We start from the raw sequence: 57,671 nt of genomic DNA, 5'->3' as shown, positions 1-57,671 counted from the left end.
GCCTCTATGGGACTTAAAAGTATTCGACATCATGCTGGCAAACTGCCTTCGATCCGGGTCTATCTGGTGTCGATGAATCTGGCATTGCTGCTGCTTTTTATGGCGATCAGTCTGCTCTTCTGGCAGCAGATTAACAACTTCTACCAAACTGAACAGGCAGAGGATATCGCCTCGATTCATGATGCCATGCAGGCCCGTAGCGCTTCACTGGTCCGCAGTATGGCCCTCAGCGCCAACCAGGCCATCACCGGCTACGATTTCAGCTTCCTGATCAGCCTGATGCAACAGGTCACAGAGGGTGATCAGGATATTCAGTACTGCAAGGTACTCAGCAATCTGGGACAAGTGGTCGCTCACAATCGGGTGGATCAGGTCGGCAGCCTGCCGGACACCCCAGTCGACAAGCAGGCATTGGCCTTGTTGGAAGAGGAGTTCATCGGCGATCAGGTAACGGATTTTTCGATTCAGATCATCGACACGCCGAGCGCTGTGGCGACTCAGAGCCAGATGATGCAGGTCGTGACGCCGGTATTCAATGGTCAGGAGTTATGGGGCATTCTGTATTGCGGTATCTCATTGGCGGCTATGCAGGAGAGCATCAATGAGCGGACCGCCGAATGGGATGAGGAGATCACCCGGATCTGGGTTTTCTACATCAGTGTTGCGGCCATCTTCATCCTGTTCGGTTTTATGATTTCACTGTTTATCACAAGGCGTCTGCTGAAGGCGGTCGACCAGCTCGACGCCGGTGTCAAGGAGGTCTCTGCCGGTGATCTCAACTATCGCCTGAGTATGCAGGGGCTGATGTGTGCAGAGTTTGGGACCTTTGCCACCTCCTTCAACCGCATGGCCAGCAATCTTGAAAGCTCACATCGGGCGCTGGATGACTACAACCGTTCACTGGAGTACAAGGTTGAGGAGAGGACCATCGAACTGGCTCGAAGCAACAAAGAGCTTGAAGCGTTCAACTACTCGGTATCCCACGATCTGCGTGCCCCATTGCGCAGTATTGAAGGATTCAGCCAGGTGCTTACTGAAGAGTACCAGCAGAGCCTCGATGAGACCGGACTCGATTACCTGCATCGGGTCAGAGCCGCAGCATCCCGTATGGGGGTGTTGATCGACGATATGCTGAGGCTCTCAAGACTCGGGCGACAGGAGATGCGGGTCGGTGAGGTCGATTTGAGTGAACTGGCCAATGCCACCCTCAGCAAGCTGGTAGAGAGTGAGCCAGAGCGTCAGGTGAGTTTTCAGGTTGAGCCCGGCCTGATGGTCCAGGGTGACCGCCAATTGCTGGCTATCGCTCTGGATAATCTGATCGGTAATGCCTGGAAGTACACCAGTCGTTGTGAAAAAGCTGAAATTGTTTTCGGTAAAGCTGTAAAGGAGGGCAAATCCTGCTACTTTGTACAGGATAATGGCGCCGGATTCGATATGCGTTACGCCGATAAACTGTTCGGTGCCTTTCAGCGGTTACATAAAAGCAGTGACTTTGAAGGTACCGGTATCGGTCTGGCGACTGTGGCCAGAATCATACATCGGCATGGTGGTACCGTGTGGGCTGAATCCGAGGTGGATTGTGGCGCAACTTTTTACTTCCAACTGCCTTAGGGTTGATTACGGCTCTCAGGGAGCAGACTGATTGCATAACCTGAAACGATTAAACCTGGGATTCTGGCTGTTATGGCTATACCTGCTGATCGTGCCTGGCCAAGCGGCCGGGGATGATGGGTTACGTTTCTATTATTTCAATCCCGACTCGCCACAAAACAATCTTGGCCGTCTGAAGAGCGATATGGAGTCGCTGCTGGCAGGCTTTGATCTGGCCGTCGAGTTCCAGCCGTTTGCGCACTTGACCGATTTTGACGCCCGTGTACGGAGCGATCGACCGGCGTTTGTGTTTGCGCCTTACTGGTATCTGAAACGCAATGCGGATGAGATTCGCTTTATCCCCCTGTTGCAATCTGTTCACCAGCAGCAAAACAGCTATCGAAAACTGTTGGTTGCCAGACTTGGCAAGGATGAGAGTATCAACAGGCCCGAGCGTCCGACCCTGGCGATGACCAGTCTTGGTCCGGGTTCTAAGCAGTTACTGGCAAGCATGCTGAACTCCGGCAGCTTTGTGGCGTTCGAGAAGCTGAGTATTGTTGAAGTGCCTAAAGACGCCGATGCGATTTTTGCGGCGGCATTGGGACAGGTTGATGTCGCCCTGGTATCTCAGGCCAATATGAAGCTGTTTCGAAAAATTAATCCCAGACTGATCGATTCTCTAGAAGTCATCAGTGAATCGACTCCGATTGATATGCCTGTATTGGGTTACATAGAGGGTGTCATCACAAAGGAACAGGCAGCCAAACTCAAAGAATTCATGTTTTCCTCTCAAAACAGTACTGTCATGCGAACACTTCAGATTGAAGGGTGGAGCAGTCATGAAAGATAGATATCTACTGATTTTTATCTTGTTGCTGTTCACCCAGCCAGCCTGGTCTACCCAACAGACGATTGCCGTGCTGCTCTCGGATTCGGAGGCTGTCTACCAGCAACCTCTGGGTGAGTTCAGGGCAAAAGTGAAACAACCGATCGAGGTCTTCAATCTCCAGGGTGATATCCAGCAGGCACCACAAGTGTTGGGCCGTGTGATGTCGTCAAAACCTTCACTGATCGTGGCGTTTGGCGCCAAGGCGGCCTACTTTGCCAAAGCCGCAACCCAGAACAGCCAACAAGTGCCGGTAATCTTTGCCATGGTCTTGAACTGGCAGCGCTATCGCCTGCTGGAGGGACAGGAGAATCTGGCCGGCATAAACGCTGAGGTTTCACCGGGTACCCAGTTACTCTCCATGAATCTGCTGTTCCCGGATATCGGACGGTTAGGGGTGATCTACAGCAAGTCTCACAGTGCGATGAGTGTCCGGGAGGCGAAGAGTGCGGCAGAACTGGTCGGTATCGAGATCAGTGCCAGGCCGATTGAACGGGCGAAAGAGCTGAAGCAGGCCTATCGCAGGCTGGCCGGTGAGGTCGATGCAATCTGGTTGCCGACAGATCCGGTGCTCTATACCCTGGAGAACATCCACTGGCTGAAGCGGCAGTGTGTCAAGGACCGACTGATCTGCATCGGTCAGTCGGACAACGTGGTCAAGCTTGGACTGCTGTTGGCCGTCAATCCCGACATCCCGAGTATTGGCGGACAGGCGGCTGCCCTGGCGACACAGATACTCTCTCTGGGAGTCAAGCCAACACAGATCGGTGTGCAGGATCCTTTGGGCACCCGTTTGACCCTGAATGCCAAAACAGCCAGTAAGATCGGCGTCAAACTGGCGGAAGATGTCCTGATTCTGGCCGACGAAGTGATTGAGTGATCCTTCTCTTGCTAACCAGGCATCCTCAGACTCCGGGTGGATAGCAGCAGATCAGCGGCGAAAGTCGGAGACTGGATGGACACTGACTTCACCATCCTGCTCCAGAGTACCGATCTGGTCACCTGTTGGATTGGTCACCACAATGGTGATCTCCTGAAACAGGGGGCGACGGATGAATTTTACGGACCAGCCAAAACTCTCGATTTTCTGCAGCGTGTTCTGTTGCCACTGATTGAGCAGTTCCGCGAAGTTGTCTGGAACCGATGGTATGCCTGTACGTTTTTCCCTGGCCATGCGATCTATTCCCTCAGTCTGTGATATTTCAAACTTCCTATTGACACTCCAATATCAATGGGTGGATTTTAATTATTTTGGATTTGATGTACAAAACTAATGGGCATCCCGGTTGACAGGGAGCTGACTCTGGGGGCAGTCTTGGGCCCTGAACGCTTTACAGAGCGTCAGGATCACAATCGATAAATCAAAACTAAGATATTGACAGATATGCCAAAATTCAGTGCACTTACATGGCTGGTTATCATCGTTGCGCAGATCACCTATGGCCTGATGGTCTACGCAATCACCCGCAGCTACTATGAACAGAGACCGGTGGTTGCTGCGACACCCGCACCTTCCACTCCGGTTGCTCCCCATCCGTTACCCAATCCCAGCCCGACAGGGTTGACCCCTGGAATGGGCTATACCCCGACGATCGAGGATCTCAAAGAGGAGGATCCAGAGCTGATCGCGAGGTTGGCGGATAGCTATTTTGCGCAGAAAAACTACCCTCAGGCGATCGAGCTCTACGAACGCGCATTGACCATCGATCCCAAGGATGTTGAATCCTATAACGATCTTGGCCTGGCGCTCTTTTATACCGGCCAGAACGAACAGGCGGTCGATATCCTGTTGGCAGGGATTCAGCAGGATGGAGAGTTTCAACGCATCCGCCTCTCGTTGGGTTTCATCCTGGCCCAGATCGGTGATAAAGCGGGAGCCGCAGCCGCCTTCAACAAAGCGATCGAACTGGGTGCTGACAACAGTGTCGGTATCGAGGCGAAACGCATGCTGGGTGAGCTTTAGGTTTTTCCTCGATCTACAGCGCTGGGATCGGTATCAAAGGAAATATCATAAAACTGGACAGATAACGGATCCTGGAGGTGGCTATGGCGCAGCAGATCGACTTCTCCGGACAGTCGGTATTGGTGGTTGGCGGAACCAGTGGTATCAATCTGGGCATCGCTGAAGCATTCGCTGAGAACGGGGCGAGGGTTGCGGTTGTCGGCCGTTCCAGGGAGCGGTTGGAGAGTGCCCTGTCACGCCTTTCAGCAGCTGGTGGGGAGGCCATTGGCCGCTGTGCCGATGTACGGGATCTGTCGGCTGTGGAGCAGACCGTCGGTGGAATCAGCGATCACTTCGGCGGTATCGATGTGCTGGTCTCCGGAGCAGCCGGTAACTTTCCAGCCAGTGCGTTGGATATGTCCCCGGCAGGCTTCTCCGCTGTGGTCGATATCGATCTGTTGGGCACCTATCATGTTCTGCGCACGGCCTATGCCTACCTGACAAAACCCGGTGCTTCGGTGATCAATATTTCAGCCCCTCAGGCCTACATACCCATGCCGTTGCAGCTGCACGTCTGCGCCGCCAAGGCGGGGGTGGATATGGTGACCCGGGTGCTGGCCATGGAGTGGGGTGAGTCCGGGGTGAGAGTCAATTCGATCGTGCCCGGTCCGATTGCCGAAACCGAAGGGATGAAACGCCTGGCCCCCACCACGGAAGCCAGACAGATGATCACCGACTCCGTGCCTCTGAAGCGGCTGGGCAGAGCCGGGGATGTGGCCAATCTGGCACTGTTTCTCGCCTCACCGATGGCCAGCTATATCACCGGTGCGGTAATGCCGGTGGATGGGGGCTGGTCGCTGGGTGGTCTGAGCGCCATGGCGGCGGAGATGCAGCGGCACTTCAAACCAGGCCGTCGGGACTGAAAGTCGCATTGAAATCGGTGATAATGGCGCAGCAGACTGTCAGGGTCCGAACCCTTATCGGCTAAAAATGGGAGCGGCTGCCTTAGCGGCAATGGTGTTGAAGTAGAGGAAACAAAACGAGATGTTCAATTGGCTTGACCGCATTCCCATGCATATGATCGTACTGCCTGCGCTACTGCTCGGGCTGGCGCCGTTCGTACCTGAGCCCCATTTGTGGGAGAAGCTGAAGATGCTGATGGCCGGTACGCTGCATCGTCCGATCGATATCTTCGACCTGCTGCTGCATGGTATTCCGGTGATTCTATTGATCATCAAGGTGATACGAGGGGAGCGAGAGCCTGAATAGGATCTCGAGGGGGCTGTCGCTCGGCGAGTCAGGCGCGTTTTTTGCCCAACCGGTCGAGTCGTAGACGCTCCCGGTCATCGAACAGCCGCTTGGCGCCGATCCATACTGCTGCGGTGGCACCGAATCCGGTACCCGCGGCGATCAACAGCATGATCAGTATCTGGTACTTTGAAGCTTCCATCGGCGGTGTGCCGGCGAGTATCTGGCCGGTCATCATCCCGGGCAGACTGACGATGCCGGCCGCAGCCATCGCATTGATGATTGGAATCAGACCGCTGCGCAGGGCATTGCGGCGAATCTCCCGGATGGCTTGATCCCAGGAGTGCCCGAGGATCAGGCGGGCCTCGATCTCCTGGCGTCTCTGCCAGGCGTTCTGGGTCAGGTTGTCCAGAGCGATGGCAATCCCCGACATGGTGTTGCCCAGCATCATGCCGAGCAACGGAATCAGATACTGCACCGAATACCAGGGCTCTGCCTGGATAATCACAGTCAAGGCGAGGATGGTGACACTGAAGGATGAGATGAACATCGAGAGGGTGCCCACGCCAAATCCCCAGATGCCGCTGAAACGGCGCTGCTGCCTCGCCATCACCTCATAACCGGCAACGAACAGCATGAACATCGCCAAGGCGCTGATCAACAGCGGGTGGGATTGAACAAACAGAAACTTCAATACCAGACCGAGCAGGCTGAGCTGGATGACGGTACGTAGGGCGGCAATCAGCAGCTTGCCCTCGATTCCCAGGGAGAGCCGTAGGGAAATCAGTGCCAGTGCAACCACCAGGGTTGCGGCGATGGCAAGATCGAGGGGGGTCAGCAGGATCAGGTTCAAGGGGCCTTCCTCAGTCGCCCCGACTCGATCAACCAGCTGTGGTCACTGACCCGTTTTCGCTGTTGCGGGTCATGGGTGACCCAGAGAACGGCTACCTGGTGCTGATTTCGCCAGTCGGCGATCAGTCTCTCCACTTTGGCGGTGTTGGCCTGGTCCAGATTGGCGGTGGCTTCATCCAGCAGCAGAACCTGGGGTTGGTTGCACAGCAGTCGGATCAGCGAGAGTCGCTGGCGCTCACCGCTGGAGAGGCGGCTGACCTCCCAGTTGATCGCTTCACTGGGTAGTTCCAGGCGCTCGAACAGTTCCGCCTGTGGCTGTTTGAAATGGTCGCCGACCCGCTCCAGCCACCAGCCGCTCTCAGCCAGCAGCAGACCCACTTTGCTGCGCCACTGTGGGGCGCTGAAGGTCGATCTCTCCTGATTGTTGAGAGAGACTTCTCCCTGGGACGGATCAAGGTCGGCCAGTGCCCGTAACAGACGGGTTTTACCCGATCCTGAAGGACCGCTGAGGGTCTGGCATTCACCCGCCTGCAGATGCAGGTCGATCGGTTCCAGCAACGGCGCGCGGAACTGTTTCAGGGTCAGGCTGCCCATTACGCGAGCCGCTCGAACAGCAGATCCCAGACCCCATGGCCAAGGCGCTCGCCACGCTGTTCGAATTTGGTCAGTGGCCGGGTTTCCGGGCGGGGAGAGAAATTTCCCTTACCGGCCTGGTTGTCAAATCCCTGATGGGCTGACAATACGCTCATCATCTGCAAGGCATAGTCTTCCCAGTCGGTCGCCATATGCAGAATGCCGCCGGGGATCAGTGCCCGGTGGACCAGTTCGGCGAACTCATCCTGCACAATGCGCCGTTTGTTGTGTTTACGTTTATGCCAGGGGTCAGGGAAGTAGAGCAGCACCCGCTGCAGGGAGCCGGGCTGCAGGTGATGGCGCAGCAGCTCCATGGCGTCGTGCTTGAGGATGCGGACGTTGCTGAGTTGATGCTGATCCAACTGAATCATCAGATGACCAACGCCCGGGCCATGCACCTCAACCCCGAGAAAGTTATGCTCTGGTTGTTTCTGTGCCAGTTGGCGCAGACTCTCACCGTTACCAAAACCGATCTCCAGGGTGACCGGTTGTGTCTGCTCGAATCGTTCGGAGAGATCGAGTTGGCCATCCGCGAGTTCCACGCCGTAGCGGGGCCAGAGGGCCTCATAAGCCCTCTGCTGGCCTTCGGTCATGCGACCCTGGCGTAGCACATAGCTGCGTATCGGACGCGACTTTTGGTCAGATTGGGGCATAAGGGGGGCTGGCCGCTATTCTGCAGGCGATCGGGTGCGACTGTGCCACACCTGAGTTCGCCGGTTTTTGATGAGGCAGCATATCCGTCAGAAAAACAGTCCGTCCGTTGGTGATGAGGCCGAGGCAAAACGCTTTGCCGGCATGCGACCGGCGAGATAGGCCTCCCGACCCGCCTGGATACCCTTCTTCATCGCCGAGGCCATCAACACCGGGTCCTGGGCTGCGGCAATGGCGGTGTTCATCAACACCCCGTCACAACCCAGCTCCATGGCAACAGCCGCATCGGATGCGGTACCCACCCCGGCATCGACCAGAATCGGCACTTTGGCATTTTCAACGATGGTGCGGATGTTGAGGCGATTGCGTACGCCAAGGCCGGAACCGATCGGTGCCGCAAGGGGCATCACGGCGGCACAACCCAGCTCTTCGAGCCGCTTGGCCATGATCGGGTCGTCGTTGGTGTAGACCATCACATCAAAACCCTCTTTGATCAGCACCTCAGCCGCTTCCAGGGTCTGCACCACGTCGGGAAACAGGGTCTGCTCATCGCCCAGTACTTCAAGTTTGACCAGATTGTGGCCATCCAGCAGTTCCCGGGCGAGACGGCAGGTGCGAATGGCTGTCTTCGCATCGTAGCAACCGGCGGTGTTGGGCAGATAGGTATATTCGCTCGGTGGCAGGGTCTCGAGGATATTCGGTTCATCCTGGTTCTGGCCGATATTGGTGCGCCGCACCGCGATGGTGACGATCTCCGCGCCACTGGCGTCGATTGCCGCGCGGGTCTCTGCCATATCCTTGTATTTGCCGGTTCCCACCAAGAGTCGGGATGTAAATGTGCGTCCGGCGACGCTAAAGCTGTCTGTCTGGTTATCGTTTGACATCGGATTCTATCTGTAGAAGTTGAACTAAAAATTCTGCCGGCAACTCAACCGCCGCCAACCGCATGGATGATCTCAATGCGGTCCTGGTCGTTGAGGAGATGGCCACTGAAAGTCGTGCGTGGGACCAACTCCTCATTGACCTCGACGGCAATGCGCTGGTCGGTCAATTCGAGTATTTCAATCAGTCCGGCCATATCCAGTGAATCAGGAATTTGCTTTTCCAAGCCGTTTAAGTAAATCTGCATCTCATATGATCTCTGTCAGGAGTAGAGTCAGGTTCCGTTTTTGGATTCTACCTCAACTCAAGGAGACAACCTACGCAAAGGACAAAATGATAACAGCCCCCAAGCTGACAGAGCCAAGAAAGGGGTGGATGCAGGAGAGAAAAGTGGATTGGAGTGAAGACCTCATACCCTTGGATCAGGCGGGAACCCTGGATGGGCTCTTTTTCCAGCGGGTGCGCCGCACACCGGATGCGGTGGCCTACCGCAACTATGATCGTACCAAAAAACAGTGGTATGAGTTGAGCTGGGATGACATGGCCCGTCATGTGGCCCGCTGGCGTCAGGCGTTGAGTGGCGAGGATCTGGAGCCGGGTGACCGGGTGGCGGTACTGCTGCGCAACAGTCCCGAGTGGGTGATGTTCGATCAGGCCGCCCTCTCGCTGGGATTGGTGGTGGTGCCCCTGTATACCGATGATCGTGCGGATGCGATCGCCTACATCCTCAAGGATGCGGCCGTAAAACTGCTGTTGGTGCAGGATACCGGGCGCTGGAACCGGATGGCGGATGTGGTGGAGGAGCTACCCGATCTGCAACGGGTGGTGGTACTCGAGACTGCCAAGCAGCCGGATCCGGGGGAGGATGATCTGGTGCGGGAAGCCGGCAACTGGTTACCGCCCCGTGGCGAAGCGCTGCAAAAGCGCAAGGCGGATCCCAACACACTGGCATCGATTGTCTATACGTCCGGCACCACCGGAAGACCCAAAGGGGTGATGTTGAGTCATTACAATATGCTCTCCATTGCTCACGCCTCGGTGACGGTGGTGGATTGCTATCAGCAGGACAGCTTCCTCTCGTTTCTGCCACTCTCCCATACTCTGGAGCGGACCGGAGGATACTATCTGCCGATGATGGCGGGTGCTTCGGTCTCATTCGCCCGCTCCATTCCACAGCTGGCGGAAGATCTGCAAACCATCCAGCCCACTGCGATTATTGCTGTACCGAGGATTTTCGAGCGGGTCTATGCCCGGGTTCAGGACCAGCTGAAACATAAACCGGCTTTTGCCCGGATGATGTTCCAGATGGCGCAGTCGGTCGGTTTCAAAGAGTTCGAATATCGCATGGGACGCCAGCGCTGGTTTCCGGGCCTGTTGGTCTATCCGCTTCTGCGACATCTGGTGTCGGCAAAGATTCTCGACAAGCTGGGCGGCCGGTTACGGGTCGCTGTGAGTGGCGGAGCCGCCATCTCACCGGAGATCGCAAGAGTGTTCCTTGGCCTGGGATTACCAATGCTGCAGGGTTACGGCCTGACAGAAACCAGTCCGGTGATCAGCGTCAACCCGATGGATAACATCAAGCCGGAGAGTGTCGGTGTACCGCTGCGCGGGGTAACCACCAAGATCGGCGAAGATGACGAGTTGCTGGTAAAAACCCCGGGCATGATGCTCGGCTACTGGAACAACCATGCGGCCACCGCCGCGATGATCGATCCACAGGGCTGGTTGCATACCGGTGACCAGGCGCGTATCGATGAAGATGGTCATATCCATATTACCGGCCGGATCAAGGATATTCTGGTGCTCTCCAACGGGGAGAAGATTCCACCATCGGACATGGAGATGGCCATTGCGCTGGATCCACTGGTGGAGCAGGCGATGGTGGTGGGTGAGGGCAAGCCCTATCTGGGTGCGCTGGTGGTGCTCAATCCGGATCTGTGGGGTGGTCTGGCTGAAGAGTTTGACCTGGATTCCTCGAATCAGGAGAGTCTGAATGATGAAAAGATTCAGGGTGTTTTTCTGAAGCGCATACGGGGCGCACTGAAGGATTTTCCAGGCTACGCCAAGATCAGGCGGGTCGCCGTGCTACTGGAGCCCTGGAGTATTGAGAACGGTCTGATGACGCCGACCATGAAGATCAAACGGCAGAAAGTCACCGAGCATCATCGGGATCTCATCGAAACACTCTATAAGGGTGGGCCGGTGTGACGAGTGGCTGGCAATTTGAGTCTGGGCTATTGTAGGATTCCCAGACGGCTCTACGCAGCGGGTGTAGTTCAATGGTAGAACTGTAGCTTCCCAAGCTACTAACGTGGGTTCGATTCCCATCACCCGCTCCATTTATCCCTCTCCGGCAGGTCAATCCGTTATTCAAGGAGCGGGTTATTCCAAACAGGCCTTTTTGTGTCTCTCAATCGCCGCATGGCGACGCTGGGGTTTGCCTTTCAACGCTTCGATCTGCTGCAGCAATTGCTCACATTTCTCAGACTCGCTCTGCTGTTGTGGCGGCGGCTCGGTAAAGGGGTGTGCTTTGGGTTCGAACATCACTGACTCACCCCGTTCGGCGAGGGCGCTGGAGAGCGGTAGCGCGAACAGTGTCAGTAGCAGGATCAATCGAGTTGGATGGTATCTCATATTCTCTCTGTTGCACCGTTAAATCGTATTCAGATCGGATTGGCGGAAGCAGGAAAGTGCCGTGGTAGAGCAGTGATGATCTCATCTGTTCTATCCTGGTCCAGCTACAGGGTCCATACACATGGAACCAATGTATCACTAAATTTACATAATGTTACACAGTCAAAGTGGGGATATTCTTTTGTATGCCTTGATAGGATGTATGATTTAAGCTATTCAGCAAAGCTGGACGATAACCAAGTTGACTACCGTTCACTCAGAAGCCGGCTGTCAGCCGATTCATATTCAGGCACCGCTTGGCCCCGTTGGGTGAGTGATGAATGGGCCTGAGACGAAGTGGAACCGCAGGGGGTGCTCGTGAATACAATCAAAAACCTGGTCGCCGTCATCACCTTGATGGCGCTGACTGCATCGGCTTCGGCACTGGGGCTTCGATTGGAGGAGTCCACTCCAATCAAATATTTTACCAAAGAGGATTGGAGTCAGGCCAAACAGGTGGCGAAAACGGCCCTTGAGCAGGGTAAACCGGATGAAACCTTTGACTGGCATAATGAGTCTACCGGTCATAGTGGCTCCTACACGGTATTGCGCCAAGTGGAGATCGATGGGCGGAGCTGCCGGGACCTGCTGATAAAACATCAGGCTGGACCGGCCAATGCCCGTGGTGATTACCGCTTTTGCCAGATGCAGAGCGGCGAGTGGAAGACCATGGGCAGAGCCCCCTCCAACTGACATTTCGGGTGGCCGGTACAATATACTTAATACTATGTTTTTAAATAAAAATATGCCTTTTTCATGGGGGTTTTCCAGGTCTGAATTCATACCGTTTGAATTGATGGTATGCAGCAAAGATGATTGAGCTGTTTCAGGCGCAGGACCGGATTGAGGCGCAGATGCTGAAGGATTACCTGCAGGATCGGGGAATCGAATCAGTGATACTCAATGATCACCTCAGTGGCGCACTGGGTGAACTACCGGCTAATATATTCCCAACGCTTTGGTTATTGGAAGACCAGGACCTGAGCAAGGCCAGGCAGCTGAAAGAGCAGTTTTTAAATCTGCATGCCTCGAAGGTCGCCGCATGGCGCTGCCCGGCCTGCGGCGAGCAGATCGATGGTGGGTATGAGATTTGCTGGAATTGTTCCACCCCTGGCCCAAAAGATAACAATAAGGAGTAGAGGATGGGTAAAATCCTGAAAGTGTTAGGCTGGTTGGTCGGAATGGTTGTGATACTGGTTATCGCAGCAATCATCCTGATCCCGATGTTTGTCGATCCCAATGACCACAAAGATCGTATTGTTGCCGAAGTGAAACGGGCCACGGGCAGGGATCTGACCATCAGTGGCGATATCGGCCTGTCTGTATTTCCCCGTTTGGCTCTGGAGCTGAACGGCCTGACCCTGAGCAATGCACCTGGCTTCAACGGTTCCGAGTTCGCTTCGGTCAAGCACGCCTCGGTAAGAGTCAATCTACTGCCTCTGTTGTTCAAACAGCTGCTTGAGGTGGATACGGTGCAGGTGGATGGGGCCAGGCTGAATCTGGCGAAAAGCAAAAACGGCATCACCAACTGGGAGGATATGGCCGGTGGCAAGGCGACAGGGAAGAAGCCGGGTTCCGCTCCTGAGGCTGGTAAGTCCGGAGACATGAATCTACTCGCTTTCACCATTGGTGGTCTGAATATCAATCAGGCGAGTGTTGCCTGGGACGATCAGTCCACCGGTGAACGTTACTACGTGGACAACATCCAGTTGGAGACAGGCGAGGTGGCGCCTGGTGAACCGGTGGATCTGAAGTTCAGCCTCTCGGCCGGCAGTCAAAAGCCGGCGATGGACGGTAAACTCTCGATGACCACCCAGCTGGTGGTAAATCCGGACAGCCAGTCGGTCGGTATGGATGATCTGGATCTTGATGTTGAGGTGAAGGGTGAGGGTTTACCCGAAAAGGGGGTGGCTGTTTCACTGCAATCGGATCTGTCGCTCAACATGAGCAGTGGCACTCTGGATATCCAGGACCTCAGCCTGGAATCGGGAAACCTCAAACTGACCGGCCGTCTGGAAGGTCTGGATATCCAGAACAATCCCAGTATGAAGGGAGAGCTTCGTCTGGCTGAATTCAACCTGAGGGAGTGGATGGAGCAGTTCGGTATGCCTGCACCGGATACTGCCGATGAGACCGTGCTTGAGAAACTTCAGTTCTCCACCAGCTTCGTCGCCAATCCCGAACAGTTGCAACTGAACGACCTGGTGGCGACCCTGGATCAGACCAACTTAAGGGGCAAATTTGAGATTGTCGATTTTGCCGATCCCACCTATCTGTTCAATCTGGATGTAAACAGCATCAATCTGGATCGCTATCTTCCCCCATCCAGTGAACAGGCATCTCCACCCGCCGGACGTCCGGGTAAACAGAAAGGGGGCGAAGAGCAGCCTCTGTTTCCGACCGAGATGTTAAGAAAATTGAAGCTCAACGGCACCATCCGGATCGACAATCTGACAGTCAACAATCTCCACTCCGAGGCGATTCTGGTGAAGCTCAGAAGCCGGGACGGCAAGCTCAGCGTGGATCATGAGATCGGCCGGTTTTACGATGGCCTGCTGAAGGGTGATATGGAGCTGGATGTAAAAGGCGCCAAGCCCCGTTTGAAGCTGAATCAGTCGATATCGAGAATATTGTCCGGTCCGCTGCTGAAAGACCTGACCGGGGAGGATACCCTGCTGGGCAGTGGTGATCTGGAGATGGCCCTGACCAGCCAGGGAGAGACCATCAGTCAGCTCAAGAGAGGTTTGAATGGGGATGTTTCATTCGACTTTCGCGATGGGGCTGTGAAGGGTTTCAATCTGGCGAAAATGATCCGTGATACCAAAGCCCGCCTGAGCGGTGAGCCGATCCCGGTTCTGAATGAGCCGGAGCAGACCGATTTTTCCGAGCTGACCGGCGTGGCCAAGATCGTCAACGGAGTGGTCAACAATCAGCGTCTACACGCCAAGTCACCCTATATCCGGCTGGAAGGTAGCGGCAAAGCCTATCTGCTTGAAGAGCGGCTCAAATATACAATCCGACCGGTCATCGTGAATACCTCAACCGGCCAGGGAGGCAAGACGCTGGAGGATTTGAAAGGTATTCCAATTCCGGTGAAGATCAAAGGCAACTGGAATGATCCCGAGTTCTCGGTTCAGCTCTCCAAGATTCTGGAAGAGCAGCAGAAGGCCAAGCTGAAAAAGAAATTTGATGACAAGATCGACGAGAAGGTCAGCGAAGAGCTGGAAGAGAAGCTGCCCGAAGAGCTGCAGGATCAGTTGAAGGACAAGCTGAAAAACCTGCTTTGAGCAACACGCCTGCAGCGGCTCTTCCCGACAGCGCAGAGAGCTGCAGATTCGCCAAGCAGGTTCTCGGCTGGTTTGCCCAACATGGCCGTACGCACCTCCCCTGGCAGAATCCCCGGAACCCCTATCGGGTATGGGTCTCCGAGATCATGCTGCAGCAGACCCAGGTCACTACGGTGATCGACTACTTCAATCGTTTCATGGAGAGCTTTCCCGAGCTGAAATCTCTGGCCGAGGCGGATTCAGATCTGGTCATGCACCACTGGTCCGGATTGGGTTACTACGCCCGGGCGCGCAACCTGCACCGCTGTGCTCAACTGGTGATGGCCGGACACCAGGGTAAGCTGCCGAAGGATCTTGAAAGCCTGCAATCCCTGCCCGGTATCGGACGCTCCACCGCCGGGGCAATCCGCTCGCTGGCGTTCGGGCACTATGCGCCGATTCTGGACGGCAATGTGAAACGGGTACTGGCCCGCCACTATGCCGTCGAAGGCTGGCCAGGGGAGGCGGCGGTATTGAAACGGTTGTGGCAGCTGAGCGAACATCTTACACCTCAGTATCAGTGCGCCGATTACAACCAGGCTATGATGGATCTAGGTGCACTGGTCTGTGTTCGTACGAAACCCCTCTGCGGTGCCTGCCCACTGGCGCAGAGCTGTGTGGCCAGAGCGCGGGGAGAGATCGATCGATATCCCGGTAAAAAGGCCAAATCGAGTAAGCCGGTACGCTCAGCTCAACTGCTGGTGGTGCTGGATGATACTGACAATGTCCTACTGCAGAAACGGCCGCCCAGCGGCATCTGGGGTGGTTTGTGGAGTCTGCCCGAGTGCCCGACTGAGCAGCTTGGAGAGCCCTGGTGCCAGGCCAATCTGGGGTTGCAGGTGAAGCAGCTCTGCCAATTGAGCTCCCGTCGCCACACGTTCAGCCACTTTCACCTGGATATCACCCCGGTTGTGTTGAGATTGGAAAAAACACTCAAAGCGGTCATGGATGAGAGTTCCCTGGTTTGGTATAACCTGTCGCTACCTGAGGATCTCGGTCTGGCGGCGCCGGTGTCGACGATCCTGCAACAGATCGATCCAAAGATCCCGATCGTCGTAAACAATGAAGGAGAGGCCAGATGAGCCGTACTGTAGAATGTGTCAGATTGAAACGAGAGGCCGAAGGGCTGGATCGCCTGCCCTATCCAGGTGAGCTGGGGCAGCGGATTTTCGATAGTGTCTCCAAAGAGGCCTGGCAGGAGTGGTTGCGGCATCAGACCATGCTGATCAATGAAAACCGCCTTAGCCCGATGGACCCAAAGGCAAGAAAATTTCTCGAAGAGCAGATGGAGCAGTTCTTTTTCGGTGAAGGTTCGGAGCTGCCAGCGGATTACAAACCCCAGGCCTGAACAAGCCTCTTAAGCCAAATCGGGGCACGAGAATGGCAATCCAACTTGACTCGGCCCTGTAACCTCGGTTTAATACGGCCCTCTCACCGAGGCCAGGTAGCTCAGTCGGTAGAGCAGGGGACTGAAAATCCCCGTGTCGGCAGTTCGATTCTGTCCCTGGCCACCATATTAAACAATGGCTTATCCGTCTCCATATCCCTGTCTATCGAGTAGTTGTGTGATTTTAGTATGAGATCAGCAATTGCTTGGTCCATGCAAAATTACCAGTTCAAGCTTTCCATCTTCACAGTCACAGATTATTTTTGTCACATCATGCGGCCGGGACAGCTCAGCTGCTGATTGGTTGGTTATGATCTGTTTCCTGCAGCTCTCCTGGTGATCTTTAAAACTCACTCAGGAAGTATGCAGGTCGTTTCCTCATGAGCCGATGCTCTCTAGCAATTTCCGCTTGTTCATAGAACCTATGTGCTCAGGCGTACAGTCCTGTGCCCCAGAGCGGACAGTGGCATTGTATAGAGCTTGAGGCAACTGTGGAGCCGAAGATCTATTGCGTGAGGATTTACCTCGACAGGTCGATGTTTTCGCCTGCAGCCAACAGTTCCTCGGTGCGGCGCGCCGAGTAGGTTGGGTAGTCTTCTTTCTTGTAGCTGCCACTGCTGATCCAGCGAAAGCCTTCCTTGAAATGGTGACGGAACAGCAAGCTGTCGTAGCGACGTAGCAGTTTGCCGTCGGCGAATAGTGCCACCCCGGGGCGATAAGTCATCTGCAATTGGCTCGCCCATTCTGCTGGAGTCGTGGTATTGCCATCAACGTCGACCAGTGGTGCTTTGGATGAAGCATCCAAGCGTAAAATGGTGAACTTTTTTAGTTCTTTGATCACGGCCTCATCGGCCAGGGTGTGCTGGTGGAATTCGACGCAATCATGACACTGACTGTCTTCGAAGATCACAGCCAATGGCCCACTTACGCTGGATAAGTCGGTCAACTCACTAAACAGTTCGTTGGGGCGCAGGCTGTAGACACTCGTTTTTAGCTCCTGCTGCAGATAGGTGGCTAGTTTTTGTTGTTTATAAATCTTATCGGCCACGTAGTGTAGAATGTGTTTGAAACGATCCGGTGACCGGTAGCCATCGACACGCACCACCGGTTTGTTGTTTGTGTCAAGGAAGATGATGCCTGGTGTTGCCCACACGTTGAGTTGTTCTGATAGCTTCTTTTCTGTAGTTGAAAGTTCTTCGTTGAAGGCGATCTCACGGTCACCGCGAACGTTGATGGTAATGACATCGAAATGTTCCTGGATGTAACTCATCAGCGGGTCGGCCTCAAATATCTCACTGAGCATGCGATCACAATAGGGACAACCATTGAGCTGGAAAAACAGCAGTACATGTTTGCCTGAATCGTTGGCTTCGTCCACATCGTCTGCAATTTCCAGGAAGCTCTCTTTGAACCAGTCCGGCGCTGAGTGCGCGACACCTCCTGTTATCTCCCCGCGCTTAGTGGTATCGGCATTGGCAAGGCCATGCCCTAGGGTGAGAAAAAGAGTGAGCATTATAGACAACTGAAACTGGTGCATGATGTTCTCTCGCGTTATTTGAAGTCCATCGGCTAAATCAATCAGGCAGTATAGCAAATGACTTGATGTTGTTATCGGTTGGCTCTATTTCACAAGCCGAGTTGTAACAGTGGTAAGTTTAACAACATAGCGTATCTATTTGCGTTAACTTTGCGTGAATGAGTATTGTATGATCATGTTGCGCTATGTGAAAGTGATGACAATACTTGTAAGTTTTTGAAAAATATAATATGGATTTGAGTTGCTATTTAAAAGCCACGGAGTAGATAGTTCGGTTCATTTCCATATCTTTTGTAACAGTGCTATGTGAGTTGCTTTCTGAAAAAGAGCCTATGAAATAGACACAATACCCCCCCCCTGGATTAGTGTTAACAGGCCCTAGGGAGGGGGCTTCAAAGTGAAGTGGGCTAACCCATATAGGAGAAATTGGATCAACTATCGGATCTCTGTATGGTTGGTATACGTTGTTATACGTGTATAAACAAGTGATTAAGGGTGTCGTATGATAAATATCTCAGTGAGTATTGATGTCTCAAATCTGAAACAGGCCGAGGACTTTTATATTAATGCATTGGGTTGCAAGAAACTCAGGGATCAGGGTCCAGATATGTCGGTCATTTCAGCGGGAAATTGTGATCTATATCTTCAGCAAAAGGAACCTGGTTCAAATCCACTTCTGTCAGGTGAGATTGTTCGTGATTATGAGCGCCATTGGACGCCGGTTCATTTAGACTTTCTTGCGCAAGATGTTGATGGGCTGGTAAAGCAAATAGTTCAATATGGTGGTTATCATGAAGGTGGAGATAGTGGGGTATGGGGGACTATTGCCTATTGTGCTGATCCATTCGGAAACGGTTTCTGTGTTATTAATGAGTGAGATCATCGTGCTGTCAATGGGGCGATAGTAGTTTTACATCATGCGCTTTGCTGATTCGATTTGGCGCTAGTCAGGTGAAGTGACTTTTTTATCGGTAAAGGGGTGTAATAAGCAGTTGTCTTTTCTCCTGTGTAGACCAGTAGAAGAGATGGTTGTTATTGGTTTTGGAAAGGATTTAATCCGTTTACTTATCCGGTTGTATCAGTATTGGTTGAGTAACAACTGCATATATGAGGACGTATGAATCGGCAAATGGCTTTGGCTCACTATTGTGAAGATAATATTCTTGTAATACCTAATGATCTGTTTGGTTTGAGGGATATCAAACCGGTTCTCTTTAATGTTGAATCCTCTATCTTTTACAAAGACCTAGAGTCGGATCTTGTTAACATTGAATTTCATACACGAGTGCCCTGTATTCTCTACCTCCAAGCTGGGCGCGAAGTTATTACAACCTCAGAAAATCAATCGATCGAAATTGGTCCAGGCGAGGTTTTATATCTACCAAAGGGTCTCAATCTACATTCAGACTACTTTCATGCTGGGAAAGGACTGAATGCGTTTCTTTTGTTCATTGGCTCAGATGTGTTGGCTAAATTTCTCTCTGTCGGCGAGGTGCCTTCAGCTAAGAAGCTAAATGAAGATGCAATCGTCAAACTGAAAGCCAGCCGTGCAGTGCAGAGATATTTTACTGCTTTTGAGACTATATATAACAGTTTGGATAACCCATCGCATCTTCTCGAGATAAAACTGTTGGAAATACTCCATTTGCTTGATATCAAAGACGGCGGTCAGCTGCGGGCCAGTTTGTTAGCTGTTCAAAAAGGTGGTTTAAAAAGAAATATTAAACGTATGATGGATCAATACGCGATCTCCAATTTGAGTGCAAAGCAACTCGCTGTATTGTCTGGCCGCAGTCTGTCGACCTTTAACAGGGAGTTCAAAGCGCTCTATGGAACCACCCCAAAACAGTGGTTGATCGATCGGCGTATTGAACATGCCCATGAGTTGCTATCCACGGAACAGTGGTCAGTGACAGATACTGCTATCAAAGTGGGTTACAGTAACGTTTCTCACTTTATCGCTGCGTTCAAGAAGAAATACGCTAAAACCCCTTATGAAATAAAACAACAAACGTGACCAGAAAACCGTATTTTTGATGATTTATAGGTAGTTTGAGTTTTAATGGGGTTCTAATCTATCTCCTCAATACATTGACTGGAGGGGGAAATGAGAAAAAAAGTGATCATAAAATCTAGGGTTAAAGAGGGTGTTTTAGATAGGTTTCTTCCATTTTTGGAGAAGAACCTGCCCAATGTCAGAGGTTTCTCGGGTTGTCTGAAGGTGGCTGTGCTGTTTGATAGCGACTCCAGAAACTTGATCTTTGATGAGGCTTGGTTGTCAATAAAGCGGCATCGTAACTATTTGGATAGCATTGAAAATAACGGTGTTATGGATGAGTTGGTTTCTTATTTAGAGTCTCCTCCGAAAGTTGAATATTACGATCATTTGGAACTGTGACCACTATCATGCTCCTGTTCATATGGCAGATTACCGCTACCGCAAAGCGGTGGCGGCTGAATAACCATTGCCACACTGATACTGCTAACGTTACTGCGCAGTCCTGAAAACGTTGAGTGTTACTCATCTTATATTTACTCAGAAAAATCCCTTCGGATTGTGTGTTCAATGATGGTTGAAAAGTGACTTTCAGTCATCATTTTCCTTAGATATATCTGCTCCGGGAACCCTATTGCTACTGTCTGGTTATAGCTCGGAAATTTCGAGCTTAATGCATAAAGGAATCGAATTTTAATCTGATGTTGTTGCCTATACCATCTAATACAAGGTCAATATTGAATTAGAGGCGGTATTTCATGTCCACAAAGAGAGTACCAACAATTTCGCCGTCAGATCTGTTTGGCAAGCAGGATCAGGGTATGAAGATAGAGCTTATTGATCTACGAACGGCTGCTGAGTACAGAGGTAGTCATATACCTGGATCAAGATTGTTGAGTCTTGATGAAATCAGTGATGAATCCCTTGCTCAACAGCTTGGTCAACCAAAAGAAAGGGGCCAGGCCTCAATCTATCTTACCTGTAAAAGTGGTTTCCGTGCAGAACAGGCAGCAGATAAGTTGCTTGGCTCCGGCTATCAGAATCTTGTGCTTGTGGAAGGTGGTACAGATGGCTGGGAAAAGTCAGGTCTGCCAATAAAGCGATGTACAGGAGTCATCTCATTGGAGCGGCAGGTACAGATTGTTATAGGCAGCATACTTCTTACGAAAGTAGTATTTGGATTTGCGCTGCATGAGTTGTTCTTCCTGGCTGGGGCATTGATTGGTGCAGGCTTGATCATGGCCGGGATTACTCGCTGGTGTGGAATGGCCAAATTGGTAGCAATGTTACCTTGGAACAGAAATGCCAATTGCAGTGAAAAGGCGTTGGTTTGATATGAATTAGAACGTAGGAGTTATGCAGATGATTTTCCGTCAGCTTTTCGACCATGAGTCTTCCACTTATACCTATTTGCTTGCACAGCGCATAGGAGGTGAAGCGTTACTGATCGACCCGGTAAAATCCAACGTGGACCAGTACATACAATTAGTGCGAGAAATGGATTTGAAGTTGGTGTTTGCGGTTGATACGCATATCCATGCAGATCATGTGACCGGTATTGGTGAACTGAGGCAGAGTACTGGATGTACCAGTGCAATGGGTGAGATGTCCAATACTGATTGTGTATCGCTCCATTTCAATGAGGGTGACAAACTCAAGGTGGATAATCTATATCTGGATATACTCTATACGCCAGGGCATACAGATGACTCCTACAGCTTTGTCATGGCGGACCGGGTGTTTACCGGCGATACATTATTGATTCGTGGCACCGGACGTACTGATTTTCAAAATGGCGATCCGGCTGATCAATATGACAGTCTGTTTGAAAAGTTGCTGAAGCTTCCTGAGCAGACACTTGTCTATCCGGCACATGACTATAACGGCATGACAGTGAGTACCATTCATGAAGAGAGGCTGTTTAATCCAAGACTGCAGATCGCGGATAAACAGTCCTATGTGGAAATCATGAACAATCTGCAGCTGGATAATCCACGTCTGATGGATGTGGCTGTTCCGGCGAATCGTAAATGTGGCCTGAAGTCTGCTGCCTAGGCAACGGACTCTTTGAGATTCTCATCCTGGCGCCTGCGAATGATAACTGTTCCTCGCTTGTAAAGGACCTGGCCTCATCCCTGGCGCGCTGGGAATCGACTCAGCTTAGTGTGGTGCATGCCTGAAAAATAAAAGGTGAATCGATATTGCGTGCTGGTCGCTTCCGTCTCTCGCAGAGTGAATTCAATCTATTGATCAATATGACTGAAATGAGTCACAAGAGAAAACTTCAGGCTACTACTCAAAAGCTATGGTATGACATCGGATGATGCGGTAATAGAGCTGGTACATGGCGATGCCTCAAAAGTGATTCATGAGCTGTCAGATAGTCTCAATGCAGACCTGATCGTTATGGGTACTGTGGGAAGAACTGGTGTGCCGGGGCTGTTAGCGGTAATACGGCAGAGGATGTATTACGGAATAGCAAAGCATCGATGCTCGCGGTCAAATCGCAAAATTTTGTGTTACCGGTAAAATGAATTGCGTTAATCAACAAGGTCGATTTAACTCAAGGTTCATTCATGGTGACCCAAGTCGTTGGCTGATTGCTGCAACTGTTGGCCTGTGTGGTTTGTCTGTCTGACCTGGAGGATATATGCAGAATCTCAAACTGAATCTTAAACATCTGCGCTGTCGCCAGTCACGGTACGATTGTACAGGCAGCGGAGGCACTCTTTATTACGCCTCAGACGATCAGTGGCCAGTTGAGAGAGTTGGAGTCACAGGTTGGCAGTGAACTGTTTCGTAAAGAGGGGAGGCGTTTGGTGTTGACTGAAACCGGACGGCTGGTCTTCTCCTACGCGGATGAGATGTTTCGTCTTGGTATCGAACTGAGGATATGCTCTCCGGCCGTACTCAGGGAACGGCCATAACACTCAAAGTGGGTGTTGCCATGGTCGTCCCCAAGCTGCTTGCCTATCGTGTGCTCGAACCGTGTTGAAGATGCAGGATCCAGTAAAACTGATCTGTCATGAAGCGCCACTGGTGGACTTGCTGGCCGATCTCTCGGTACATAAACTCGATATGGTGTTGGCCGACAGTCCGATCAATCCCACGCTGAATATACGTGCCTATAATCAAGCCTTGGTTGAAAGTGGCATTACATTTTTTGCCGCCCCTGATGATGCCCGACGATTACGCAGCGAATACCCTGTCAGTCTGCATGGGCAGAACATATTAATGCCAAGCAGTGGCAGTAGCCTGAGACGCAATCTGGAAATCTGGTTCCAGCGCCAGCAGATCGAACCGATGGTGGTCGCGGAATTTGAGGATTGGGCGTTAATGAAGACCTTTGGTGAACGCGGCACAGGGGTGTTTACCTCTCCAACCGTTGTGGAGCAGGATGTGATAGACAAGTATCGAGTGCAGGTTGTGGGGCGTTCCGATGAAATAACCGAGAGCTTCTTTGTGACATCCCCTGAACGGCACATCAAACACCCGGCAATCAATACCATTACTCAGACGGCAAAAAATGATCTATTCAAGTCGTGTTGTTGGTAACAGCTTGACGATAGCGAATGATAACGCCGCTGGGTGAAAACAGTCCCAGACCTTCAGGCACAGCAGTGCCTACTAAATGAGTGTTAACAGACCCTAGAATCGTCTTGAAGGTGCCGATGGAGCTTACGCTGATCTAGTGGCAGAAATGTGACAGATTATTTTAATACCTGATAATAATAACTTCATCAAAGATCATTAAAATAGCATGCTTCAAAGAGAGATGAAGAGTGCAAATCAGTGATATACCCAAGCAACAAAGTCAAGATTATTGGCACCATCGGTCCGGCTTCCGATTCTGAAGAGGTCATGCAGCGGCTGTTGCTGGCAGGTATGAATGTCGCCCGTTTGAATTTTTCCCATGGGGATTTTTCCACACATCAGGAGAATATTCTTAAACTACGCCGAGCGGCAGAGAAAACGGGAAAACGGCTTGCGATCATGGCTGATCTTCCAGGGCCGAAAATGCGCATCGGAGAGATACCAGGAGGAGCGGTGGAGCTACATATCGGTGATAAGTTGACTCTTACCACGGATGAAATAGCGGGTGATAATCGACGTGTCTCGGTTAGCCTTAAGCAACTACCGAAAATTGTTACGGTGGATGACAAGCTGTTTTTGAATGATGGCCTGATATCACTCAAGGTGGAAGCTGTCGAGGGTACCGAGGTTCATTGTGAAGTGCGTGCTGGAGGGGAGCTATCATCAAGAAAGGGCTTGAATCTGCCTGGTATTGATCTGGGATTCGGGGCCTTTACCGAACATGATCGCGAATGTCTGCAGTTTGCCTTGCAAGCGGGTGTGGATGCGGTGAGTCAATCCTTTGTCTCTGATGGTGGCGATATTGAGAATCTGCTGGCCGCTGCGGATGAAATTGGCCATAGACCTTTCGTTATTGCAAAGATCGAAAGATTGGAGGCTTTGGAGAATCTGGAGTCGATTCTGGAAATCTCTGACGGGATCATGGTGGCGCGTGGGGATCTTGGTGTCGAGATACCGATTTCGCGCATGGCAGTGATACAGAAAGATTTGATGGAGCGAGCCAATCACATGGGGAAACCGGTGATCACCGCCACCCAGATGCTCGAATCGATGACGGCACATCGAAGGCCGACGCGAGCGGAGGCTACAGATGTGGCGAATGCCATTCTGGATGGTACGGATGCAGTGATGCTGTCTGCTGAATCTGCAATGGGGCGTTATCCGGTGGAAGCGGTAGAAATGCTTGCCAGGATTGCTGCAGATACAGAGCCGAGTCGGAATATGCTTGTGCGTGAAGAGCGGATGCCACGTAATCACGGCTTTCTACCTACAGATCTGATTGCCCATTGTGTGCAGCAGGCAGTGATCAAACTCGACCCTACAGCTGTAATTGTACCTACACGCTCTGGGGCTACAGCACGGAGTATTACCCGTTATCGTCTGCCGGTCTGGATAAATGCATTCAGTACGGAAGAGGCGGTCTGTCAGGCATTGCAATTTTCCTATGGCGTCTTTCCGCTTAAAGTGGAGAAAGATCTACAGGACTGGGGGGCTTTTACCTGTCGCTGGCTGCATGAAAAAGGCCTAAAAAGTGGTCTTGCCATTCTTACCCAGGGTCCATCGCCGGAGAACCCTGGCGCCAGTTACAATCTGCAGATTGCAGATCTGTCATCCTGCCGTATCGAGTAGCGATTATCGGATTAATCCGGCGAAAAGCGACATTGTTGTGATGTTATCCGGATAGTAGTGATCCGATAGTTGGTCATTTCTCCTGACTAATCATGGATTCATTTGAGCTGTTGCATCATATGTTGTGCCACAGGACTGGCATTGTGTAAAAAATACATAAGTTGTGTGACCAAGTCATGTCGCTTTTGCTAGTTGAGATATCTCTTCAGTAACCACTATGTCACCTTGAAAAAGTACTATTCAGTGGAGATTAACCGATTATAGTCATTCAAGGTTTAAGGAGAGATCTGTGAACGAAGCAGTGGCACAAACTTCTGTCTCGGCGGGGACTTCAAATTGGAAACAATGGTTCACTATAGCCTTCTTGGTTTATCTGCTTTTGGTTGCCGTGGGGATGATCGGAAGTGGATTCAAACTGGCTGCGGGACCTCAAGCCAAAGAGCTATTTGAATTTGCCAGTAATCCGATAACAGCACTGGTGATTGGTGTTTTGGCCACTGCCCTTATTCAGTCATCAAGTACCGTTACATCGATAATTGTTGGCTTGGTGGCAGGAGGGATGCCGGTTGAAATTGCGATCCCAATGGTAATGGGTGCAAACATTGGTACGACAGTGACTAATACCATTGTGTCTTTGGGAATGGTGAAACAGGGCGATGATTTCAGGCGTGCGTTTGCTGCGGCAACCATTCACGATTTCTTTAATGTTCTTAGTGTTGTGATATTTCTTCCATTGGAAGTAATGTTCGGTTTGTTGGAGAGAGTGGGGGCTTACTTGGCCCAGTTAATGGTGGGCGGCGAGTCTATGTCGGTTAAAGGGTTTAATTTTATCAAGCCTATAGTTAAGCCACCGTTAAACCTATTAAAAGAATCACTTGGAACTATCGGCTTCTCAGATCTGATCGTTGGTATTGTCTTAATCGTTTTGGGCATTACATTTATCTTTTTTGTCATAACGGCGATTGGCAAGATTCTGAAAGTTATCATGGTCGGTAAAGCTAAAGATATACTGCACAATGCTGTAGGTCGAGGGCCTGTTCTAGGTATATCGTCAGGAACACTTATCACAGTGTTGGTTCAATCATCGTCAACAACCACCAGTTTGATCGTTCCTCTGGCAGGTAGCGGGGTTTTCTCCCTGCGTCAGGTCTACCCATTCACGTTGGGCGCCAATATCGGTACCACCATTACGGCGCTCCTGGCTGCGACAGCAGTAACTGGTGTCAATGCAATTTTTGCTTTACAGATTGCTCTAATACACCTTCTCTACAATCTGATCGGCGTAATCGTGATATATGGTGTTCCCCTGTTGCGTGACATTCCGGTTAAAGCTGCAGAAACCCTTTCGGTATTAGCCCAGAAAAACAAACTGTATGTGGCAGGATATATGTTGCTCGTATTTGTCATTATTCCGCTACTTCTGATCGGTACAAGTGAATATTTGTTCTAAGTCTCAAAGGAGTTGTTGAAATGTCTGATATTCAAACGCATAAGCAGGCCTTGGAAGAGAAAATCGCTGAACTGGAATCTAAACTTGCAGGTCTGAAGGGGGAACTGCAAAAAGAGGTTGAGTTTGAACAACATAAAGCCGTTGATCAACTGGATTTTCACTACGCGGATCTGGATACGACCTTTAACTCTCTTAAGGAGTTCTTGAATATGCTTCGTGATGACTTCAAGAAAACATTCGGTTAAGGAGTTCAAAATGAAATTGCTTATCATTGCTAGTGTTGTATTGATGGTTGGTCTTAATCCGGCTTTTGCTGGCACAGAAAAGAAGATTGCCCTATCTGAAGTTCCGCAAACTGTGATGAAGGTGTTGAATCAGCGTTTTGAAAAAGCTACTTTATTGACGGCCAATATAGAAACGGAAGAAGATGGGTCTGTCGTTTATGAAATTCAGGGGAAATTATCGGATGGTCATTTAGCAGAATTTGATGTTTTTCCCGATGGAAAAATTGAAGAAGTTGAAATTATATTTCCGATTGAAATGGTACCAGGCGCAATTCTTAAGGCGCTCGACAAAAAGATGCATGGTTTTGTTCCTAGCAAGATAGAAGCCACTCACTCTGCGAGTATGAAGGTGGTTGGATATGAATTTGAAGGTACTCTTAATGGTCAGAAGCTGGATCTCGAAGTGTCAGCAGACGGGCGTACGATTACCATCGCTGACCAGTAGTGATACTTGGTGTCGGTAAATATTGGGTACTGATTATTAGTATAGGGTGAAGTGGTTTAAATGATTCATGACAAATCGGTTTACTGATCAGGCTATCTCCATATGAGTAACTGATCGATTAAATTTTCGTTGTATGCAAGGAGTTTATTGTCGACTGTCAGGGAGATTGATTGAAATTACATTGTTGGGTATATCGGAATCATCTGATTTGGTGTTAAAAACGTCCTGATAGGAGCGTCTGTCGATAAACAGTGAATTGCCTTTGGTTTTCTTTGCTTGCTTTTTAACTTCACTGGAGATCGAGGCTACTTCTTTATGTGAGGTGAAAAATTTGTGGTTGACTTGGATCACTCCTATCGAAATAGAGATGATATCGTAAAATTGTTGATTGCCCGATCTGTCGATGGCCGGAATGCCACCGCACTCTTTATGTTTTTCATCGTAGAATCGTAGTGCATGATTTTGGAAATGATCGAGTATTTTCCGACAACGCGCTTCCCAGTCAATACTGCGAAATATCACAATGAAATCATCTCCCCCGATATGACCAACGAAATCCAGCTCGAATTGAGAGTGTCTGGACAGTAGTTGGCCGATCTCGCGGATCACGTCATCACCACGGGCATAGCCATATGTATCATTGAATGGCTTGAAGTTATCTACATCACAATAGGCTAATACGAACGAACTGTTTGCTGAAAGCAGTGTATCTATCTGTTGGTTTATTCGCAGGTTACCAGGCAACATGGTGAGTGGGTTAGCATGTCTTGCAGCCGTTATCCTGTAGTCTGTAACGGCTCGTAGAAGATCAATAAGTGAGCCTACACCTGTATATTTTTTGTTTTTATCAACAATCACAAAATATTCGTCAGGCAGGGTTTCGTTGTTGTCTGTGATCTGATTGCTAAGGCGTTCAATTTCAGTCTCTTCGGTAACCGTTATGGGCTCATCATTCATGATCAGTACGACTGGCTTTCGCCCATACAGATCACGTCCATAATGACTGGAAAAAAGTTGTTGCAGGCTGTTTCTGGTAATGATGCCTAGAGGCTTGCTTTTCTCAATAACGACTGCAACATGGAGAGATTTATCCTGATAAAATTTATCAGCCAGTGATCTAACGGAGAGTCGTGGTGAAATTGTCAATGTGGGTTTGCATAGTGCGCGAACCTGAAGGTCATTGCTCAGAAACGTTGTGCCATCATTCAACTGCCTGAGACGGGCTGGAGTATGTTTGATCGGCGTACGTTGAGGTCTGGCAATCAGGTAACCTTGTAGATAGTCAACCTCCAGAGATTGAATGGTCTCCAGTTCCTCTTCGGTTTCTATACCCTCAGCTATAATGGAACAGCCGATGTCATTGGCGATTTCACAGAACGAGCGAACAAACTGACGTTTTACAGAGTCTTCATGGATGTTCTGAATGAAGTGACCATCAATTTTCACATAATCCGGTCGTATTTCTGACCATTGGCGAAGACTCGAATAACCCGCGCCGAGATCATCAATGGCAATTCTTAGTCCGTGTGCCCGCATCTCTTCCAGGATTGAGATCATTGGGATGACGTCTACAACGGGGTGCCTCTCAGTGATCTCAATGACCACTTGATCGGGGCATATACCTGCTTTCTTCAAGCGGTTGGTGAATTCTGTAATGATGAAGTCACCACTCGATATGCAGAAAGAGGAGAGGTTTAAAAACAGCATGCCCTGCAAGCCAAGTTTCTTACGCCGCTTGAGGTGTGTATTGATGCTGTGAATTTCTATCCTGTTGCCGATACCGTATTGCTCAGCCAGGGAAAAAAGCATCTGTGGGGAGTGCCATGCTTTATCAGATGGTCCTCTGATGAGTGCTTCGTAACCGATAATCTCAAGCGTGTTGGCTGTAACGATAGGCTGGAATAAACTGATGAGTTTATTGTCTTTGATTGCCTTGAGAATGGCTTTTTCAGAGTCGACTGTCATTGTGGCTCGACGTGCTGGGCAAAGTTTGTCATGTCAAATATAAAGAATGAGTATGACGTTTGTGTGAAAACATTCAGTTGTGGGAATGGAATTACTGAAAGCTCAACAATCTGCACTAAAACCGATAAAAATGTGCGGTTAAGTTTATGTCTATAATCAATGATGCTTCAAACAGATTCTCCGTATTCCATGAATAATCGATTAATTCTCCTGGACTGGACCTGGTGTCTACCGCAAACCTTAGTGGGGCTCGGTTGGTATTTTCTGATTACCCGGCTGCTGGATAGAAGGGCGCAAAAGGTTAACCAGTTGGGTGCTCTGCGTGTCATCCGCTATCAGCGGTTGACCGGAGGTGTCAGTTTGGGACCTTTTCTGTTCTATCAGCACTCCTCCTGTGGATATGAGATGCTCTATCACGAATATGGTCATTACCGACAATCAATGCTGCTGGGGCCCCTCTATCTGCCTTTGATCGGTCTGCCATCAATCGGTTGGGCAGTAGTCAAAAAAGCAGGATTCTTTCAACAGACTCCCTACACTGCCTTCCCCACAGAGCGTTGGGCTGACCAATTGGCTGAAAACTGTGTCAGGTTGGAGAATTGAAAATTCCTGCTAGGGTTATTGGATTAGTGTTAACAGGTCCTAATACAAAAAAATAGAGAAAGACAGATTCAATTCGAGGTCGATGATGAAAAAGTTTCGCCAACTACTCCTGATGCTATTTATTGCCCTTACTTTGGTCGCTTGTCCGGGTGACAACGATGATGATGACGATAATGGCACCGATACCACAACCGATAGTGATGACACTGGTGACGACACGGGGGGGGATACGGGTGATGATACCGGGGGAGACACAGGAGGTGATACAGGAGGTGATACAGGAGGAGACACTGGAGGTGACACAATTTCGGGTAACCTGGTACTGCAGACCGCTGACAATCCTAATGTAGCGCCTTGTCCAATGCAGGATATTCTGACCGACAGTACGTCAATCGCCGCACTGCGTACGGCATTGTCTTCGGGCACATTGCTCTACCTCGACGTTCCGTTCAATGGTAGTGACAGCGATATCTACCGAAAGAAATGCGGTCTGGAAGGCTTCTGGAATCCGACTGACAATAGCGCAGAGATAAGTCTCTCATCGATCGGACTTGATCCTGCCACTGCACCGAACATTACCGATCTGGTGTTGTTCGGTAATGCGGGAATCTGTGCTGATGGATTCAATAACAGCAGTTTCGGGGTTGGTGAAGGCTTTCCTGTTGCGGGTATCTATCGCAAGGAGATCAAAGCGTCGCATCAGGGTACCACCTATCATCTGCGATTCAGGGCTGTTGTGAGTGGTACCTCGGCGGGCAATACTTTCAGCTCCGAGGGTATTACCCCATCCACCGGGCTCAGTGCATTGGTATACCATGTCAATGGTGTGCAGACCGATCATGATGGAGTGTTTGCCGCGTTGGTGAACGCCATGAGTGCCAGTAGCAGCTCAGCGCCAGGGGCCACCGTTGAGGTTAGAAAGAGTGCCGGCGGAGCGGTGATCTTTACTGCAATTGTTGAGGTGATTTGCGTCTCATCAAGCTGACCAGAGCCGGCAGCAGGGTCAGATCCAGTAGCAGGGCAAGTGCCATACCGACTGAAAGCAGTATGGCAATGTGTTGGTTGGCTTGCAGTGAGGAGAGACCCAGTGTGGCAACACACAGGCATAGCATCAGGGTTGTCGAGGTCAGCGCCGTACCGCTTTTAATGGCGTTGTAACGAAGCAGGCGGCGAAGCGATCCGGTTCGCTTGCGATGCCATAGCAGGTGTATGGTGTCATCAGCTGCCAGACCAAACAGCATCGCGGGAACTCCAAGCAGGGCCAGTGACCAGTTGATACCGACTGTTCCCATGATGCCGACGACCAACCAAAGCGGTAACAGGGTTACCAGCAGTGCGGCAAGCACCAAACCGGGCTGACGAAATACCACGATCAGCAGCAAGATAATACCGCTCAATGAGATCAGCAGACCATTAACCGCGCCTGACAGTCCCAGTGACTCCACTTCGGGGTAGAGATATCCCGGACCGCCAAAGACTAACCGGTGATGGCTGAGCATGGTTTGATCGAAATGCTTCAGCCAGCCGATGATCTGCTGTTGCCGCTGCCGTTCCAGCGGTGAAAAGAAGACATCCAACCTGAACACGCCTGAGTTATCCGGATATCCCATCAGTTGAGAAGAGGCTGATCCCATTTTGCCGCACTCATCATCGCACAGGGTATGGATTATCGCTGTAGGAAGTAGCAAGCGGGTCTCAGGTAATTTGCTGAGATAATCTGCTGTGGCACTGACCGCATGGAGTAGCTGGTTGTTCGCACTCCCCGTGTTTTTCGTTGCAGTCAGATAGAGGGTTAGAGGGCGTAAATCACTGGTGAAACGCTGTTGAAGTAACTCGGTTTGACCACTCATCGGGTGATCACTGGCAAAGATATTCGGAAACGGGATCTCTGTTGTAACCTTTTGCGCAAACGGCACCATTGATAGGGTGAATACCAACCAGGTGATGAGAACTGGTAGCGGATAGCTGTCTGTTGTCCTGACCAGGGAGTGACTCAGTGTGGCAAACCAATTGACTCGAGACTGCTGCCGGGTTGTGCGATGCTTTGGTTCCAGCAGTAGCCAACCGAGCAGAAAGGTGTTGATCAGTGCAAGTCCAGTACCAGCTGCTGCAGTTAATCCGAAACTTTGCAGTAATGGCGAACTATTCTGCAGCGCCAGGGCGCCAAAACCGATAAAGGTGGTGGCTGTGGTGACGGAGCAGGGTCCTATCAACTCCCGAAATGCGTGGCGGAATGGCTGGGGAGTGCCACGTCTATGGAGGCTCTCCAGTCGGTCCACCAAATGTGCCGCATCCATCGATGAGACTGCCCAGATTAATGGTATGACGGCGAGTAACAGGGCGTTGAAACCTCCTTCCAGACTGAAATTGAAGATCAGCAGGGTAAGGGTGGTTGTGCTACTGGCCGTTAAAAAAATGAAGGCCGGAGCCGGCAGGGATCTGAAGGCAAGCAGGGGGATCAGCAGGATGATCAATCCTAGCAGGGGAGCGATGCGGGCCAGGTCGTCGTTGGCAGCCTGCCATGATTGAGTACGGATCGACTCTGGAGAGTAGAGCGCGATCTGTTTCATTTCGGATGGTTTCAGCAGATGGCCGAGCTTTGCTTCAATCGCCTGGTGGAGTGAGCTATGGGTTTGTTTGGATTCTCGATTGCTATGGCGCCAAAAAAGAACTGATCCGGAATCGCTCTGCTCAGCGTATTTGCATTCACTGAGTTTGAGTTGGGCTTGTGGTGCAGGGGAGTTGGTTACCGGTGCTGATACGCAGAGCAGCTTTGTGCCATCCGTTGAGTCCTGTAACTGTTCCAACAACTTCTGAATTCTCTCCATGGGCAGGGTGTCGGAAAAGTCGAGCAGCACGAAATGGGTGGTGCTTTCTAAAGAGTCATGTATCTGTTTTGCATCAGCGACGATCTCTGAAGGGAGCAGCTGCTCGACAGTTGGCGTTGAGGATGGTCTGAACCAGCCTGATATGGCAGCCCAGATTGATAACATCAGCAGGGAGGCAAACAGAAGGCGTGGGTTCAGCGGCATATGGGTTTGGGCCATGCGGAATTTGAATCAGATGCAGATCATCCCTGGGCGAAGTGAATTTGTCTTTTAGAGTCAGTATAAGACACTGTTTTTATTGTGGTCGAAGTTCACCGGAAAACAACCTGTGTTCTCAGGTTGACTCTTATTACCGGGATTGCTAATCGGCTCAGGTGCTGTTCTCGATGATTTTATAGTGTTCGATGTTCAGGCTGGTGATGTCCTTGTATTTGAAAAACCAGGCGGTCGCCGCATATCTCATAGAAACGAAGTGCTTCACCGGGCTGCTCGGCTTGCTCCTCATCAATCGATGTCTCATCTGCAATCAGTTGGCGTCTGACCACGGAGGATAAAATGATACGGTCGAGATTTCCTGAGTCTGTGAGGTAGAAATCCTCAGGATTCCGTAGTAGAGGTAGGTTGCTTCTACCTATTTTACAGTGACCGCAAGCTTCACAAAATCCGCCTCATCCCCTTCATCGTTGAAGCCTTTCAGGAGATAGAACCAGGGAGTATCGAAGCGAAAGAAATCGCTCAGCAGAGGGTGTCGGTCGAGTTTGAGTTTGATTACCAGTTTTTGTGCGATCAGGCCAAGCAGATAGGAGCAGATATAGATTGACATCAGATAGGTGATGAAGCCGGGCATGTGTCCGGCGGAGCGGGTGATGGCCATCTCCAGTCCGTTTCCGCCCGTCTACCGGTTGTGTGAAGCTTCGAGGCGGAAAAAAGGGTGTCAATACCGCTACCAGCTGATCGTCTGGAATGCCTGGACCGTTGTCGTCAATATGGATGGTGACCCGGTCCGGCCTGGTGGTGAGACTGGCGACCACGGTCTCACCATATTTCAAAGCGTTATCAATCAGGTTATTGAGTGCCCTTCGCAATGAAACTGGTCGGCAGATGAAGTTAAACCGTTCCGGTCCCTCATGGATAGCATCGCCGCCCAGGGTCTTCTCCCACGTCTCCTGATCCTCGAGTTATTCAGCCCTGAGCCGCAGGGTGGTGGTAGGGGTTCTCTGGTCATGGGATACCGCAGCGAGGCATCGATACACTCCAATACTCATTTTTTTCTTAGTTGACTATCACTAAATTGTTAATCATGAGTACCACCAAAGTAATACAAAATGAGACACTCTGTTGTGAATATGCAACATCGTGACTATTTTGAATAAAGAAATTTTAGTAGGCAGTGCTTTTTAAGGAAAATTATTACCATAAAAACAATAAGATAAAAAATATATTGACAATAACAATACTGAATATTTAAAAATGTTGCGTTTTTGTTTCAGCATGTCTCATAATGTATTTGCGCAACAGGATGTTGCATTTTTACAATAAAATTCTTGTATAGCGGAGGAGTGAAATCCATGAAGAAATTCATACTTGCTACATCAGTTGCAGCTGTCTGTGCTTTACCCATGGCGGCGACAGCAGGAAACACCGTATATGGAACGTTGAGTTATTCGGTTAACAGCGTCGATCAAGATACGGCTGGGGGGCAGGATGGCCTGAGTGGAGAAGATAACGTCTCATTGCTTGGGGTCAAAGGTTCGTTCGGCGATTCAATCAAGGCCTTCTATCACTTGCAGACCGGTGCACCATCTGATGCAGACGGATCCGGGCGGGCATTCAGGCAGCGTTTCTATTTCGGCGGACTGAGCGGTAGTTTCGGTAAGGTCGCCTATGGACGAATGACAAATGCCTACAAATTCCCCGGCTTTGCCATGGACCCTTTTTATAATCTCTCACATGTCAATGCTGGCGGCAGTGTGGCATTTGGTGGTGCTACCTACGGTCTGTCACCCGCGACTAACGGTTTTACCGATAATGCCCTGCAGTACACTAGTCCGGCGCTGGGTGGTAGTTTCACAGTGAATGCAGGCGTCTATATCGACGATAGCAACGAAGATGAACATGGATATAATTTTGGCGGTCAATGGAAGGCGGACAACTTCAACGTTGGGGTGCAGTTCGCATCAAACGGCGATGTCGGTACCGTTCCGAATGTGGTTGCTGATGGAGATGCCGTGCGCCTGTATGGTGGATACAAGGGCGATAACTGGAGTGTGGGTCTATCCTATGAATCAGTTGACCTCAGTGCATCAGTTGAGGATGTTGGTTATCTCTACCTCGTTGGCCGATACAAGGTAACTGCCACAACTGAGGTTATTGGCTCCATTGGCTCAGTTGATGACGGTCCTGCAGAAGGTACAGGCTTTATGGGCGGTGTATTCCATACCATCACAGACAATACTCAGATCTATGTAACTTATAGTGCAGCAAGCATTGAGCCTTCCGGCGGAACGGACAAAGATCCTTCCGTGTTTGCTATCGGTGCGAAGCATAAGTTTAAGTTTGGTGGTAGTTAAATCTGAAATAGTTTAATCTCCGGGGTAGATCAAGGCTTTCGGGTTCATCCCGTCAGCCTTTTTTTTTGTACTCAGTTCGACAGCTCCCTTAACACTTTTTCGACACGTTCTAGTGAGATGTCATCTCTTATTGGAATGGCGGTCTGATCGCCCTTTTCCATTTTCGCAAGTATCAATTTGCGGTCACGAGGTTTTCTGTCTTTAAGCTGACCGATAATCTCCCGATGGATCGAGCCTTTCACGATTGCGACGCCATCTCCGTACAGGATATATTTCTTGCCCGTTTTTAGTACTTCAAGGCCTTTTCGCCCAATTGCAAACTTAACATCCTGGCATGCTATTGGTGCGAAACCGTATAGATCCTCTTCACCAATCTGAACGCATTCTTCTCTTGTGTAGTTCAGTGAATCCTGGGTCAGCTGGATATCACGTCCTTTAATTGCGATTCTAAGGAACTGTTCGATATCTTGAGCGCTACTACTTTCCATAGATCGGATTTGCCTTGGTTGCTGTGCATCCTCGCCAGCTTTTTTCTCTGTAGGTGTTGCCATATCGGTCTTATCGCCTGGTGTCTCGTTGCTGCCAGTAGGTGCTATTGAAGTGCAGATTTTTGTAATTTGATCAGTTGAGAAACCTTTACCCAAATAGTATTCCACATCACTGCGAGTGCAGGCTGCATAGGATTGATTAATACTGACGATTAAAGCCAGAATGAAAAGAAAGAATTTTGTAACAACCCGGAACTGTGTATTCATCTCAACCTCTTGGCACCCTGTTTATTGTTAGCATCTTCGAAGTTTACACAAACCGTGTAAATGTGCCCACTTCATGCGCGTGAATTGACAATTTCTGTCTTATTGAAAATTATGATGGTATTGCACAAGGTTTTATTCACTGGTGTATGTGTATTCTGTACAATGATTTGAGCCAATGCGATGAAGAGTTTCAGTATCACAAGTCTGTTAGAATCGTGTCGCTTCAGGCTACCTATCTTTGCAATGAATAACTTCCCTGCGTGACATCATAGGGTGGCTTGTCGTGCCGCTTGTCCAGGTAAAAATGAAGGCCAAAGCCAAAGCCAAAGCCAAAGCCAAAGCCAAAGCCAAAGCCAAAGCCAGCAATGAACCATTCGGATTCAAAGGGGCCTGTTAGCTGTAAAAACTAGCAGATTCCGTATCCGCATGCAGCCAATCAGCCACAAAGTTGCTGAATTCCTGAAATGCGATAAGTAAAAAAACAGCGGCCGCACCTGAGGGGAGAAGAAGGTTCGCTGCAACATATAGTGGGCTACTCGGTCAGCTGCCGCATTGCCATCGGGCCATAGCGAGGGTGTAAGGTGTTTATACTGCTGACATTTCCGAACTGGTGAAGTTGCCACGGAAGATGAAGCCAGGAAGGATCAGCAGAAACGTGAGTAGTGCGGGTAAAGCAACGTTCACAGTATCGAACTGCGAATCAGCTTATCGGCTCTTTTTGTTGTTTCGCACGGGTACGATGCGCAGCTTGATGCCGCCTTTTTTGACGGTATCGGATTTATCCGCAATCCACTCCTGAAAGGCATCCGGATTGGTTTTTTTCAGCTTAAGGTAGTTGTCTGATTGCAATGCTTTCATAAAACGGCTTTCCTGATTTTAGCCAGAGGTCATCCTGTGGCTAGTATAGCGTTTAATCCTGGTGAACAGTAGCTCGGGCTTGGGCCGCTGCATGATGAATGGTGACAGATTGAACATATCCAACCATTGCATGGTTTTGGGTAAGCTGAGCCGATGTTATATAACAATCAGAAAAATATAATATTATCTATCATGTTGTTTTTCTGACTGATTCAGCACCAGGGTTACCCGCAATCCCCCTTCCGGGCGGTTTTCCAGTGACAGTTCGCCACCATGAGCGAGTATGATGCTGTTGGCTACGGCCAGCCCAAGTCCAGTTCCGCCGGTCTCCCGGTTGCGTGAAGCTTCGAGGCGGAAAAAAGGTGTCAATACCGCTTCCAGCTGATCGTCCGGAATACCCGGCCCGCTGTCATCAATATGGATTGTGACCTGGTCCGGTCTGGTGGAGAGACTCGCCACCACGCTCTCACCATATTTCAAAGCGTTATCAATCAGGTTATTGAGTGCCCGTCGCAACGAAACCGGGCGGCAGATGAAATTGAACCGCTCCGGTCCCTGATATTCGGCATTGCCGCCCAGGTCGGCATGGTCGTCGATCAGGCTCTGCAGCAGAGCCGCGAGATCGGTGGAACGTGCCTGTTCATCCGCTGCTTCGTCACGGGCGAAACTCAGGGTATCGGAGAGAATCGCTTCCATCTCGGCGAGGGTGGTCAGGGTCTTCTCCCGCATCTCCTGGTCCTCGATATACTCCGCCCTGAGTCGCAGCGTGGTGATCGGGGTTCTCAGGTCATGGGATACCGCGGCAAGCATTCGTGAACGATCACAGATCTGTTTCTGTAAGCGCTGCTGCATCAGGTTGAAGGCGTGGATGGTTTGGCGAACCTCCCGGGGCCCCTCTTCAGGAATGGGGGATTGTGGCTGACCGAGGCCGAAGCGCTCGGCGGCATCGGCCAGCTGAGCCATGGGGCGAGCCATGCGTCGGGCAATCAACAGGCCGATGACAATAAGCAGGGCCAGCAGTATCAATAAACCCTGAAGGGTAGCGCTGGCCCAGGGTGGTGCATCCTTGAAATGATGGGTTTGGAAGTTGAGCCATAGATCATCCCAAAGGAGTATCGATATACTGATGGTTTTGATTCCCTTGTCAGCCCGGAACCGGAAATGATCCTCGCCCCGGTGGGATTTGCCACGACCATCGAGTTCAATCATGACACGGATAGCCGAGTGGTCGCGGATGCCGGTTGAACGACTTATGTGGCGGGCAATCTTCTTTTCCATGGGGTGTCTTGGGTGGGAGTCTACCCAGGGAGTTTCGTCCAGGCTGATCTTTTCGCCCTCTTCGGTGACCCGTTTGATGATGCGGCTGCGCTCCTGGTCGGTGGCGTCACTGAGCAGGCGGGTGAGGGTGGCCACCCGCTGTAGATAACGGTAGAGATTATGCTCATCGAAACGGGCTTTGCGTTCGTCCTGTAACAGGATTGCACTGCTGATCATCATCAGCAGTGTTGCACCTACCAGTAGCGCCAGGGTTCGCCCTGCGAGTGTATCAGGCCAGAGACGCATTGTTGTTCTCTACCTTGGCGGCAAAAAGATATCCGCCGCCACGCACGGTTTTAATAATCTGCGGGTTGCGGGGTTGATCACGTAATTTGCGCCGCAGTCGGCTGACCAGCGTGTCGATCGCCCGGTCAAAAGCACGCGCTTCACGTCCACGTGCCAGATCGAGCAACTGGTCCCGTGAGAGTACCCGGCCCGGGCGGGTGACAAAGGCCATCAACAGGGTGAATTCGGCGGTGCTCAATGGGACCAGGGTCTGTTGCGGATCGGTCAGTTCACGGGATGCCGGTCGCAGTGTCCAGCCTAGGAAATTCAGTTGCTGCGACAGCTCCTCACGGCTGACTTCAGGCATTGTACCCATGCGCCGCATCACAGCTTTGATACGTGCAAGTAACTCTCTGGGGTTGAATGGTTTTGCCAGATAGTCGTCAGCTCCCATCTCCAGGCCGATGATCCGGTCGGTCTCTTCACCCATGGCGGTCAGCATGATGACAGGGATATTCGACTCGGCGCGAAGGTTGCGGCACAGGGTCAGGCCATCTTCACCGGGCATCATCAGATCGAGCACGATCAGATCAATCGCTGCATCCTGCAGGCGCTTCTTCATCTCGACGCCATTCGATGCGGTGGTGATGCGATATCCATGATCCGTGAGAAAACGTTGCAACAGGGTGCGAATCTCCTGGTGATCATCAACAACGAGAATGTGGGGTTGGCTATCCATGTGCTCAGTTTAAGGCAAGCGTTGACAGGCGGAAAGGAAGTTTGTGACAGATTGTGTCAAATCCAGGGATTGTCATGGGCTGTTACAAATCTGTCGTTGGTTGGCACGGGGGCGACACATGCAGGGTCTTAAATGGTAGTCGTCAGTAAGACAAAGCAACCAATCAATAGAGGAAAGTGATATGAATAAAGCTTTAAAGGTTAGCATCGTTTCTGCAGTCATTGCGACATCAGGACTGTTTGTTCTTGCTTCCAGTGCCGATGCAGGCTGGGGGGGTAAAAGAGGTTACTGCGATCGTGGCGATATGATGGGTGCTCCTGGCATGATGCAAGGTAAAGGCAAGTTCGGGCCGGCGATGGCGCGGGAGTTGGATCTGACCGCTGAAGAGGCGAAAACTCTGGTATCAGCGCGTCTGATCATGCGCGGTAATGATCGCTTGAAAGTGGGGCAGGTGACAGAAAAGGATGGGGATACCTATCTGGTGGATATCATCACCGTTGATAATTCACTGGTGCGCCAAGTTGAAGTGGATCGTGACAATGGTCTGCCTCGAGGTGGCTTCAAGCGTTAACCGATCGTTAGCAGTACGGGGTGGCATTGCACCACCCCGCTAACTTTTACGGTTTCATGCTTAAGGGATATCCAAGGGATCTCTGATTGGTGCTCTGTTCGTCGTTCTGGTGACTACCAAGGTCCGGGAAAAACCGGTGCCTGGATGATGGCTGAGTCAGAGGTCTTCTGTTGAAAATCATGATCTAATGCCCGTCGTGGCGGGACGCAGGATAGAGAGTCTATTAACAATGAATAATCTGAATACCCGTAAATGGTCGACGCCACTGATCATTGGAAGCGGTCTGGTTGTGGTGATTTCCGGTGTGCTGATGTTTTTTGGTGTACATAATCCGATACAGCTGGCACATGAGTGGGTCGGTATGGTGTTTGCCATCGCCATTGGTTTGCATGTGCTCAATCATTGGGGGGGGATTAAGAAGTACTTTGCTCAACCCATGGCTTTGAGTCTGGTCGGATCTGTGGCTCTCGTCAGCAGTGCCTTTATATTTTTATCCCTTACGGATGCCGGCGCCAGCCCGATGATGAACATCGTGATGAGTATAGAGTCTTCACCGGTGGATGAGGTGGCGCCACTGCTCAATGAGACACCCCAGAGTGTGGTGACTCGCATGCAGGCGGCCGGGCTCAAAGTGGAGGACAGCGCAGATACGATTGTCGAAATCGCCAATGCAAACGATCGCGAACCACGTGCATTGATGAAGCTGTTGTTCAGTCAGAAGAGTTCTTGATTTATCAAACTCTGTGCCGGGGTAATGGAATGCCACCTGGATGCGAACGCTTTGGCCATTGGTTACATCTGGTCGCTGAGCAGTTGATGAATCGCTTTCAGGTGGTCACTCTTGTCTTTAATAATTTTGCCCTGCCAGTCATCCGGCAAGAGCATGGAGAGCAGGGTATTTCCATGACGGTTCTGGTGGAGGTGGTAGATCTGTCCTGGTTTCTTCTGGAAGTTGCACTGAGCCCGGTGAATCTGTTGATCACGGGTCGTTTGTTGAAGTAACGATTTTACCATCGCTTCGAGGTAGGTCTGATAGGGGGTGTCTCTCAAACGGGCTGGATCGACACTGAGGCCCTTGGCAAAAAAACGCACGGCTATTTTATCGTATTCTCTGTGTGAACTCGCTGCAGGATTGAGCAAATGGGTGTGGATATCTAGAGTTTTCATTGGGTTAGGGTCTGTTTGGTCTGATTAACCATATCCTGAAATCCTATGTGCCTGTTGTCATCCAAAGCGTCAACCAGCCTCACCGGTACCCCCCGATCCATTGTCTTGGGCGTCAGTAACAATCGCTGGCTAAGTCTTTGTGGTTAAAGGGTGAACAACCACCGCCGATAACTTTCTCAATAGGCTTTTTATTGATACAGGCTCTGATTGGCCTGATTTTTCCAGAATGTTCGAATCTATGTGTAATCATCCAGGCAGTAAGCCGATGTGGTTTTCCAGGCTGATCACTCTGCTGTTTCTGATAGCTTGCAGCGGCCCGCTGCTGTCTACCAACAATCCGCAACAAGCCAATCGTGGATATCAGTCGGTTGTTCTGCAGCTGAAGTGGAAGCATCAGTTTCAATTTGCCGGATACTATGCTGCCAAGGCGAAGGGTTACTACAGAGAGTTGGGTCTGGAGGTGGAAATCAGGGAGCATCAGGGTCGCGCCCCGGTTGAAGTGATGCTCGAGGGTGAGGCGGATTATGCCGTCAGCGGGGCGAATGCTCTGATCAAGCGAGCCAATGGCTATCCGGTGGTGGCCTTGGCGGCGATCTATCAGCACAGCCCTTACGCCTTACTGGTAAGAGGCGATTCCGATATTCACCGGGTTTCCGATTTGTTTGGACGGCGGGTGATGATCGGCACTGGTACGCAGGATGCTGCACTCCATGCGATGCTGAAAAGAGGCGGTCTTACCAGCGATGAGTATATTCGCCTGCCCAGCAGTTTTGATGCGAATTCTTTGTTGTCTGGAGAGACTGATGCCTTCAATGCCTATATGACTGATCAGGGTTTTCTGCTGGGTCAGGCGGGAGTGGTGCCCCGCCATATCATGCCGAAGGATTATGGCATCGACTTCTATGGCGATGTGCTGGTTACAACCGAGCAGCGAATCAGTGAAGATCCTGAGCAGGTTGAAAACTTTCGCAAGGCGACACTCAAGGGCTGGGCCTATGCCTTGGCAAATCGGGATGAGGTCGTTGATCTGATTCTGCAAAATTACAATACCCAGGGTATGTCTCGTGCCCATCTTGTCTATGAAGCTGATGTTTCCAAAGAGTTGATACAGCCACTGTTGGTTGAGATCGGCTACATGCATCCTGAACGCTGGAGACAGATACATGAGATATTCATTGAATTGAATTTTCTAGGAGAGAATAGCCGTATCGAAGGGTTGCTGTACCAGGCGAAGCCACCGATACCTGATTGGCTGAGCTGGAGCTATGAACACTATATTTCAGTCCTGATTGGTGCGCTGTTGACGATCGGCTTATTGCTGTCGTTAATTATCGTCAGGCTGCGATTACTGGTCAGGCAACATACCACAGAGCTGATCGAAAAAGAGCGCAGTTATCGAACAATTTTTAATGCTGCACCTGAGGGAATGTGGGTCATTGATCCTCAACGCAAGACAGTGGATGTCAATGATCGCCTGCAGGATTTATTGGGTTACAGTAAGGAGGAGATGCTTGGGAAAACCCCAATGGAGTTCGTCGACGAGACAAATAAACAGATTTTTATTGAGCAGACAAACAGAATAAGTAAAGTCGAAAGACGCAGTTACGATATTGAGCTGCGGCATAAGGATGGGTACAACATCCCGACACACTTCAGTGCGGTAACTTTGCGACAACGGGATGGCAGAGTCTTCTCCTCAATTGCCTTTGTGGAAGATATTACCGAGCGTAAAAGAATGGAGGGAGAATTAAGAGCCGGAGAGCAGAATCTCAGGCGTCTGGTCAATTCACAACCTGCCTGTGTCAGTACCATCGGAAAAGATGGGGAGCTGCTCAGTATCAATCCGAAAGGGCTTGAGATCATTCAGGCGGATACATTGGATCAATTGTCAAAGAATATTATTTTTGATTTGATTGATGAGCCATACAAAGACGCATTTGAACAGATCAATCAATTGGTCTTTGAAGGTCAGAGTGCCTCCTTGACGTTCAGTATTACCGGGTTGAAAGGCAGGCATATCTGGCTGGAAACCCATGCAGTGCCAATCATGGATTCTGAAGGTGAGGTTATCGAACATCTTGGATTGACCCATGATGTGACTGATCGTCTCAATATGGAGATGCAGGTTTACAGCGAACGGGAGTTTTTGCAGGCAGTTATCGATAACATCACAGATGTGGTGATGGTGATCGATCCCGACCTGCAGATTCAATTAATGAACAAGAGTGTCAAACAGGTACTGAAGGGATTTGGTTTTGAGCGTGATCTGCCCAAATACTACTTTGATCTGCCATTCGTCTCCTATCCGGCAGACCGATCTGATGCTCAGGATTGCCCTGTTCACCGGGTACTTGAGAACGGCCGTCAGGCCAGTGCAATCTTGACCCGGCCATTTTCGTCAAACAGTAGCAAATTGAAACGGGTGGAGGTGATCGCCTCTCCTCTGCTGAACAGTGATGGCACTCTGCGTGGTGTTATCGAAGTGGCCAGGGATATCACTGAGCATCTTGAGCTCCTGGATGAGGTCAAACAGCAGAAGGATAACCTGCAACATCTGGCGCACCATGATTCCCTGACCAATCTGCCCAACAGGGCGTTGTTTCTGATGCGTCTGCAACAGGCGATCAGTAAAGCCAAACGTAGTAACTCTCAACTGGCGGTGCTGTTTGTCGATCTGGATCGATTTAAAGAGATCAATGACAGTCTTGGTCATGCGGTTGGCGATATGGTCTTGAAAGAGGTTGCCAAGCGATTTTCGGAAAGTGTGCGGGAAGAGGATCTGTTGGCTCGACTGGGTGGTGATGAATTTACATTCATTTCAGAGGGGCTGAAAAAACCACAGCATGCAGCCACGGTGGCGCAGCAGATTATCCACTCTCTTGAGTTGCCGTTTGAGATGGATAATCATCAGTTCTTTCTGACCGCGAGTATCGGAATCAGCGTCTATCCTCAGGATGGTCGAACGGCAGATACCCTGCTGCGCAATGCGGATGCGGCCATGTATAAAGCAAAAGACGAGGGTAAGAATACATTCCAATACTATACCGCTGATATGACCGAGCAGGCTTTTGAGAGGATTTTTCTCGAATCAAGTTTGCGGCGAGCATTGGTTGAGGATCAATTGGTTGTCTACTACCAACCTCAATATGATACTGCCGGTGGTGGTCTGATCGGCGTTGAAGCTTTGGTACGTTGGATGCATCCCGATATGGGTATGGTCTCACCTTCGAGGTTTATTCCATTGGCTGAGGATACCGGGCTGATCATTTCATTGGGAGAGCAGGTGTTACGAGTTGCCTGTAAGCAGATGGCCAGCTGGTACGAGCAGGGCATAGCGCCGCAGAAGTTGGCGGTCAATCTATCGGTAAAACAGATAAGCAGTGCTGAGCTTATACCGACCATCAAAACCATACTGGAAGAGACGGGGTGCCGGTCTGAGTGGCTTGAGTTTGAAGTGACTGAAGGTTTTTTGATGAAAGATCCTGAGGCCTCGGTTTCGATCCTGCAGCAGTTGCGAGATCTTGGTGCAGACCTGGCGGTTGATGATTTTGGTACGGGTTACTCATCACTGGCCTATCTAAAACGATTTCCATTGACACGGCTGAAAATTGATCGTTCGTTTATACATGATGTGCCTGGTGATGCTGATGATGTGGCGATTACCCGTGCGATCATAGCGATGGCCAAGAACCTGAATCTGAATGTGCTGGCGGAAGGCGTGGAGAACGAGGAGCAGAGACGCTTTCTGGTGGCTGAAGGCTGCAATGATGCCCAGGGTTTCTATTTTGGCCGGCCGCTTTCCGCAGCAGAGACCAGTAAACTGTTGATCAAGGAAAACGGCAATACCAGCGGCTCCTCTGCTTCGGATCTGCCTGATCCATTGCGCGGATAGTTTACTTCTGATACAGCTGGGACTGCGTCTGTTTCCGCTATCGTATCTGGTTTGATCTCTGGTTGGCAGCTGGCTTACAGGGAGGAGAACTTGCTGGAACTCTTGCCCGGTATTAGGGTCTGTTAACACGTATCCAGTAGGCCCTAGTATCTTACTCCTATTCCAGCATCCAAATCGTCTACCGGCTGGCTTTCAGCGTACCCTCGAAATAGACAGGTCCAGTGTGTCTGTGCGTGAGCGCATTAATTGACGGTGAGCAGGACCTTTGTGAATATTTGTCGGCTCGGGATAGAATCGCACAAGTCGCAGATCGATATTTGATATGCTGTGGTTGCTCTGGCCGACAGAGTCAATCCAGGTGCCCGTTGCTCGCTTGTGATCAGGCTGGATCCGGGCTTATCAAGAAGGTTCTTATTAACTCAAAGGTTAGATTTAAAGCTATTCTGTTCAGCTTCTGCAATCCTTATGCGAAACACGATTTTTATACTGGTCCTGTTGTTGATCCCAGTTAACCTCTATGGCCTGGAGGTAGCGGTCAGTGTTAAGGGATTGGAGTCTCAGTTGCGGGATAATGTACTGGTATACCTCTCTATCGAACAGGAAAAAAACCGCACCTCACTGAATCAGGCCAGGCTCCGCCTACTGCATGACAAAGCGGAGAGTGAGATACGTGAAGCGTTGAAGCCGTTCGGTTTTTTTAAGCCCAGCATCATCAGCAAACTTGAACAGCAGGAACAGAGGTTCCAGGCAACTTACACCATCCAGTCGGGCCCGGCGGTGAAGATTGTCGAGGTTGACTTCCAGGTTTCCGGTGAAGGCCGTGAGGATCCTCGGGTGAGCAAGGTTTTTCCTCTGAAAACAGGTGATGTGCTGGATCAAAGTCTCTATGACGGGGCGAAGCAGTCACTGCTTTCCGATACCATCGAACAGGGCTACCTGGACGCAAAATATCTGCAACACAGAATTCTGGTGGATACGGTAAGTGATACGGCGACCATCAGCCTGCACCTGGATACCGGCATGCGGTTGCGTTTCGGTGAGGTCCGATTCAATCAGGATGTCATGGATGCTGACTATCTGGCCCGTTATGTGCCTTTTAATACGGGTGATCCGTTCAGTCAGGAGGCGCTGCTCAATCTGCAGGGGCAATTGACCGACAGCGAATATTTCAAAAGAGTCGAAGTGATCAGTCGTCGGGATCAGGTGGAGGGAGATCGGGTGCCGGTGGATATTAATCTCAAGCCCAACAAAAAGAATCGCTACCGCATCGGTCTGGGTTACTCCACTGACACCGGGCCGAGGCTGACCCTTGATTGGAAAAACCGCCGCATTGGCCGTCGGGGTCACAGAATGCGCACCGAATTTCAGATATCGGAACCGATCAGCAGCATCAGCAGTGAATATGTCATACCCCTTGAGCGGCCCACCGAAGACTATCTGCGTCTGGGTGCTTCCTATGAACATTTCAACTCCGACACCAATCAGGGGGACCGGGCACTGGTCAACCTTACCCACTCAGTGAGCCTGGACAGAGGCTGGCGGCGCAGCCTGGGGCTTGAGTATACCTATGAGGACTATCAGGTCGGCAGTCAGGAGGGTAAAGCAAGACTGTTGGTGCCGAGTGTGGATTGGCTGCGCATCAAGAGTGACAGAAAGCAGCGGATTGAAAAGGGCAAACGCCTGAATTTTCGTATCGAGGGAGCTTCGGATGCCGTTTTGTCGTCCACCAGCTATTTTCAACTCTACGCCAGTGGAAAGGATATTCGTGCTCTGGGTGATGGGGCATGGCGCCTGTTGAGTCGGCTGGAGCTGGGAGCAACCTGGGCTGAAGATTTCACCGAGTTGCCGCCGAGCAAGCGCTTCTTTGCCGGTGGCGATAACACGGTTCGGGGGTTTGGTTATCAGGACCTGGGGCCTGAAGATGAAGCGGATGATGTGATCGGCGGACGCTATCTTGCCGTGGGCAGTCTGGAGATCGATCGCCACATCAGCGGTAAATGGAGTGGTGCCCTGTTTGTCGATGCGGGTAACGCCTATGATCAGGACTATGATTCTGAAACGGCATATGGTGTTGGTCTGGGTCTGCGCTGGCAATCTCCGGTTGGACCGGTTCGTTTCGACGTTGCTTCCGGCCGGGTTGAGGATGAGCAGCACTGGCGCCTGCATGTTGTGGTAGGGCCTGAATTGTGACCCTCTTTAGAGCGATTGCCTTGTTGATCGGTGGCCTGCTGCTGCTCTGCCTGTCACTGATTCTCTACATCGGCATGAGTCAGGATGGCGCCAGGCGCCTGATTGACCAGGCTCAACCCTATCTGCCTGGAAAACTGAGTGTCGAGTCCATCGAGGGGCGACTCGCCGGACCCTTGTTGGTCGAAGGGTTGTGCTATCAGCAGCAGGATGGTCTGAAGTTCTGTATCGAGATCTTCAAGTTCGATTGGCGCCCATGGTCACTGTTGAAAGGACGCCTTGAGATCACAGAGCTGCTGTTCAGCGATTCGGCCCTCAGCCTTCCGCAAGGTGAATCCTCCGATCAGGGCAGTACCCCCTATCAGGGGGTGATGCTACCCCTGGAGATCACAATTGAGCGCTTTTCCAGTCGTCGCTTCCAGCTCACAACCAGCCCGGATGGTGAGCCCCTGGTAGTTGATCACCTAAAGTTCAGGGCGACTACCGAAGATCAACATCTGTTGATCAGTGATCTTGATTTCAAGGGGCTCTCCGCTGAGCTGCTGGTTGATGGTCAGGTCGGACTTGATCGAAACCTGCCCCTGTCGCTGACACTGGAGTGGCGCTACAGTCTGCCAGAGGGCGCCGTGATCGCTGGAGGAGGTGACATCACTGGCGATTCGGAAAGGTTCCATCTGCAACAAAAACTGCAAGCACCGGTTGCCAGTGATCTCGATATCGATCTGTATGATCTGTTCGGTAACGCCAACTGGGAGGCTGTGTTGGCTGTTGATCGTGTCGATCTGGCTGCGTTCGTTGCCGATTTTCCTGCCATGTTGGGTGGCAGAATCGAAGCTCAGGGGAATCTGCAACAGCTGTCATTGAACGGGGATATCCAACTTGATGAGCCCAGACTCGGCAAGTTGTCCAGTGAACTGTCAGCCAGCTATCGGGATCACAGAGTTGATATAACCAAGCTGAAGCTGACCAATCCCAACGACCTGCAGTTTGATGCCCAGGGCCACTATCGGCTTGACGATGGCGTGCTGGCCGCAAGCCTGAACTGGCAACAGTTGACCTGGCCACTCACTGGTGAGTCGGTGAGTGTGGCCAGTGAGCGGGGTGAGCTCGATCTGAAAGGCAGTCTCGAGCATTATGACTATGAGCTGACTATGGCCTTCGATCTGCCTGAGCTACCTGCTGCAGAGATTGATGCGGATGGCCATGGTACTTTGCAAGCCATCACTCTGCAGCAGATGAGCTTGCGTCAGGAGGATGGCCTGATCAATGGTGATGGTTCTTTCGACTGGTCAGATGAACTGAATTGGCGGATGGAGCTTGTTGCTGAGGATTTCAATCCAGGTATTTTTCATCCCGCATTTCCGGGGAAACTGGGCTTTCGCCTGAGTAGCCAGGGCAGGCTGGACAATCAGCAACTTCAGGGAGAGCTGCAACTCGACGCTCTCAAGGGGCGTTTGCGTGACTACCCGGTGCAGGGTGAAGGGGCGGTAACCTTTGCTCAGAATCAAGCGACCATCAAGGTTTTAAATCTGCAGAGTGGTCCGAATCGGATCAATGCATCCGGTTCTGTCGGTGATCAACTGGGACTCGATTGGTCGATGGAAGCTCCGGACCTGGCTGGATTCTGGCCAGGTCTTTCCGGTGAACTGAATGGTCAGGGGCAGTTGCAGGGCACTCTCCAAACGCCACAGATCGTGGCCCAGCTGTCCGGGCAGGATATCGCTTATCAGAGTTATGCCCTGCAGGGACTTGCCGGGGAGTTGGCCTTCGGCATGGGGCAATCCCAGCCAGTCAAACTTCAGCTTGATACCAGTGGGCTTGCTCTGGCTGGCAGAGAGTGGGAGGCATTGAAAGTAGATCTCGATGGTCAGGTTGAGGCGCATCAGCTGAAGCTGGCTCTGAGCGGGCAGGAGGTACCACAGCTGACCCTGATGATCGATGCCGGCCTGGATCAAGCGGGACACTGGAAGGGGCGATTGCAGCAGCTTCGTACGGAGTCAAAGGAGCTTGGTGAATGGCAGCTCGAACAGGCAGCGGATTTCCAGCTTGGGGAGAGAGAGCAGTTTCTGAAACCCTTCTGTCTGGTGGCCGGTGAGAGCCGGTTGTGCGGTGAGTTTGCAAAACACCCGAGTACGGTTTGGCGATCTCAACTGCAACTTGAAAAATTCAATCTGCAAAGGTTGGAGGCCTGGGCTCCCGGCGGTACGAAACTGAAGGGATTGTTAGGCTTTGAAGCGGAACTGAATGCCAACAGGGCTGGTGAGATTGGGGGCCGGGTCGATCTGAAGCTGGCCCAGGCGGGGTTGGGATTCGATTATCAGGATCAGCGGCATGAGGTCGATTTCTCCGGCAGTCGGTTGACGGCCAGGCTCGACGCCGAAGGCGGCACAGCTGAACTTGAGATGCCGTTAAAGGAGCTGGGTGGCATCAATGGCAAGCTGAGATTGCCGGGTTTGAAGCTGCCGGAGTTGGATCTGCAGCAGCAGCGGGTATCCGGTCAGTTGAAAGGTGGCATAGAGAATCTGGCCATGGTCTCCAGCCTGTTGCCACAATTGCAGAACAGTCGTGGTGATTTTGACATCAATTTCGAAATTCAAGGTGTGGTTGCTGAACCCAGGCTGCAGGGTCAGGCAAAACTTAGCGGTGGGGCTGTGGATATCGCTGAACTGGGAACTGAGCTGAGGGATCTTGAGCTGCTGATCGAGGCGATTGAATGGGATCGGCTGAAAGTGACCGGTAAGGTCAACTCCGGGGATGGGGCGCTGTCGATCAACGGCACTACTATACTAAGTGCTGCTGAGGGTTTCCCTTCCGAATATAAAATAACCGGCAAATCCTGGCGGGCAGTGGATATCCCGGAAGCGGAAGTGCTGATCTCGCCCGATATCCAATTCAAGCATCAGGCCGCCGGTACCGAAGTGAGAGGTCTGATCAAGGTGCCTTATGCCCGATTGCGCCCACGGGAGTTACCCAAAGGCGCGGTTTCGGTCAGTTCTGATATGGTGCTGAAGCAGTCTGAGCTGGCTGATGAGCCGGCTCAGCGGGAAGCTCCCTTTCGTGCTGAAGTAAGACTCGCTTTGGGTAAACGGGTCAGCTTTGATGGATTTGGTCTGAGGGGTAACTTCACAGGTGATCTGTTGATTATCGATGAACCGGGTCGACCGGTGATCGGTCGCGGACGTCTTGGTATTGAAGAGGGCGTGTACAAGGCCTATGGACAGGATCTGAAAATAGAGCGAGGTTATGCCCTGTTTGCCGACAGTCCGGTGGATAATCCAGGGATCAATGTGCGGGCGGTGCGGGAAGTGGATGATGTGGTTGCCGGTTTACGGGTCAGCGGTACCTTGAAGAGCCCCAAGCTCGACCTGTTCTCCACACCGGCGATGTCTGAGAGTGATGTGTTGAGTTATATATTGACCGGCAGGCCCCCTGGTGAATCCTCCGGTCAGGTGGGTCTGGCGGCGGCACTGAAAGCGAGCGGCGCCAGTGACCTGGCCGCAGAACTTGGACGGCGCTTCGGGCTGGAGGAGTTCAGGTTGGACACCGGCAGCAGTCTGGAGGAGGCCTCCTTCGTTGCCGGTACCTACCTTTCGCCCAGGCTCTATGTGCAATACATCAACGAGCTCTCCAGTGCGGAGAGTAAGTTGCGAATGCGTTATGACCTGACCGATCGCTGGCAGCTGGAAGCTGAGACAGGCCGTACCCAGGCGGGTGATTTTTTCTACACTTTTGAGAAATAATTTACATAATATCAATGCGTTAGTTATTATCGCCGAAACCAAGTATTGCCCCGATCCTGCGCGTTGTAATTTTTTACACTGCTGCGATATGGCGGCCTGCCGAGTCGCCTCAAGAATTAGTATCCCGATAAATAATTGAACGCAATTTGAATAAATGGCGGTCATTTGACCTGCATCAGTCTTTGCCTATTGTTTTTCCACGGGAATTTTTGTCCAATATTAAGTTGGACAAGAATCTCGGGACAATGGGTATGTCTAAATCAAAAATCTACAGTATCGGACTGATATCGAGCCTGACCGGTGTGAAGGAGGCGACTTTACGCAAATGGGAGAGTCGCTATGGCTATCCTGACCCTGAGCGGTCGGATAGTGGCCGTCGCTACTATTCTCAAAGCCATCTAAGCAACCTGATTTCAATTAAAGAGCAGGTGGATACTGGCATTCCGATTCGTAAGGCGATTACCAATCTGAAAGATAACGTTCTGCCTGTGCAGCTGTTAGTTGATGTGAATTTGGCTGGTGTAAAAGCTTATGGAGTCGTCCTGGAAGCGCTTAAGGCCCACGATCTGGAGCTTTGCAAGAGTGAATTGAGAAAATTGCTCAACAAAGGGGATTTGATCGAGTGTGTTGAGCAGGTATTGGCGCCACTGATGGTGGAAGTTGGGGAGTGCTGGTATCGGGGAGAGATCAGTCCCTATCAAGAGCATTGTATTTCGAGCCTGCTTGAGCTGGCGCTGATTGAAGCCTCAATGAAAAAGCGGGTGACTCAGAGAGGTAAAAACATCCTGCTTACCACACCCTATGGTGAGTTACATACCCTGGGTCTTAGTTTATTGGAGATTGTTCTTGCCTCCATTGGTGGTCGGTGTCTCAACATAGGTGGTGGGTTGTCGTTCCAGGAGGTATGTAAAGCCGTGCATGCCTATTCAATAGAGATCGTATGCATCAGTGTCAGTCTCTACTGCAAACCCAGAATCACTCACCAATATCTGACAGAGCTCAGGGATTCATTGCCAGACCAGGTTGAGCTTTGGATTGGAGGTCAGGGAATTAATCTTATGAAGACCCTGCCGACTGGAGTTCGATACTGTGCAACGGTTAGTGAAGCAGCAGATCTCTACACATCTCTACCTAAATACTTAAGTCCCAGTGACAAGTGAAAAACTTATGAATGATATTGATAGCAATATAGAGCCTGCAATGAAAAAGTTTAACGGCTTTGTTGTTGGTATCGGAGCGTCGGCAGGTGGTTTGGAGGCATTGGAGAGATTCTTTACCCACTGTCCAAGTGATAGCGGTGCAGCATTTGTAGTTGTACAGCATCTATCTCCAGATCATAAAAGCATGATGATAGATCTGTTGGGCAGATATACATCGATGAAAGTGGTGATGGTAAAGCATGATATGCAACTTGAGGCAGATAAGGTTTTTCTAATACCGGCAGGGAAATTAATGCGGTTGGAAAAAGACCGATTTAAACTTGAGCCTAAGGCGGCCCATGTACTGACATTGCCTATTGATATCTTCTTTACTTCACTTTCTGAGTCATTCGGTTCACGAGTCATAGGCGTGGTGCTGTCCGGTACAGGTTCTGATGGCTCCAGGGGTGCGATAGCAATTAATGCATCCGGTGGTTTCTTGATGGCGCAAGAGACGAACAGTGCAAAATTTGATGGTATGCCTGCCAGTATTATCGGTACGGGATTGGTTGATGCGATTATGCGTGCCGAGGATCTACCTGAACGTCTGATGTCTCACATTAGTAATATGCCTCCAGGACCATTGTTGTCTGGGCCAGTAGAGGAGGATGTGTCGATTTCGGATGACGATGCCTATGAAGGCATACTGCAAATTTTACTACAGACAGTAGGTATCGACTTCCATGATTATAAAATAGCGACCATTCTCCGTCGGATAGAGCGTAGAATGCAGGTCAGGCATCTTAATAAGATCGATCGATATTACAGTTTACTCAAGGAAGAGCGCCAGGAAGTTTTTACTTTGAAAAGGGAGCTGTTGATTCCGGTTACAAACTTTTTCAGAGATCCAGAAACATTCAAAGTACTTGAAAGCAGGGTTATAGAAAGAATTGTAGAGAATGCATCTACAGGTTCGAGTATCAGAGTCTGGATATCGGGTGTTTCTACAGGTGAAGAAGCCTATTCAATCGCAATGTTATTTCTGGAGGCGTTTGAAAAATTTAGGCGCTGGCCAAACTTAAAGATCTTTGCTACGGATGTGAGTCAGGAAAGCATTGATACTGCTGCTTCAGGTAACTATTCAGAAGCGACCGGAACTGAAATCACTTCGGAGCGACTTGAAAGGTTTTTTACCCAAACCGGTCACTCTTATAACGTTAAGCCTGAACTTAGACAAACCATAGTGTTTGCTAAGCATAATCTGTTATCTGATCCACCGTTTACACAGATGGATTTAGTGACCTGTAGAAATACATTGATCTATTTTACCCAAGAGGCACAAAATAAAGCACTTCAACGATTACAATTTGCGATAAAACCCGAAGGTTACATGTTGCTAGGTTCAAGTGAGTCGATAGCCAGTGCGGATATTGGTCTGTTGGCAATAGATACAAAACATAAGCTTTATCAGAAATCAGCTAATCCTCCACCTATGCGATTCGATTCTCTAAGCGAACCGTTTAAGCGATATGTTGCAAGATCCAACAAAAAGGATGCGGTAAGTTCGTCAAGTACAATATCAAATAGCAGTATTATTGATACGGCAGTTAAGGGGTTGGTACGGGAATATGTACCACCCACAATGCTTGTGAATAGTCAGAATGAAGTTGTACACCTGTTTGGTGATGTAACTCCATTTATGCAGGCCAAGGAGGGTGTTGCAAGTCTTGAGTTAAATCGTTTGTTGCCGGAAACCGTAGTGCCGGTAGCATCGGCTTTGATTTTCAAAGCGGCAAAGGAAAAAGAGAAGATCGCTTCTGATGCAATACGCGTTTCAACGGGAGAAAAAGAGAAAACGATAAGAATTCTGGTCTCTCCGATTGTAAGGGATGGTTTGGAAACGCTGTTGTTACTCAGTTTTATTGAAAAGCAGGTAGGTAATGGTGAAGTAAAACCCAAATCTATCGATATTGATGCAGAAACTGTTGAAAGAATCGAGGTATTGGAGAGTGAGTTAGCGGCTACTCGTGAAAGTCTGCAGGCGACTATCGAAGAACTTGAAACATCAAATGAAGAGCTGCAAGCGACAAATGAGGAGTTGATGGCTTCGAATGAGGAGTTGCAAAGTTCCAATGAGGAGTTGCAGTCTGTCAACGAGGAGTTGAATACGGTAAATGCAGAGTATCAGGAAAAAGTCCAGATACTGAACAGAGTAAATGCTGATTTGGACAGTATGACTAAGGCGGTTGGGGTGCCGACCGTTTTTGTTGATCAACATTTGAATCTGACAAGGTACAGTCCAGATGCGGTCGGGATCTTTAAGGTCAGGGAGACTGATCTTGGGCGCCCTCTTGATGAAATCAATAATATCCTGATTTACAGTGGGCTGATGGAAGACTTTAAAAGGACTATGGCAACAGGCCGTTTGATACAGAAGGAGGTGATGACAAGTAATAAAACAACCTATCTGGTTAGATTGTTACCTTATCATATTTCAAACGATGGCCAGGGTGCGGTGGCAACATTTATCGATGTTACCGCCTATCGGGACCGTGAAAGGTTACAGTCAATAATCGATGCCCTGCCTGAGCATATTGCAGTACTCAGTCATGATGGCACGATTATGTTGGTCAACAAGGCCTGGGTAAGATTTGCTAAAGCCAATGGCGATACCAATTTGCAAACCACAGGGCTGGGTGTTAACTATCTGGAAACCTGTTATGGATCAAATGCTCCTGCCGGTAGCGATGCGAGAAAAGTGTATGGGGGCGTGAAGCAAGTACTGGAGGGTACAAAAGAAACATTTAGTTTTGAATATCCTTGTCATTCGCCAACTGAAAAGAGGTGGTTCGTGATGAATGTTGCACCAGTTTCTGCAGAAGATTATGGCTGTGTGGTGAGTCATGTCAATATCACCACATGGTATGAAGAGTAATTCTGCGCAGTTGAAGTAGAGTCATGCAATATAAAAGCCTCTTTGATAATCAACCCGATCCGGCGCTTGTTGTCGATAAATTTAATGTAATCAAGTTGGCCAACAAAAAAGCGTCTGCTCTATTTGGCTTTAGAACTCCTGAGATGATGGAGGGTCATTTTTTTCTAAGACTTTTTAGTGTTAATGAGACGGCGCGAGTTAAAAAAACATTAGTTGGTCTGAAAAGAGATGCTCCAGTCTGCGTGGAGGATGTGAGTTATAAAGATGAACTGGGTGTGGTGCATCATCTTGATCTCCATTTGACGGCAACTTTTGATCCGATACTGGCATCAGACCTGGTGCTTGTTACAGTGCAGATCCATAAATTGGATTTGGAGGATGGTGTCAATAAAAACAGCTTACTGGCAATTTTGAACAATCTTGATGCTTCGGTTGTTACTTACAATAGAGATGGGGTTTGTACTTTTGCCAATGATGGTTTTTTAAAAGTAAACAATAAACATTATGAAGAAGTTGTTGGTAGGCGCAGAGAGTCCTGGATGTCATATGAAATGGCGGTCAAGGAGGAGGCTAAATCAGCCAAGGTTCTGATCTCGGGTTTATCTTCCAGTGATGAGATGGAGCTCTCAATAAACAGGAGTCATGATTCTCGATATGTCATATCGCGTTTTCCAATTATAGGCAAAAACAGCTCTGTTCCTTCAGGGACTGGTGAGTTGATTACGGACGTAACACGTCAAAGGGTACAGGAGGAGCAGTTGACATTGGCATTGAATGCCTTTCGTCTGAGCCGAGATGCTATTGTCATGACAAATGATCAGAATAAGATCATTTCTGTAAACGATGCCTTTGTACGCATTACCGGATATTCAGAGTCAGAGGTTCTGGGTAATGATCCAAGGCTACTTGCTTCACATCGACACGATCACCATTTCTATAAGCGAATGTGGGACAGTATTAACCAAAACAACCACTGGGAAGGTGAGATCTGGAATCGTAGGAAATCTGGTGAAATATATCCTGAGTGGCTGAGTATCAGTAAAATTGTCGATGAAATTAAAGATAATATCCACTATATCGCTGTCTTTACCGATATAACACAAAAGAAACAGACAGAAGACGAAATAGAGAATCTGGCCTTTTACGATGTGCTGACTGGGCTGGCCAATCGCTATCTGCTTGCCGATCGGGTTGCTAAGGCTGTCCAAGCCGATCTGAGGAGTGGTGCAACTTCAGCGCTGGTCTATTTTGATCTGGACCACTTTAAAAAGGTCAACGACACAATGGGCCACTCTGTTGGTGATAAGTTGCTGCAGGAAGTGGCTATCCGAATGAAACGTTTGATCAGGGAAAAGGACACATTAAGTCGCTTGGGTGGAGATGAGTTTGTACTGTTCATGCCAGACATTGACCCAAATGATATTGAAGCAAGATTGCATGCTTTGGTTTCACAGTTGAATCAACCGTATACGATTCTCGATACTGAAGTAACTGTCTCTGCTTCCTTTGGTGTTGCCGTAAGTCCAGTCGATGGAGGTTCTTATGAAAGCCTTCTGCGACATGCAGATATGGCAATGTACAAAGCAAAGGAGGATGGAAGGAATTCAGTCTGTTTTTTTAATCGCAAGTTGGAAATGAAAGCGATCAAAAAAATAAAAATCGATAATGAGCTGAGATATGCCATCGATGCACAGGAACTAAGGTTGGTTTTTCAGCCGCAATTGATGCTGAGCAAGGAGAGCGTGGTCGGTTGCGAATGCCTGTTGCGCTGGAAATCCCGCGTATTGGGTGAAGTCAGTCCAGCAGAGTTTATACCGGTAGCAGAGAAGTCCGGCTTGATCAATAGTATCGGGAAATGGGTTTTGCAGCAGGCCGTTTCAAAAACAAAAGAGCTTTTACAGATCAACCCAGAGATTAAGATGGCGGTCAATATATCTGCTTCTCAATTACGCTCAAATGACTTTCTCTCTTCACTGTTGGAGATTTGTAGTGATTATGAGGTGCCAGCATGCAACATCGAGTTGGAGGTGACGGAGTCGATGTTAATGGAAAAGGCTGATAGTACAATGAAGCTGTTGAAAAGTTTGGCCGATCACGGGTTTCATATGGCCATAGACGACTTTGGCACCGGTTACTCTTCATTAGCCTATCTAAACTGGATGCCTGTTTCTGCAATTAAAATCGACCGCGAGTTTGTCCAGGATATCCATCAGAATGAGAAGCACAGGAAGGTCTGTGTTTCAATAATCAGGTTGGCCAGAAGTCTTGATATCAAAACGGTGGCTGAAGGTGTTGAAAGTCACGAACAACTCAGAATATTGCAACAGGAGGGGTGCGATATGATTCAGGGCTACCACTACTCCAAGCCCTTGAGCGGAAGTCAGATGTTGCTATTTTGCAGGGAGTCTGCTGAATTGGAGCTAAAAGAGAGAGGGGTATGAGTCGAAAGCCGGCTGAGGTGAGTGTTAACGGATAGCAGGCATGCGTTCACCCTTGTGGGGGTCTGCCTGCTCTATCCGTTTCCAGAAACCCAGGGGCGCCCCTGAGCTCGCAATCTCTTATTAGATGTCACCAGCCTATCTGACCCGGTAGAGGTGCGACGATGAGCTGGGTAGAGTGTTGGGTTTATGGCCCTTTGCCTCAATTACAGCTACGAACGGCGTCGAAATCATCCGCAATCAACAGATTGGTCAATAAAAAGGCCTTGGCTTTGGTCTTTTTCTGACGCTGCATCTTCTCTTTCTGGATGGGGCATTCATGGGGCTGCCAATCACATGCGGTTCCGCTGACTACCAGGTGGGGGCACTCCTGGCAGATTTTTGATTTGTAGAGTCCAGTCATATCGGCGATCTCTGTAGTGTTGCGTGCATACAACTAAAAAATTAGCACAATAACAATAAATTACAACTAAAAATTCAGGTTATTTGACGAAAATGCGACACAAGTTAACAAATTCTGCCTGATGCAACAGTTCAGTGCCCAGGCTTCCCTTCAAGTCGTTGAGTCTGGAGGTGGTAAATCCGTGTTGAGTAGCAACCTTCATGGCTCAATAGAATAATCGGCATATTGCGATTTTTGTTTACTTCTGTGACAAGTAAAATCCGATTTTTTTTAATTGATTGCTGTTAAAAATTGCACATTTTGGTCGAAATAGACTGAAAGTGTGTACGATTTC

Annotated in this window: 53 protein-coding genes, 2 tRNA genes and 1 pseudogene; 37 read left to right on the top strand and 19 right to left on the bottom strand. The window is 50.1% G+C overall.

Going from position 1 to position 57,671, the window contains the following annotated elements; genetic code table 11:
• Positions 1-6 precede the first annotated feature (6 nt).
• Genes A3193_RS20820 through A3193_RS14525 form a run of 3 tightly spaced genes read left to right on the top strand, consistent with a single transcriptional unit; the run spans position 7 to position 3,356 of the window.
• Positions 7-1,611, top strand: coding sequence for a sensor histidine kinase (locus A3193_RS20820; RefSeq protein WP_069015152.1), 1,605 nt, complete (start codon positions 7-9; stop codon positions 1,609-1,611).
• A 31-nt stretch (positions 1,612-1,642) separates the two neighbouring features.
• On the top strand, positions 1,643-2,440 hold the full coding sequence (locus tag A3193_RS14530; protein ID WP_069003540.1) for a PhnD/SsuA/transferrin family substrate-binding protein: 798 nt from the start codon (positions 1,643-1,645) through the stop codon (positions 2,438-2,440).
• On the top strand, positions 2,430-3,356 hold the full coding sequence (locus A3193_RS14525) for an ABC transporter substrate-binding protein (protein WP_069003541.1): 927 nt from the start codon (positions 2,430-2,432) through the stop codon (positions 3,354-3,356). Before A3193_RS14530 ends, A3193_RS14525 begins: the two co-directional genes overlap by 11 nt.
• Before the next feature lie 51 nt (positions 3,357-3,407).
• Here A3193_RS14525 and A3193_RS14520 read toward each other — a convergent pair whose 3' ends face one another.
• Complete coding sequence (locus tag A3193_RS14520; RefSeq protein ID WP_069015151.1) at positions 3,408-3,650, bottom strand: hypothetical protein; 243 nt, start codon at positions 3,648-3,650, stop codon at positions 3,408-3,410.
• A 210-nt stretch (positions 3,651-3,860) separates the two neighbouring features.
• Between A3193_RS14520 and A3193_RS14515 the strand changes: the two genes are divergently transcribed.
• From A3193_RS14515 to A3193_RS14505, 3 genes are all read left to right on the top strand, one after another.
• Positions 3,861-4,439 carry a tetratricopeptide repeat protein gene (locus A3193_RS14515; RefSeq protein ID WP_069003543.1) on the top strand — a complete coding sequence of 193 codons (579 nt, stop codon included), beginning with the start codon at positions 3,861-3,863 and terminating at the stop codon, positions 4,437-4,439.
• Between the two features lie 83 nt (positions 4,440-4,522).
• A complete protein-coding gene (locus tag A3193_RS14510; RefSeq protein ID WP_069003544.1) occupies positions 4,523-5,341 on the top strand; it encodes an SDR family oxidoreductase in 819 nt (272 codons plus the stop codon).
• A gap of 121 nt (positions 5,342-5,462) precedes the next feature.
• Positions 5,463-5,687 (top strand): RND transporter, encoded by a 225-nt coding sequence (locus tag A3193_RS14505; RefSeq protein ID WP_069015150.1) that lies wholly within the window; start codon positions 5,463-5,465, stop codon positions 5,685-5,687.
• Positions 5,688-5,715: 28 nt separating this feature from the next.
• On the opposite strand, the gene A3193_RS14500 is transcribed toward A3193_RS14505, so the two are convergent.
• The 5 genes from A3193_RS14500 to thiS form a co-directional block, all read right to left on the bottom strand.
• Entirely contained in the window at positions 5,716-6,519 is an 804-nt protein-coding gene (locus tag A3193_RS14500) for an ABC transporter permease (protein WP_069003546.1), read from the bottom strand.
• A complete protein-coding gene (locus tag A3193_RS14495; RefSeq protein ID WP_069015149.1) occupies positions 6,516-7,112 on the bottom strand; it encodes an ABC transporter ATP-binding protein in 597 nt (198 codons plus the stop codon). The genes A3193_RS14500 and A3193_RS14495 overlap by 4 nt, the downstream gene beginning before the upstream one ends.
• Entirely contained in the window at positions 7,112-7,804 is a 693-nt protein-coding gene (gene trmB, locus A3193_RS14490; RefSeq protein WP_069015148.1) for a tRNA (guanosine(46)-N7)-methyltransferase TrmB, read from the bottom strand. The genes A3193_RS14495 and trmB overlap by 1 nt, the downstream gene beginning before the upstream one ends.
• 87 nt (positions 7,805-7,891) lie before the next feature.
• Positions 7,892-8,686: a thiazole synthase gene (locus A3193_RS14485; RefSeq protein WP_069003549.1), complete on the bottom strand. Its 795-nt coding sequence runs from the start codon at positions 8,684-8,686 to the stop codon at positions 7,892-7,894.
• 44 nt (positions 8,687-8,730) lie between these two features.
• Positions 8,731-8,931 carry a sulfur carrier protein ThiS gene (gene thiS / locus A3193_RS14480; RefSeq protein ID WP_069003550.1) on the bottom strand — a complete coding sequence of 67 codons (201 nt, stop codon included), beginning with the start codon at positions 8,929-8,931 and terminating at the stop codon, positions 8,731-8,733.
• Between the two features lie 128 nt (positions 8,932-9,059).
• Between thiS and A3193_RS14475 the strand changes: the two genes are divergently transcribed.
• Complete coding sequence (locus A3193_RS14475; protein WP_069015147.1) at positions 9,060-10,892, top strand: AMP-dependent synthetase/ligase; 1,833 nt, start codon at positions 9,060-9,062, stop codon at positions 10,890-10,892.
• 57 nt (positions 10,893-10,949) lie between these two features.
• A tRNA-Gly gene (locus tag A3193_RS14470) sits at positions 10,950-11,023 on the top strand.
• 43 nt (positions 11,024-11,066) lie between these two features.
• Here the strand turns inward: A3193_RS14470 and A3193_RS14465 are convergent.
• Positions 11,067-11,318: a hypothetical protein gene (locus A3193_RS14465; protein WP_069003552.1), complete on the bottom strand. Its 252-nt coding sequence runs from the start codon at positions 11,316-11,318 to the stop codon at positions 11,067-11,069.
• A gap of 357 nt (positions 11,319-11,675) precedes the next feature.
• Here A3193_RS14465 and A3193_RS14460 point away from each other — a divergent pair, with 357 nt between their 5' ends.
• From A3193_RS14460 to A3193_RS14435, 6 genes are all read left to right on the top strand, one after another.
• Entirely contained in the window at positions 11,676-12,050 is a 375-nt protein-coding gene (locus tag A3193_RS14460; protein ID WP_069003553.1) for an RT0821/Lpp0805 family surface protein, read from the top strand.
• Positions 12,051-12,169: 119 nt separating this feature from the next.
• A complete protein-coding gene (locus tag A3193_RS14455) occupies positions 12,170-12,496 on the top strand; it encodes a putative signal transducing protein (protein ID WP_069003554.1) in 327 nt (108 codons plus the stop codon).
• A gap of 3 nt (positions 12,497-12,499) precedes the next feature.
• Positions 12,500-14,644 (top strand): AsmA family protein, encoded by a 2,145-nt coding sequence (locus A3193_RS14450; RefSeq protein WP_069015146.1) that lies wholly within the window; start codon positions 12,500-12,502, stop codon positions 14,642-14,644.
• On the top strand, positions 14,641-15,765 hold the full coding sequence (gene mutY / locus A3193_RS14445) for an A/G-specific adenine glycosylase (protein ID WP_069015145.1): 1,125 nt from the start codon (positions 14,641-14,643) through the stop codon (positions 15,763-15,765). The genes A3193_RS14450 and mutY overlap by 4 nt, the downstream gene beginning before the upstream one ends.
• Positions 15,762-16,031 (top strand): oxidative damage protection protein, encoded by a 270-nt coding sequence (locus A3193_RS14440; protein WP_069015144.1) that lies wholly within the window; start codon positions 15,762-15,764, stop codon positions 16,029-16,031. Before mutY ends, A3193_RS14440 begins: the two co-directional genes overlap by 4 nt.
• A 90-nt stretch (positions 16,032-16,121) precedes the next feature.
• Positions 16,122-16,197, top strand: a tRNA-Phe gene (locus A3193_RS14435).
• Positions 16,198-16,590: 393 nt separating this feature from the next.
• On the opposite strand, the gene A3193_RS14430 is transcribed toward A3193_RS14435, so the two are convergent.
• Positions 16,591-17,607, bottom strand: coding sequence for a thioredoxin family protein (locus A3193_RS14430; protein WP_083218783.1), 1,017 nt, complete (start codon positions 17,605-17,607; stop codon positions 16,591-16,593).
• 502 nt (positions 17,608-18,109) lie between these two features.
• Here A3193_RS14430 and A3193_RS14425 point away from each other — a divergent pair.
• The 12 genes from A3193_RS14425 (at position 18,110) to A3193_RS14380 (ending at position 27,005) form a co-directional block, all read left to right on the top strand.
• Entirely contained in the window at positions 18,110-18,484 is a 375-nt protein-coding gene (locus A3193_RS14425) for a VOC family protein (RefSeq protein ID WP_069015142.1), read from the top strand.
• Positions 18,485-18,724: 240 nt separating this feature from the next.
• Positions 18,725-19,624 (top strand): helix-turn-helix transcriptional regulator, encoded by a 900-nt coding sequence (locus tag A3193_RS14420; RefSeq protein WP_083218781.1) that lies wholly within the window; start codon positions 18,725-18,727, stop codon positions 19,622-19,624.
• 90 nt (positions 19,625-19,714) lie between these two features.
• The gene (locus A3193_RS14415; protein ID WP_069015140.1) at positions 19,715-20,005 is read left to right on the top strand and encodes a putative quinol monooxygenase; all 291 of its coding nucleotides are present in this window, start codon (positions 19,715-19,717) and stop codon (positions 20,003-20,005) included.
• Positions 20,006-20,361: 356 nt separating this feature from the next.
• Positions 20,362-20,937, top strand: coding sequence for a rhodanese-like domain-containing protein (locus tag A3193_RS14410; RefSeq protein ID WP_069015139.1), 576 nt, complete (start codon positions 20,362-20,364; stop codon positions 20,935-20,937).
• A 28-nt stretch (positions 20,938-20,965) separates the two neighbouring features.
• Entirely contained in the window at positions 20,966-21,658 is a 693-nt protein-coding gene (locus A3193_RS14405; RefSeq protein ID WP_083218847.1) for an MBL fold metallo-hydrolase, read from the top strand.
• A gap of 255 nt (positions 21,659-21,913) precedes the next feature.
• Positions 21,914-22,132 (top strand): universal stress protein, encoded by a 219-nt coding sequence (locus tag A3193_RS21115; RefSeq protein WP_071938100.1) that lies wholly within the window; start codon positions 21,914-21,916, stop codon positions 22,130-22,132.
• Positions 22,133-22,272: 140 nt separating this feature from the next.
• Complete coding sequence (locus A3193_RS20815; RefSeq protein WP_320410700.1) at positions 22,273-22,530, top strand: LysR family transcriptional regulator; 258 nt, start codon at positions 22,273-22,275, stop codon at positions 22,528-22,530.
• A 70-nt stretch (positions 22,531-22,600) separates the two neighbouring features.
• Positions 22,601-23,158 carry a LysR substrate-binding domain-containing protein gene (locus A3193_RS20810; RefSeq protein WP_235615007.1) on the top strand — a complete coding sequence of 186 codons (558 nt, stop codon included), beginning with the start codon at positions 22,601-22,603 and terminating at the stop codon, positions 23,156-23,158.
• Positions 23,159-23,395: 237 nt separating this feature from the next.
• Positions 23,396-24,826 carry a pyruvate kinase gene (gene pyk, locus A3193_RS14395; RefSeq protein ID WP_069015137.1) on the top strand — a complete coding sequence of 477 codons (1,431 nt, stop codon included), beginning with the start codon at positions 23,396-23,398 and terminating at the stop codon, positions 24,824-24,826.
• Between the two features lie 289 nt (positions 24,827-25,115).
• Complete coding sequence (locus tag A3193_RS14390) at positions 25,116-26,276, top strand: Na/Pi symporter (RefSeq protein ID WP_069015136.1); 1,161 nt, start codon at positions 25,116-25,118, stop codon at positions 26,274-26,276.
• Positions 26,277-26,296: 20 nt separating this feature from the next.
• The gene (locus A3193_RS14385; RefSeq protein WP_069015135.1) at positions 26,297-26,521 is read left to right on the top strand and encodes a DUF1307 domain-containing protein; all 225 of its coding nucleotides are present in this window, start codon (positions 26,297-26,299) and stop codon (positions 26,519-26,521) included.
• A gap of 10 nt (positions 26,522-26,531) precedes the next feature.
• Positions 26,532-27,005: a hypothetical protein gene (locus A3193_RS14380; protein ID WP_069015134.1), complete on the top strand. Its 474-nt coding sequence runs from the start codon at positions 26,532-26,534 to the stop codon at positions 27,003-27,005.
• 144 nt (positions 27,006-27,149) lie between these two features.
• Here the strand turns inward: A3193_RS14380 and A3193_RS14375 are convergent, their stop codons facing one another.
• Positions 27,150-28,970, bottom strand: coding sequence for a GGDEF domain-containing protein (locus tag A3193_RS14375; protein WP_069015133.1), 1,821 nt, complete (start codon positions 28,968-28,970; stop codon positions 27,150-27,152).
• A 189-nt stretch (positions 28,971-29,159) separates the two neighbouring features.
• Here A3193_RS14375 and A3193_RS14370 point away from each other — a divergent pair, with 189 nt between their 5' ends.
• Both A3193_RS14370 and A3193_RS14365 read left to right on the top strand, forming a co-directional pair.
• On the top strand, positions 29,160-29,573 hold the full coding sequence (locus tag A3193_RS14370; protein WP_141694563.1) for a hypothetical protein: 414 nt from the start codon (positions 29,160-29,162) through the stop codon (positions 29,571-29,573).
• A gap of 85 nt (positions 29,574-29,658) precedes the next feature.
• Positions 29,659-30,558, top strand: coding sequence for a hypothetical protein (locus tag A3193_RS14365; RefSeq protein WP_155523058.1), 900 nt, complete (start codon positions 29,659-29,661; stop codon positions 30,556-30,558).
• On the opposite strand, the gene A3193_RS14360 is transcribed toward A3193_RS14365, so the two are convergent.
• From A3193_RS14360 to A3193_RS21110, 4 genes and pseudogenes are all read right to left on the bottom strand, one after another.
• The gene (locus tag A3193_RS14360) at positions 30,518-32,620 is read right to left on the bottom strand and encodes an MMPL family transporter (RefSeq protein ID WP_069015130.1); all 2,103 of its coding nucleotides are present in this window, start codon (positions 32,618-32,620) and stop codon (positions 30,518-30,520) included. The two genes, A3193_RS14365 and A3193_RS14360, sit on opposite strands and share 41 nt — an antisense overlap.
• A 151-nt stretch (positions 32,621-32,771) precedes the next feature.
• Positions 32,772-32,906 carry a hypothetical protein gene (locus A3193_RS20920; protein ID WP_268802804.1) on the bottom strand — a complete coding sequence of 45 codons (135 nt, stop codon included), beginning with the start codon at positions 32,904-32,906 and terminating at the stop codon, positions 32,772-32,774.
• A 126-nt stretch (positions 32,907-33,032) separates the two neighbouring features.
• Complete coding sequence (locus A3193_RS20805; protein ID WP_069015129.1) at positions 33,033-33,275, bottom strand: hypothetical protein; 243 nt, start codon at positions 33,273-33,275, stop codon at positions 33,033-33,035.
• A 52-nt stretch (positions 33,276-33,327) separates the two neighbouring features.
• Positions 33,328-33,450: pseudogene (locus A3193_RS21110) on the bottom strand (hypothetical protein); the annotation flags it as partial.
• Between the two features lie 519 nt (positions 33,451-33,969).
• Here A3193_RS21110 and A3193_RS14350 point away from each other — a divergent pair.
• On the top strand, positions 33,970-34,971 hold the full coding sequence (locus A3193_RS14350) for a porin (protein WP_071932357.1): 1,002 nt from the start codon (positions 33,970-33,972) through the stop codon (positions 34,969-34,971).
• Positions 34,972-35,042: 71 nt separating this feature from the next.
• On the opposite strand, the gene A3193_RS14345 is transcribed toward A3193_RS14350, so the two are convergent.
• The 4 genes from A3193_RS14345 to A3193_RS14335 all read right to left on the bottom strand — a co-directional run bounded on the left by A3193_RS14345 (position 35,043) and on the right by A3193_RS14335 (position 38,865).
• The gene (locus A3193_RS14345; protein WP_069003582.1) at positions 35,043-35,726 is read right to left on the bottom strand and encodes a hypothetical protein; all 684 of its coding nucleotides are present in this window, start codon (positions 35,724-35,726) and stop codon (positions 35,043-35,045) included.
• Between the two features lie 705 nt (positions 35,727-36,431).
• Positions 36,432-36,584 carry a hypothetical protein gene (locus tag A3193_RS20590; protein ID WP_155523039.1) on the bottom strand — a complete coding sequence of 51 codons (153 nt, stop codon included), beginning with the start codon at positions 36,582-36,584 and terminating at the stop codon, positions 36,432-36,434.
• A gap of 183 nt (positions 36,585-36,767) precedes the next feature.
• Positions 36,768-38,147 carry an ATP-binding protein gene (locus A3193_RS14340; protein ID WP_069003583.1) on the bottom strand — a complete coding sequence of 460 codons (1,380 nt, stop codon included), beginning with the start codon at positions 38,145-38,147 and terminating at the stop codon, positions 36,768-36,770.
• The gene (locus tag A3193_RS14335) at positions 38,131-38,865 is read right to left on the bottom strand and encodes a response regulator (RefSeq protein ID WP_069015128.1); all 735 of its coding nucleotides are present in this window, start codon (positions 38,863-38,865) and stop codon (positions 38,131-38,133) included. Before A3193_RS14335 ends, A3193_RS14340 begins: the two co-directional genes overlap by 17 nt.
• Before the next feature lie 181 nt (positions 38,866-39,046).
• Here A3193_RS14335 and A3193_RS14330 point away from each other — a divergent pair, with 181 nt between their 5' ends.
• Complete coding sequence (locus tag A3193_RS14330) at positions 39,047-39,436, top strand: hypothetical protein (RefSeq protein ID WP_069003585.1); 390 nt, start codon at positions 39,047-39,049, stop codon at positions 39,434-39,436.
• A 229-nt stretch (positions 39,437-39,665) separates the two neighbouring features.
• Positions 39,666-40,166: a DUF4405 domain-containing protein gene (locus tag A3193_RS14325; RefSeq protein WP_069015127.1), complete on the top strand. Its 501-nt coding sequence runs from the start codon at positions 39,666-39,668 to the stop codon at positions 40,164-40,166.
• 62 nt (positions 40,167-40,228) lie between these two features.
• On the opposite strand, the gene A3193_RS14320 is transcribed toward A3193_RS14325, so the two are convergent.
• Positions 40,229-40,603 carry a DUF2452 domain-containing protein gene (locus A3193_RS14320; protein WP_069015126.1) on the bottom strand — a complete coding sequence of 125 codons (375 nt, stop codon included), beginning with the start codon at positions 40,601-40,603 and terminating at the stop codon, positions 40,229-40,231.
• 265 nt (positions 40,604-40,868) lie between these two features.
• On the opposite strand from A3193_RS14320, the gene A3193_RS14315 reads away from it, so the two are divergent.
• The 6 genes from A3193_RS14315 (at position 40,869) to A3193_RS14290 (ending at position 56,937) form a co-directional block, all read left to right on the top strand.
• Entirely contained in the window at positions 40,869-44,495 is a 3,627-nt protein-coding gene (locus A3193_RS14315; protein WP_069015125.1) for an EAL domain-containing protein, read from the top strand.
• A 465-nt stretch (positions 44,496-44,960) separates the two neighbouring features.
• A complete protein-coding gene (locus A3193_RS14310; protein WP_069015124.1) occupies positions 44,961-46,685 on the top strand; it encodes an autotransporter assembly complex protein TamA in 1,725 nt (574 codons plus the stop codon).
• Positions 46,682-50,422 carry a translocation/assembly module TamB domain-containing protein gene (locus A3193_RS14305; RefSeq protein ID WP_083218773.1) on the top strand — a complete coding sequence of 1,247 codons (3,741 nt, stop codon included), beginning with the start codon at positions 46,682-46,684 and terminating at the stop codon, positions 50,420-50,422. Before A3193_RS14310 ends, A3193_RS14305 begins: the two co-directional genes overlap by 4 nt.
• Positions 50,423-50,673: 251 nt before the next feature.
• Positions 50,674-51,582: a MerR family transcriptional regulator gene (locus A3193_RS14300; RefSeq protein ID WP_162273750.1), complete on the top strand. Its 909-nt coding sequence runs from the start codon at positions 50,674-50,676 to the stop codon at positions 51,580-51,582.
• Between the two features lie 7 nt (positions 51,583-51,589).
• Positions 51,590-54,496, top strand: coding sequence for a CheR family methyltransferase (locus A3193_RS14295; protein ID WP_069015122.1), 2,907 nt, complete (start codon positions 51,590-51,592; stop codon positions 54,494-54,496).
• A gap of 23 nt (positions 54,497-54,519) precedes the next feature.
• Complete coding sequence (locus tag A3193_RS14290; protein ID WP_069015121.1) at positions 54,520-56,937, top strand: bifunctional diguanylate cyclase/phosphodiesterase; 2,418 nt, start codon at positions 54,520-54,522, stop codon at positions 56,935-56,937.
• A 199-nt stretch (positions 56,938-57,136) separates the two neighbouring features.
• Here the strand turns inward: A3193_RS14290 and A3193_RS14285 are convergent, their stop codons facing one another.
• The gene (locus A3193_RS14285) at positions 57,137-57,337 is read right to left on the bottom strand and encodes a hypothetical protein (RefSeq protein ID WP_068989438.1); all 201 of its coding nucleotides are present in this window, start codon (positions 57,335-57,337) and stop codon (positions 57,137-57,139) included.
• Positions 57,338-57,671 lie beyond the last annotated feature (334 nt).

The organism is Candidatus Thiodiazotropha endoloripes (genome assembly GCF_001708965.1).
In the GTDB taxonomy this organism is placed as follows: domain Bacteria; phylum Pseudomonadota; class Gammaproteobacteria; order Chromatiales; family Chromatiaceae; genus Thiodiazotropha; species Thiodiazotropha endoloripes.
This window is presented reverse-complemented; position numbering and strand designations above follow the sequence as displayed.

Excerpts from the sequence above, each read along its gene's own strand:
- A3193_RS20820 (WP_069015152.1), top strand. The coding sequence starts at position 7 with ATGGGACTTAAAAGTATTCGACATCATGCTGGCAAACTGCCTTCGATC.
- A3193_RS14525 (WP_069003541.1), top strand. The coding sequence starts at position 2,430 with ATGAAAGATAGATATCTACTGATTTTTATCTTGTTGCTGTTCACCCAG.
- A3193_RS14520 (WP_069015151.1), bottom strand. The coding sequence starts at position 3,650 with ATGGCCAGGGAAAAACGTACAGGCATACCATCGGTTCCAGACAACTTC.
- A3193_RS14515 (WP_069003543.1), top strand. The coding sequence starts at position 3,861 with ATGCCAAAATTCAGTGCACTTACATGGCTGGTTATCATCGTTGCGCAG.
- A3193_RS14510 (WP_069003544.1), top strand. The coding sequence starts at position 4,523 with ATGGCGCAGCAGATCGACTTCTCCGGACAGTCGGTATTGGTGGTTGGC.
- A3193_RS14505 (WP_069015150.1), top strand. The coding sequence starts at position 5,463 with ATGTTCAATTGGCTTGACCGCATTCCCATGCATATGATCGTACTGCCT.
- A3193_RS14495 (WP_069015149.1), bottom strand. The coding sequence starts at position 7,112 with ATGGGCAGCCTGACCCTGAAACAGTTCCGCGCGCCGTTGCTGGAACCG.
- trmB (WP_069015148.1), bottom strand. The coding sequence starts at position 7,804 with ATGCCCCAATCTGACCAAAAGTCGCGTCCGATACGCAGCTATGTGCTA.
- A3193_RS14485 (WP_069003549.1), bottom strand. The coding sequence starts at position 8,686 with ATGTCAAACGATAACCAGACAGACAGCTTTAGCGTCGCCGGACGCACA.
- thiS (WP_069003550.1), bottom strand. The coding sequence starts at position 8,931 with ATGCAGATTTACTTAAACGGCTTGGAAAAGCAAATTCCTGATTCACTG.
- A3193_RS14475 (WP_069015147.1), top strand. The coding sequence starts at position 9,060 with ATGCAGGAGAGAAAAGTGGATTGGAGTGAAGACCTCATACCCTTGGAT.
- A3193_RS14465 (WP_069003552.1), bottom strand. The coding sequence starts at position 11,318 with ATGAGATACCATCCAACTCGATTGATCCTGCTACTGACACTGTTCGCG.
- A3193_RS14455 (WP_069003554.1), top strand. The coding sequence starts at position 12,170 with ATGATTGAGCTGTTTCAGGCGCAGGACCGGATTGAGGCGCAGATGCTG.
- A3193_RS14450 (WP_069015146.1), top strand. The coding sequence starts at position 12,500 with ATGGGTAAAATCCTGAAAGTGTTAGGCTGGTTGGTCGGAATGGTTGTG.
- A3193_RS14440 (WP_069015144.1), top strand. The coding sequence starts at position 15,762 with ATGAGCCGTACTGTAGAATGTGTCAGATTGAAACGAGAGGCCGAAGGG.
- A3193_RS14430 (WP_083218783.1), bottom strand. The coding sequence starts at position 17,607 with ATGCACCAGTTTCAGTTGTCTATAATGCTCACTCTTTTTCTCACCCTA.
- A3193_RS14425 (WP_069015142.1), top strand. The coding sequence starts at position 18,110 with ATGATAAATATCTCAGTGAGTATTGATGTCTCAAATCTGAAACAGGCC.
- A3193_RS14420 (WP_083218781.1), top strand. The coding sequence starts at position 18,725 with ATGAATCGGCAAATGGCTTTGGCTCACTATTGTGAAGATAATATTCTT.
- A3193_RS14415 (WP_069015140.1), top strand. The coding sequence starts at position 19,715 with ATGAGAAAAAAAGTGATCATAAAATCTAGGGTTAAAGAGGGTGTTTTA.
- A3193_RS14410 (WP_069015139.1), top strand. The coding sequence starts at position 20,362 with ATGTCCACAAAGAGAGTACCAACAATTTCGCCGTCAGATCTGTTTGGC.
- A3193_RS14405 (WP_083218847.1), top strand. The coding sequence starts at position 20,966 with ATGATTTTCCGTCAGCTTTTCGACCATGAGTCTTCCACTTATACCTAT.
- A3193_RS21115 (WP_071938100.1), top strand. The coding sequence starts at position 21,914 with ATGACATCGGATGATGCGGTAATAGAGCTGGTACATGGCGATGCCTCA.
- A3193_RS20810 (WP_235615007.1), top strand. The coding sequence starts at position 22,601 with ATGCAGGATCCAGTAAAACTGATCTGTCATGAAGCGCCACTGGTGGAC.
- A3193_RS14385 (WP_069015135.1), top strand. The coding sequence starts at position 26,297 with ATGTCTGATATTCAAACGCATAAGCAGGCCTTGGAAGAGAAAATCGCT.
- A3193_RS14380 (WP_069015134.1), top strand. The coding sequence starts at position 26,532 with ATGAAATTGCTTATCATTGCTAGTGTTGTATTGATGGTTGGTCTTAAT.
- A3193_RS14375 (WP_069015133.1), bottom strand. The coding sequence starts at position 28,970 with ATGACAGTCGACTCTGAAAAAGCCATTCTCAAGGCAATCAAAGACAAT.
- A3193_RS14370 (WP_141694563.1), top strand. The coding sequence starts at position 29,160 with ATGAATAATCGATTAATTCTCCTGGACTGGACCTGGTGTCTACCGCAA.
- A3193_RS14365 (WP_155523058.1), top strand. The coding sequence starts at position 29,659 with ATGAAAAAGTTTCGCCAACTACTCCTGATGCTATTTATTGCCCTTACT.
- A3193_RS14360 (WP_069015130.1), bottom strand. The coding sequence starts at position 32,620 with ATGGCCCAAACCCATATGCCGCTGAACCCACGCCTTCTGTTTGCCTCC.
- A3193_RS20920 (WP_268802804.1), bottom strand. The coding sequence starts at position 32,906 with ATGAGGAGCAAGCCGAGCAGCCCGGTGAAGCACTTCGTTTCTATGAGA.
- A3193_RS20805 (WP_069015129.1), bottom strand. The coding sequence starts at position 33,275 with ATGGCCATCACCCGCTCCGCCGGACACATGCCCGGCTTCATCACCTAT.
- A3193_RS14350 (WP_071932357.1), top strand. The coding sequence starts at position 33,970 with ATGAAGAAATTCATACTTGCTACATCAGTTGCAGCTGTCTGTGCTTTA.
- A3193_RS14345 (WP_069003582.1), bottom strand. The coding sequence starts at position 35,726 with ATGAATACACAGTTCCGGGTTGTTACAAAATTCTTTCTTTTCATTCTG.
- A3193_RS20590 (WP_155523039.1), bottom strand. The coding sequence starts at position 36,584 with ATGAAAGCATTGCAATCAGACAACTACCTTAAGCTGAAAAAAACCAAT.
- A3193_RS14340 (WP_069003583.1), bottom strand. The coding sequence starts at position 38,147 with ATGCGTCTCTGGCCTGATACACTCGCAGGGCGAACCCTGGCGCTACTG.
- A3193_RS14335 (WP_069015128.1), bottom strand. The coding sequence starts at position 38,865 with ATGGATAGCCAACCCCACATTCTCGTTGTTGATGATCACCAGGAGATT.
- A3193_RS14330 (WP_069003585.1), top strand. The coding sequence starts at position 39,047 with ATGAATAAAGCTTTAAAGGTTAGCATCGTTTCTGCAGTCATTGCGACA.
- A3193_RS14325 (WP_069015127.1), top strand. The coding sequence starts at position 39,666 with ATGAATAATCTGAATACCCGTAAATGGTCGACGCCACTGATCATTGGA.
- A3193_RS14320 (WP_069015126.1), bottom strand. The coding sequence starts at position 40,603 with ATGAAAACTCTAGATATCCACACCCATTTGCTCAATCCTGCAGCGAGT.
- A3193_RS14315 (WP_069015125.1), top strand. The coding sequence starts at position 40,869 with ATGTGGTTTTCCAGGCTGATCACTCTGCTGTTTCTGATAGCTTGCAGC.
- A3193_RS14310 (WP_069015124.1), top strand. The coding sequence starts at position 44,961 with ATGCGAAACACGATTTTTATACTGGTCCTGTTGTTGATCCCAGTTAAC.
- A3193_RS14300 (WP_162273750.1), top strand. The coding sequence starts at position 50,674 with ATGTCTAAATCAAAAATCTACAGTATCGGACTGATATCGAGCCTGACC.
- A3193_RS14295 (WP_069015122.1), top strand. The coding sequence starts at position 51,590 with ATGAATGATATTGATAGCAATATAGAGCCTGCAATGAAAAAGTTTAAC.
- A3193_RS14290 (WP_069015121.1), top strand. The coding sequence starts at position 54,520 with ATGCAATATAAAAGCCTCTTTGATAATCAACCCGATCCGGCGCTTGTT.
- A3193_RS14285 (WP_068989438.1), bottom strand. The coding sequence starts at position 57,337 with ATGACTGGACTCTACAAATCAAAAATCTGCCAGGAGTGCCCCCACCTG.